The organism is Streptomyces sp. NPDC085932 (assembly GCF_044540525.1).
Classification (GTDB): Bacteria; Actinomycetota; Actinomycetes; order Streptomycetales; family Streptomycetaceae; genus Streptomyces; species Streptomyces levis.
This window is the reverse complement of sequence record NZ_JBITSJ010000006.1, coordinates 533,012-589,186: the sequence shown is the minus strand read 5'-3', so window position 1 is coordinate 589,186 and position 56,175 is coordinate 533,012. Positions and strand designations below refer to the sequence as shown.

Genomic DNA, 56,175 nt, shown 5'->3' with positions numbered 1-56,175 from the left:
GGGACGCGGGGCGCGAGATGCGGCACTTCGGGCACCTGACGTCGCGGCAGCGGCTCGCCCTGGCGGCCACCGTCACCGCGACCGCTGTGCTGTTCTCCAGTCTGACCAGTGTCGTCGTGGCCCTCCCCGCGATCCAGCGTGACCTCGGCCTGGACAGCTCCCAGGTGCACTGGGTGATCGTTGCGGCGCTGCTGCCGCTGTGCGCCGTCGTGGTGGTGAGCGGCCGGCTCGGCGATGTTCTGGGCCGCCGCCGGGTGTTCGGTGCGGGGATGCTGTGCTTCGCGGCGGGGTCGGCGTTGTGCGCGCTCGCTGCGTCCGGGGACTTCCTCGTGGCGGCGCGGGTGGTGCAGGGTCTGGGCGTCGCCCTGGCGGTGCCGCTGGCCCTGGCCAATCTGACCACCGCACTGCCCGAGCGTCATCGCGGCTGGGCGATCGGGGTGCAGACCGGCGTCTCCACCGGCTTCGGCATCCTGGCACCCCTGGTGGTGGCACTGTTCGCGCAGTACGGCAGTTGGCGCTGGGCCTTCGCCGTCAACGTGCCTGCCGCCCTCGCCGTCGTCGCCGGGGTCCGCCGGTATGTGCGGGAGTCGCGCGGGCGGGCGGGGACGAAGGTGCACGCGGCCGCGTGCGCGCTGCTGGGGTCGGGGCTCACCGTGCTGGTCTTCGCCTGGGAGCGGTCCTCACAGTGGGGTCTGGCCTCTGCGGACACCTTGGGGGTCATGGGCGTGGGCGTGGTCCTGCTGGCCCTGTTCTGTGTGACGCAGCTGCGCACCGCCGATCCACTGCTGGACGTGCGGCCGTTGCGCCGCCCCGCCGTGGCGGCCCCTTTGATCGCCCTGGCCGTCGTGCAGTGCGCCTCGCTCGCCGTGACGGTCTACGTGACCCTGTATCTGCAGCACGTGCGCGATCTGGGCGCGCTGCAGGCGGGGCTGTTCCTGGTGTGCACCAACGTGGCGACGCTCGCGCTGGCGCCGGCCGTGGGGCGCCTGACCGGTCAGGGCCACGGCATGTGGCTGATCGTCACCGGCCTGGCCGTGATGGGGGCGTCCGTGCTGTGGCTCGCCCACGGCCTCGAGCACCGTCAGCTGATGCTGCTCGTCCCGGCGCTGCTCGTGGTGGGAATGGCCACGCCGCTGGTGTATCCGTCGTCGGCCGCGTTGATCATCGATGCGCTGCCCGCCGGTGCGCGGGGGGTGGGGGCGAGTCTGTCGGTGCAGAGCCGGCAGATCGGGGGCACGCTGGGGCTGGCCCTGGTGAACGCTTCCGTGACGAGCGTGGAATGGCGCCGGCGCTCCGCCCTGCTCACCGGCCCCGATGCGGCCTTCACGCCCCAAGAGCACCGCGCGCTGGATGCGGCGCTGAGCAGGGAGCCGGAACGCGGTGAGCTGTTGGCCCGGCTGCCCGAAGGCGCCCGGGACGCCGTCGTGCAGGCCGCCGACGAGGCGTTCGTGAGGGCCGTCGCGTTCGGTTTCACCGTCCTTGGCGGCTGCCTCCTGGTGGCGGCGCTGGCCGCGTTCGGATTCCTCTGCGCCGGTGGCCGCCGCACAGCCGCCCGTCAGGGCAAGAGCGCACAGGGCGACCAGGGGTGAGGACGCGGCCGGCCGGCGCGGTCTGGCCTTCGACGCGGCCACAGCAGCGCCCACCCCGGCCGGGGCGGGGGCGGGGCGGGGGCGCGGCGGGCCGGGGGCGTCGGCGTGCACGCGATGCGCGCAGCGGAGGATCGCGGGCCGCTCGTCGGCGGGAGCCGCACGGGATTCCACGTCACCGGGCGGCCTGCCGATCGGGCCGGCGCCGTGGGGGCCGTGGGCGAGCGGCGGGGAGCGCCGCCCGCCCTGCGCATCAGCGGTCGACGGGGCCGTGCCGGCGACGGCCGGCGCCGCGAGCATCACCACCCGCCCCGCACCGCGTGGTTCGTCCTGCCCTCTGTGCGCGGTGCGGCACGTGCCGCACCGCCTGCCGGGCACGAAGGGACGCCGGCCCGCGTCCCGGCCCCACGGGGCTTGTCCGGCCGGCCGTGCGGCAGCGCACGCGCAGGAGCGTGTGGTCTGCGTGGCTGCGCCGCACGGCGGGCATGCGCACGGCGGGCACGGCCCGAGCGGACGCCGCGGCGTTCGAGGGCTCTTCGAGGGCGCGCGGTGGGCCCTGAGCCGGCAGGCGTGCGGATCCGAACGGTCCTGCGCGGCCGCGGCCGGCCGGCTCGCCGCGCGGCCGCCGGGAGCGGGGGCAGCGCGCGGCATCACGGCCCGCGCGGCGGGGGTTTTCCGGCCGGCAGCCGGGCCGTGTCACGGGCTCGTGCGAGCGAGGTGGCCGGCGGGTGCGGCCGCCGCGCTCTTGACCGCGGCAGCACGGTCGCCTGCCGCCGTGCGCGGCTGGCTGCCGATCGCTTGGCTGCCGTTAGGCCTGGGGGACGGTCGCGAACGCCACCCCGTCGGGTTGGACGAAACCCGAAAGGGTGGTTGCCTGCTTGGTTTCGGTGTCGATCACCGAAACCGTGCCCGAGCCGCCCTCGGTGACGTAGACGTGCCGGCCGTCGGGGGTGAGCGCCAGGGTGTTCAGTCCGGAGCCGTCACCGGCGGAGAAGAAGTCGGTGACTTTGTTTTCGTCCTTGGTGTCGATCACCGACACCTTGTTCGTTCCCTGGTCGGTGACATAGACGTGCCGGCCGTCCGGGGCGACGGCCACGTCGCTGGGTGCGGCGTCGTCGGCGATGGGGATGTCGGTGACCCGGCCGCCTGCCCCGGTATCGATCACCGACACGGCATCGGAGCCATGGTCGGCGACGTAGACCTGCCGGCCGGAGACCGTGACGCCCTTGGGATCCTCACCGACCGTCAGGTTCTCGACGCTGTTGTCGTTGCCGGTGTCGATCACCGACACCTGGTCGGAGCCGGTAACGGTGGCATAGACCTTGCCGTCCGGGCCGGCCGCCACATCCCAGGGCGCCCCTTCGAGGCCGATCGCGTCGCCGATGGTCGTGTTGGTTTCGGTGTCGATCACCGAGACGGAGTTGTCGCCGAGATTGGCGACATAGACACGGTCGGCTGTGGCCGCCACGCCCAGGGGGGACTGGCCGACGGCAATGGGGTCACCGACGACCTGGTCGGTGAGGGTGTCGATCACCGACACCGTGCCGTCGCCCTTGGTGACGTAGGCGTGTCTGCCGTCCGGGGTGGTCGCCACGCGCAGGGGGAGGCTGCCCACGGTGATGTCGTCGCCCGTGACCTTGGCCGTGGCGGTGTCGATCTTCGATACCGTGCCGGAGCCGTTCACGACGTAGGCGAAGGTGGGGTTGGAGGAAGCCGCTGCGGCCGGTGTCATCGTCGCCGCCGGCACGAGCAGTCCGGCCAGCACCGCCAGTGACGCCCCCCAGGCCCGGACCTTCTTCCTTCTCCCCTCGCTGCGCCCCCGACGTGGCGTTTTCGTGTGGTAGCTCGGCATCTGGGCCTCCCGTCGGCGCGAGGGCAGCAGATCAGCCGTGGTTGCGGGCGCAACAGGGCGGCCCGTGCCCCTGCCGGGGTGGGGTGCGCTGCTCGGGGCCACGGTGGACGGATGCCTCACACGTGGCCGGTTTGTCCTCTTCCAGCATGCCGCAAGGTGGTGGCGGGGGCATCCACCGCGCACATCGCCGCCCCCCGGGGGGCTGCTCACGGTCGTTGTGCAGGGGGTGATGCGTGCCGGTGACGCGGCAGGGTGCGGCGAGCCGGCGGACGGGATGCGCCCGTCCCGCCCCGCCGGCAGGGGGCGGTGGTGCCGCATCGGGCGCCGATGCGGGGTTCATGTCCCCTCTTCGCGCCTGCCCCGCCGGGGGGTGTGGTGCTGTGTCCAGCGTGTCACCGAGGCGGCCGCGTGGTGGCGGGGCGGTGCGGCTCGGGTGCGCCCCGGATCCTCTCGCGCGCCGGCCCGACCGGGCCCGGGGTCAGTGTCTGGGGTTGCGGCCCCGGCGGCGGCGCAGGAAGGCCACGAGGAGCGCAGCCAGGCCGAGGGCGGCCAGCAGCAGGCACCACGTCAGGACGTCGGCGGCGCGTGGGGAGCCGGTGGGGGCCAGGTCCTTCGAGGGGGAGGAGGTCGGGGTGCCGGTGGGGGCGTTCGTGCTGGGGCACGGTGCGGGGGTCGGGGTGCCGGTGGGCGCCGTGGGGGGCGTGACCGGGCTGAGGGGGGCTTCCGTGGGGGGTGTGGTCATGGGCTCCAGCGGCGTGAGCACGTCGGGGCCGGTGGTCGGTGACCCGGTCGTGGGCGGGCTCGTCGGCCCGGTGGCCGTGGGCGGGCTCGTCGGCCCGGTGGTGGTGGGCGGGCTCGTCGGCCCGGTGGCCGTGGGCGGGTCGGTCGGCTCGCCGGTGGGCGGTCTGTGCGGCGGGAGGGGGCTCAGGAGGGCTTCGCTCTCGCAGGAGATGTCCGGGGAGGGTTGCCGGACGGGGCGGGGCTGTGCTTGCGCGGTGAGCGCGCAGGCCAGCACAGCTGCCAGGCACAGGAGCAAGGGCGTACTGCTTCGGGCGAGGCCGGTCTTGGTCATCTTCGCTCCCTCCAAGGGGGCGGGGCGGTGGTGCGGCGCGCAAGGCGGCGGCGGTGCGCGCAGCGCAGTGGGGTGACGGTGTTTCAGCAGCGTTCGCGGAAGGCGGGGGCGAGGCGTTCGCCGGTGTACTGCCGGCGCCGGGTGAGGCAGAGGGCGGATGCGGCAAGGCACACGACGGTCAGCGTGATCAGCACGGCGACGGCCGACCAGAGGGTGCTCACCGGGCCGCCCGTAAGGAGGGTGCGCAGGGCGTCGACGGTGTAGGTCATGGGCAGGTAGGGGTGGAGATTGATGAACAGGGCGTTGGTGGTCTGCACCGGGTACAGGCCGCCGCAGGAGGCCAGCTGCAGCGCGGCGAGCAGCACCAGGACGATTTCGCCGAGGGGGCCGAAGAGGGTTTTGAGCAGGTGGCCGACGGCGGCGAAGGCCAGGGCCATCAGCGTGCACAGGCCGAGGGTGGCCCACGGGTGCGGGGCGCCCAGGTGCATCAGGGCCTGGGTGAGGGCGAAGAATCCGCTCACCGCCAACGTGGTGAGGGTGGCCATCGGCAGCCAGCCGGCTCTGGTGATGGCGAAGGTGTTCATCGGTGAGACCAGGGCGCGGGGGTTGACCGGCCGCAGGACGGACAGGGTGAGGAGCACGCCGGCCCAGGCGAGCAGGCTGAAGGCGAGGGGGGCCAGGCCTTGGCCGAGGCTGCGGGCGGGGTGGAGGTTGTCCTCATCGACGGTGACGATGTCGCCTCGGCGTGCGGCGTCGGTGGCCTGGGCGGGCGGGACGAGCCGGGCCAGGTGCCGCAGTTGTTCGTTCAGGCCGCTCAGGGCCGCATCGAGGGTTTTGGCGTCGGCGGCGAGCCGGGTGACGTTGTCCAGCAGGCCTTTGGTGTCCGCGGCGGCGCTTTGGAGTTTGGAGTTCACGGTGGTGACGGTGTTCTGGGCCAGGCGTACGGAGGTGCTGGCCTGACCGGTGTTGTGCTGCACCAGTGCCTGGTTGTTCGATCCCGCGCTGTCCTGGGCGCTCTGTGCGTTGCTTGCGGCGTCGTTGAGCTGGAAGGTCATGGTGCCGCTGTTGTTGTTGGCTTCCTGGATGACGTCGTTGACCTTGCTGATGGTGTCGGTGGCCTCGTTGAGTCGGGAGGCCAGCCGGCTGACGCCGAAGGACGTGTCGGGGGGCGTGGCGGGCTGGGGGGAGGCGCCGGGCCGGGGGGTGGCGGTGATGTCGGTGTTGAGGAGTTCATCGACGGTGCGGCGCACCTCCTTCCAGGTGTCCGCGTTGTGTTCGGCCCGCGCGTGCAGGGCGATGGCGGTGGCCTGTTCCCGGACGGTGTCCAGGTGGGCCGTGGCGGCCCGTGTGATGAGGTAGCCGTTGGCGTCGTTGAGTTCGAGGGTGAGGCGGGCCGCGTGGGTACCGGAGTCCTGGCCGGCGGCGGCTGCCAGGTCGCGGGAGAAGGTCTCGGGGATGATCAGGGCGAAGTAGATGTCGCCGTCGCGCAGCTGCCGGCGTGCGGTTTCGCGGTCCATGGTGCGCCAGGCGAAGGCCCCCTGGAGCCGGAGTTGCTGCACCAGGCGCGTGCCGGCCTCGCTGCGGGCGGGGGCCGGGGACGGGCTGGGCGTGCCAGGGCCGGCGGTCACGGGCTGGTCGAGGTTGACGATGGCGGCGGGCACCCGGCCGAAACGGCCCTCGGGGTCCCACAGGGAGGCCATGACGATGCCGGCGCTCAGCACGGGAAGAATCACCAGCAGGGCCGGCACCCACTGAAGGCGGGGGCCCCGCAAGCGCTGCAGCTCCAGCCAGGCCAGGCGCAGGCTCTTCACGCGCTGTCCCCGTCCGCCGGTGACGGGCCCCTGCGCCGGAACCGGCCCGGCCGGGGAGCGCGTTCACCAGGTGCGTCCAGGGTCGGCCGCTGCACCGGCCCGTGCTCGCCGGCCGGCGCGGGCCGGGGCCTTGTCTCCTCGCCCACGGGCGGCTGGGACGGCTGCGCGGCGCCCACGGGCGGCTGGGGCGCGGCGGCTGCGGACGGCTGGGCGGCGGCTGCGGGGGCGGCGTCGTGGGCGGGCTCGATCGCGTCGCCGGCCGGCGCGGGACGGGCGGCGTCGCCGTCGCCGGCCGGCTGCGGGGAGGCGGGTGAGCCGCCGGGGTGGTCGTCGCCGGGATCGTGGGGAGCCTCCAGCGGGATGCGGACCTCCGCCCAGTCGTCGTCGGCGCAGGTGGCAAGGACGGCGGTGCCCTCCTCGACGATCGACGACAGCGCCTGGCGCACGAAGGCGCGGTCCTCGGCACCCAGCGAGTCGTCGATGTCGTCGACGGCGATACCGTCCGTGCCCTGCGCCTGCGCCAGCGCGACCGCGAACAGCACACGCTCCACCGGATCGAGGTCCGACACCAGGGCCCGCACCGGCGGCTTCTCCAGACCCATGCGGGCCCAGGCATGCCAGCACGCCTGCTCAAAGCCTCTCCTGCGGCCGCACATCACACGCCGCTCGGTGACCGCTTCACCGATCCGCAGGGCGCCGTCCAGCATGATGGAAGGCTTGGCACGGGCCACCGCGATGCGCTGCCTGAGGGCCCGTGGGCCGTGCAGCCTGTAGTCGCGGTCGGTGTGCAGGGATCCCCCGGTCAGAACGAACCGCCCGCACAGGGCCAGGAGCAGGGCGGTGCGCGCAAGGCCGGGCCGGCCGCTGATCACGGCGAGCTGACCGGTGTGGACGGTGCCGCTGACGCAGGTGAAGAGCAGACCGTCAGCGCCCAGGGCGCTCACCCCTCGCGCCTCGACGAGCAATCCCATGCTGATTCTCTTTCACGAAGCCGCTGTGACCTCTGCGGTGTCCGCCCTGACCCTTCCCGCGCAGCCATACCGGCCCTGATCGGCGCATCCTTCACAGTTGCCATATTTGCGGATCAACGGCAGGTGTTCCAGCAGCGCCGCGCGCGTGTGTGGACCTGGGACCACGCCGATCGCAGGTGATCGGGCGGCGGCGGCGAGCGGGCCGGCCGGCGGGCGGGAAAAGCCGTATGGCGTAAAGGGGCCGGGCGGATGTGTGCCGGTGCCGCGCGGCGGCCGGCACGGTCGACTACGTCCATGAAGGTACTGTCGCGACTGTGGCACGGCCGCCGCGCGCTTGCCCTGTTCCCGCGGTGGGGCGGCGCAAGCGTCACAGCCGCGGTGGTGCTCTTCGCCGCCCTGGCCCTGGGCTACGGGTACCTGCTCACCGCGCAGGACCGTCCGCAACCGGCCGGAGCCGTGGCGGACCTGAGCGTGTTGTGCGCCCGGCCCCGCAGATACGTCCCCTCCCAGGCACCCTATCGAGGACCCGGACCGCACCCGATCGCCCTCTACGAGCACCACGAACCGCCGGCACGCCCGGCCAGGCGGGTGAGCTACAGCGACCCCGACTGGCGGGGCACGCCCTTCGACGCGCCCCACCCGCAGGCGGTGCAGCTGGTGGCCTGCTCCAAGCGGGTCCGGGCAGAGCCCACCGGGCTCAGCTGCCCATCCGCACAGGGCACCTCGCAGCGGCTGCACCACGGCGGCTACCGCGTGGAAGTGCTGGAGGCACGCACCGCTCGTAAAATCGCCGATGTGGCGCTGTGGCCCAGCACGGTGGCGTGCCCGCGGGCCGACGCGGTCCCGGACGCACACCCGTCCGGGGTGTTTTCCGTTCCCACCGCCGAGGACTATGCCGATGCACTCATGCCCATCGCAGCCGAACCGGAGCACGCCGCCCACCGGTGAGCCCACCGGTGAGCCCGCCGGGGCGGCAGCGGCCGTACGGCGAGGCATGTCATGACGGTGCGCCGGCGATTGTCCTGCACCGCGCAGCGCGCGGGACACCGGCGCACCGGGCCCGGCCAGATCATCGCAATCCTGGGAGAGGCACTGGTCACCGCAGCGGCCCTGCTGGCCCTGGTGTTGGTGTACAGCATCTGGTGGACCAATCTCGAAGCGGACCGCCAGGCGCGATCGACCGCGTCGGCGATCCGCAAGCAGTGGTCCTCACCACCCTCGTCGCCGTCAGCCGCGCCCGGCATCGGCTTCCTGCACATTCCCGCCCTGGGCGAGGACGCCCGCGAGATACCCATCGTCCAAGGCACCGACCCCGAGCGCCTGGACGAAGGCGTCGCCGGCTACTACACCCACCCCCTGCGCTCGGCGATGCCCTGGGACGCGGAAGGCAACTTCTCCCTGGCCGCCCACCGCGACGGACACGGCGCCAAGTTCCACCACCTGGACCGGCTCACACCCGGCGATGTGATCGTGGTGGAAACCCGCGACCGATGGTACGTCTACACCGTGTTCGCCACCCTGCCCAAAACCTCCGCAGACAACGTGGCAGCCATCGAAGCCGTACCCCGCGGCTCCGGACGACACACCCGCGGCCGCTACATCACCCTCACCACCTGCACACCCGTCCTCACCTCCGACTACCGACTGATCGTGTGGGGCGAACTCACCCACACCCACACCATCGACACCCACCGCACCCCACCCACCGAACTCAACACCCCCACCTAAAACCACCACACCCACCCAAAAACCAGCACCCGCTCACCGACCCCCACACAAGACAGCAGCCCAAACACCCCGTGAACATAGTTGTCACCGGTGGTGTCCACTGATCTGCGGTTTCGACCGGGTAAAGCGCGCTGGTTACCAGCGGATCGGCGGTCTTTCTGTAGCTAGAACTGCGCGATGCACGGTGATGCTTACCAGCTCCAGCGCTGGCAGACTCTTACGGAGTGATGGTCCCGACCCGGGCTGAGTGCGAACCTCAGTTCGCTATGATCCGCATGCCTTATACCGGGGAGGGACCATGGCCGAAGGCCACAGCGACCAAGGCATCAACAATGCGGAATCCTCTGACCATGTCGTGGACGGGCGGACCATAGTTGAACTGGCGTACCGGCCCCAGTCTGCCGACACCCTGGTCGGCCTCCGAGTCCGCGAGCGGATCAAGCGGGCCGGGCTACTACTGAGGGGTGCACTCCTCTTCCTGTCGGTAGGAAACTGGCTGGTCTCCGCCGCCGTCCGCGGCAGTGTCGACGTGTTCTCGACAGCCGTGCTCATGTTGGTCGTCTTGCTGGTGTGGGGTTACCCGCGGCTGCAAGCTGCCCACGTGCAGCGCCTCGTCGGATGGCAGGGCGAGTACCGCGCCACCGTGTCTCCGGCCGGGATCACATGCCGTACCAACGACAGCACACTGATCCAGAAGTGGTCCGTTTTCCAGGGGTACCGAGAAACGGCAGGTCACTTCGTCCTGCTCAGCCGGGATCCCAACATCATGTGCGTCGACGTCCTGCCCAAGCGGGGCGTGCATGAGGCTGGGGACATCGATCGGCTAAGGGTAATCCTGGACCAGTGCACCCCTCGCGTGTGAACAGACGTCCGCCGTTGTGATAACAAGCGCGCCTCTTTGACAACCGTCCCGCTTCGGCTCAGGGCGTGAACCGAAGTACGGAAGTTGTCGCCAGGGGAGCCAGAAGAACTGGTGTACAGGACCGGTCGAAGCGGCCTGGTTGTCACCAGCGAAGCAGGCGGCTTGTCACACATGCTCACTCGGCGGCCCTTCTGTCACCACAAGCGAAGATCGACAGCCTCTGGCTCCCCGGGGCGGTCCGTGCGGCGACACTTCACCACAACCGCGTCCTGCTCCTGCGCGTCCTACTACTGAGCGCCGACAGGAGTCGGCTACCCCGGGGGATCAGGACGCGAGTTATGCAGAAGTACACGATCGGCCAGCGCATCTCACCGTTCTTTTGGCTGCCGCGTGGTGCGAGGCGACAGCCACCCACGTCCGTCCGGCGACTGGTGGGGTTCTGGCTGTTCGTGCTTGCCTTCGGGGCCGGGCTCACCGCGCTCGACTGGGACGATGATTTCGGCGGCAGCCACCTCATGGTGCTGCTGCTCCTCTTCCATATCGTCGATGACATCAGCGACGGGGTACGGCACCGCTGGCCGGCCGCACTGGCCGCGGTAGCAGTCTTGTGGGGCGCCACCCGGCTCACCAGCGCTGTCCTGCCCGGCTCCCTCGACAATGCCTGGGCGCAGAGTGTCGCCGCCGCTGTCGGTGTCACGCTTGGGCTGGCAGCGAGCGCCGCGATCACACGGCTTCCGGAGCGCCGACTACATCGGCCCGCTGGGGGACACGACTCCGGGGTCGGCGGACAAGACTCTCGGTAAAGGACGTGGCCGCCGACCTCGGTGACAACACACCTGCCTTTGTGACACCTATCGCGCTTCAGCTCAACAGCCGAGGCGCTCAGTCACGACGGCTGCGTCGCTCACCCCTGAACACGCCGAGGTGGCCCGGCACATTCTGCTGCGTCTGGTCACGCCCGGGGAGGGCGCCCAGGACACCCGCCACCCTGTGAATCGTGCCGAGCTGGACTTCGCGCCCCACAGGGATGTCGACGCCGTCCTGGACCGCTTGACCTCCGCCCGGCTGCTGTCCCTGGACGATGAGAGGGTGGACCTGGCACACGAGGCTCTGATCAGCGCATGGCCCCGACTGAGTGCCTGGATCGACGAGGGCCGCGAACGCCTACTCGTTCACCGGCGGCTGACCGAAGCCGCCCGCGCCTGGGCCCAGTTGGGCCGTGATGCTGGGGCACTGTACCGCGGGCTTCACCTGGTTTTGGCCACCCGTCTGGACCGACGATCATTGACCGCCCTGGAGTCGGCCTTTCTCGATGCCGGGCTGGCTGCGCGGGCAGCGGAGGAAGCAGCGGTCCGGCGGCGTGGACGGCTGCGGCGGCAGGCTGTGGCCTTGCTGACCGTACTGCTTCTCGTGGCGACCGCCACCGCGGTGTGGGCAGTGCGGGCGCAGCGGGGCGCGAACGCACAGCGCGATGTCGCGTTCTCGCGCGAGTACGCGGCCCGCAGCGACGCGCTGCTCGCCCAGCGACCGGAAGCGGCGATGCTCACGGCGCTCAAGGGCTTCCAGCGCAGCCCCACGCTGGAGGCCCGCTCGAGTTTGATCAGCGCTTACGGCATGTACCGCGCGAACGTACTCACCGGCCACACCAAGAGCGTGCAGGCGGTGACGTTCAGCCCTGACGGACGTACGGTGGCCTCGGCGGGCGAGGATCACACCGTCAAGCTGTGGAACACCAGCACGTGGAAACTGGTCGCCACCCTCAGCGGACACACCGACACCGTCACCGATGTGGCGTTCAGTCCCGACGGACGGACCCTCGCTTCCGCCGGCGCAGACCACAGCATCAAGCTGTGGGACCCCGCCGAACGGCGGGAAGTGGCGATGCTCACCGGGCACACCAATGCCGTGAACGCCCTCGCCTTCAGCCCCGACGGACACCTCCTGGCCACCGCCGGCGGCGACCAGGCCGTACGGCTGTGGGACATACGCACCCACCGCACGACAGCCACCCTCACCGGACACAGCCGACCTGTTCTGTCCCTGGCGTTCTCGCCTGACGGCCGCACGCTGGCCACGGCCGGGGCCGACCGCACCGTGCGCCTGTGGAACGCGCATTCCCGCAGAACAGTGGCCATCCTCACCGGACACTCCGATGCCGTCCAAGCGGTGGCCTTCTCGCCGGACGGCCGCCTCCTGGCCTCCGCCGGCGATGACAGCACGACCCGCCTGTGGAGCCTCAAGACACGAAGAACGGTCGCTGTTCTGGACGGCGAAAGCCAGGTGGTACGCGGTGTCGCGTTCTCCCCGGACAGCCGCATGATCGCCACCACCGGCATGGTGGGCACAGTCACCCTGTGGAACACCGGCACGCACCGGCGCATCGGCGTCGTCACCAGCCACAGCGACGTCGCCGTGAACGCCGTGGCGTTCCGTCCTGACGGGGATGCAATCGCCGTAGGCGGCGACGGCACGGTCCGGGTGTGGGACACAGCGACGCGCCGGATGCTCGCCGATCCCGGGAACAGCATCGCCGGTGCTTCCGCAGTGGCGTTCAGCCCCGACGGGCGGTCCCTGGCCAGCGCCTTCCCCGATGGCACAGTCGGATGGTGGGACATGCGCCGACAGCGTGAGACGGTCATACGAACCAGACACGACAACAACGTCCGCGGCCTGGCGTTCAGCCCTGACGGCCGGACACTCGCCACAGCCGGAACCGACGCCACCATCCGGCTGTGGAGCACGGCGACCCACCGGCAACTGGCCGTCCTCAGAGGAAACCCAAGCCCGCTCATGACGGTTTCTTTCAGTCCCGACGGCCGCACACTCGCCGGCGCCGCCTACGACGGCACCGTCAGGCTCTGGAACGTGCCCGAGCACCGCACCATCACGGTGCTGACAGGACATACGGACGCCGTGTTCACTGTGGCCTTCAGCCCGGACGGACGGATGCTCGCCACCGCGGGCGGCGACCGAACAGTTCGCCTGTGGAACGTCTCCACCGGCCGAACCACAGCGAAACTCACCGGACACAAGGCCGATATTCAGCAACTGGCCTTCCACCCCCGCGGCCGCATGCTCGCGACCGCGAGCACCGACCACACCGCACGACTGTGGGACACCATCACACACCAGGCGACAGCCGTGCTGACCGGACACACTGATGCGGTCTCCGCCCTCGCCTTCGGACCCACCGGACGAACCTTGATCACCGGGAGCGACGACAGCACACTGCGGCTGTGGGATGTCCGGACCCGCCGCACCACGTCGGTCCTCAGTGGACATACGGGAGGCGTTCACTCCCTGGCGGTCAGCCCCGACGGCCGCACGCTTGCAAGTCTCGCCAGCACAGTCGCGAGCGCCGAACGACGACTGTGGACCCTCGACACAGGCCAGATCAGCCGGCACATCTGTCGGCTCAGCGCTGCCCACCAATGGTCCCAGCTGCTGCTCGACACCGACGCAACCACGGCATGCACCTGAGGCGCGTCTCACACGCTATACGCTCACTACGGGAACACCGACAGCCCTGCCTGGGCCTGGGTACCGGTCGCAAGCCAGGTTGGCGGCCTCGTCTCAGCAGGTCCATGTGAAAGTGGCGCCGTAAGGTCCCCTGTGCTGGTGGTGAGTGCTCTTTACGGCCAGCCGGGCGGGGGTGGGCCGCAGCAGGCAACGGTCTCGGACTGGTCAGCGCCGGTGAGCGGTGCCACCGCCAGCACGGCCGCGAACGCCATGAACAAGCCGAGTACAGCAGTGCGCACGGTCACCTCCTGTGTCTTACCGGGACTCCACACCGCTGGCTTACCGGCCGCCTCGAAAGCGAGGTCGACCGGCTCGCCGCACGCACCCCCGACTGCTCCGTCATCGTCGCCCGCCCCGACCGCCAACTGGTCACCCGCTTGGAGGAGTTCACCACCGGGCGCTGACCAGCTCAACCAGCCGAGAAAAGAGGGCAGCCCCGCCCAGGCCACCGGTTACCAGGCCACCAGCCAGGCGGACTCCCCAACAAACGCCACCACAGAAGGGGATGTCCGCCATGAACTGTAACCACCCCACGCCCCGCGCGGACAGGAAACGACGCACCACGCTCAGCCAGCGGATCGCCCGCCGCCGACGCATCGCCTTGGCCCACATGCTGCGCGGCGCCTGCTACGGCATCGGCACCGGAGCCATCGGCCTCGCCTTCATCTGACTCCAATGCCTCCTGTAAACACCCGTCACCGGCACCGCCGGTCGCCGGAAGCCCGGTGCCCCCCTGGGGTCGCTGCAAGCCCCGGGGGAGACACCGCCGCTCAGAGCGGAGTTCTGCAGAAGTCGGCCGTGGGCACGGTGCGGCGCAAAGGCGGGACGAGCTCCAGCATGGTGGTCGATGCTCGGCTGCAGTCGGCAGGCAGGCAATCACCGGCCTGGCCCCGACGAGCCAGCCCTCGTCACGCCGCCGGTGCGCCCGGAGCCGGAGATCCACCGCGCTCCAGCCAACCGTCGACCCATGGCGGCACGGGCAGGGCAAGATGCTGCTTCGCAGCGTAGATCGCTGGGCGTTCCTCCTGAAGCCACTTAAGGCGCCTGCCGCTGCGGCGGATGGTGCGCACCTCCAGCGATCCTCGCTGCCCGGCCACCCCGGTGATGATGGTGGTGCACTGGTCGCTGCACTCAGGCGGCAGGTGGCAGTCGCAGTGGGTGTCCCAGGGGGTGCCGGGCAGACCCCAGCCGGGTGCCGCGCGCAGCGCCATGAACCGCCGGTGGCCGGTGGCGCCGTGACCTTCCGCGAACGTGGGGTCGATGGCCCAGTGTTCGCCACCGTCACGTTCATAGTCGCCGAGAGCCGGTCGCGGCCAGTGGCACCCCGAGGGTGCGGATCAGTCCGACCCGGCGTAGCAGCCCGCTGGTCAGCCAGGCTGACGCCGCGGTGCCTCGGCGCCCTGGGCGCCGGTAGGGACGCTCGGCCGGGTGCCAGCGGGCCAGCCGGTCGCGGTGACACGGCGTCATGCCGTAGGTGCCCAGCCGCTGGTCCTGGACGTCGGCCGCGCGCAACCACTCTTCCGGGTCCAAACCCGACAGGATGACGGAGGCCGACGTGTCCGGCACCCGCAGCACCACCTGCCCGTCCTCGACGTGGGTACGGGCCCCGGTCACCCCCATGATGTCGCCGTACTCGTCGGCGCGCGGCAGCAGCGCCTCGGTCAAGTCCAGGGCCTGGGTTTCGTTCTGGGCGGGCCGCTCGACCGGGTCGGCCTCGAATCGAATCAGGAGGCGATCGGAGCGCGGGTCGACGTATTCGATGCCCGACGGGTGCACAGTGGTGATTCGACGCCATGCCAGTGCGGCCATCACCCGGTCCTCCAGCAGCAGCTGGTCAGCGTTCGGCTGCGGGATCAGCGGGGGCTCAGGCGCGGCGGCCTCGACCCGGCGGCGGGCGGACTGCCAGGACAGGCCGGTGTACAGGCGCAGCAGTTCAGCCTCAAGGGTTCCAGGCGCCGGTACGTACGCGCACCCGATTTGGATCAATCCGGCATGTCTTTCCGCAGGCAGCCCCACCTGGCCCGGTTGCCCGTTCTGCTAGCCGAGGCGATCCGGGCTTGGTCACACTGGTTTGCGGCCCCGGCCTTCGGGCTGGGTGGTGGCGAAGGTCCGCCAGGGGCAGGGACCGGCCAGCGGTGTGCTGCACGCGCCGGACCGCGAGGGAGCAGCACAGGGTGCCGCTGCTGCGTGTGGAGCAGGCGCTGAACGTCGCGGAAAACTTCAGACGCAGCTGTGCCCGTTGTGCGCGTGTGCTCAGGAGCTGACGACGCTGCTGAGGAGCTTCGACTACATCACCGATCCTCGCGATTCCTGACCATCCTCCCTTGGGTCATACGGGTGACTGTGCTGGTCAACAGGGGTGCGATGGCCGGACTATGAGGGCTATGGGCACAGACGAGCCTGATGTTCCGTCCACCGGCTTCCAGCCGAGTGACTCCCTCACCGGCTCCGCCTGGCCGGGCATCCTTGCCACGACCGTGCCCATCGCCACGGTGGTCATCGTGGCCGGGCGAGTGGCGAAAGCGCACATCGAGCAGCGCAGCGCGACTCAGCGGACGGCCATCGAGCAGCGGGGCGAGACGCAGCGCGCGGTTATCGCTGCCGAGGTCGAACGTGAGCGGATCCGCCAGCCTCACCTTCCGGCCGGAGACGGCGCCGCCTGAACGCTCCGGACCCGCCAGGCCTCGCGGCCGCCGCTACTAATGGTGTACTCGAAGTCCGGCAGTTGGAGCGGTAGATGTCGCTCTAGGATTTCCACCCACCGGTGGCAGGACCACGAAGCCGGCGCTCGTTCTTGTGGCCACCGTGTGCGCCAGGCGGCGCAGGTGATCGGCTACCAAGACGGCCGCGTGGCTTTATTCCCGAGTCGTGCCAGGGCCGCTTGAAGTGAACGAGGCCACTGGGCCTACGCCAGGACGCCACCGTCGAATGACACCGCCCGCCCCACCGGGCCGCCCGGTCATGCGTCAGCGCCGTCCGGGTTACGAGGTGAGGTGGTCCGGGACTCCAAAGCGGCGGGCCGGAGTACTGCTCCACGTCTCCGCCCCGGCCAGTGCGACGAGCCGGTGGCACCGGCCCACGCTGGGACGGACCAGCAGCAAAAAGTGGTACCGCAAGCTCACCCGCAACGCCACCAGCACAGCGAGAACGGCCTTTCCTACAAGCCACCGTCCCGAAAGGTCTTCGTTCCTGGTGGCGAGCGCCCTCTACGGCGTGCCGGGCGGGACCGGGCCGCAGCAGGCGACGGTCTGGGACTGATCGGCAGCGGCGAGCGGCGCCACCGCGAGCACGGCCGCCAACGCGACGAACACACTGAGTACAGCTCTGCGCACCGTCTCCTCCTGTTTTACCGGGACTCGACACCACTGGCTCCTGCCCCAGCCGCCGTAGCAGCCCAGGGCCACGGAGTCAGCACTTCGAACCGTAGACCGCACTATGGACGTCGCATCCCTGACAGATGTCAGGGTGTCGTCGCCGCACGGAGGCTGAGCCGGCGGACTCCCTGTGCGAGGTGGACCAAACGCCCCCGGGTGCTGGGGAAGCAGCGGAGGGGCGGTGGGCGCCCGCATGGTGAAATCGGGGCCCTCCGTGCGGTGCGAGACGCATGAGGCCTTCCTCGGCCTCGCCGCCTGCCTGATCACCCCCCGCCACGTCCAGAAACTTTGTTGGGCCAGTTGGAGCGCTGACCCGCGAGAGGCGCATCTCACGCGCTCTTGCGTGACCTGCGTCCCGACGTCTCCTTCGCCGCAGTCTTCTTGGCCGGCTGCTTCTTCGCGGCCTTCTCCTTTTTCTGAATGTCGTGCACGTCGGCGTCCTCGCCCCGGTTCGCCCACGCCTTCGGCACGGACTGGGTCAGTGTGGCCATGAGGTCGACGATCTGGCCAGACTCCCCTTCCGGCTCCGGCATGGCCCGGGGGCTCGCGGTGCTCCCGCTTCGCCTTGATGATCTGCTCCAAGGCCTCGGTGTAGATGTCCTGAAGCTCACCGCCCTCGAGATCCTCGCGGGTCATGCTGTCCACCAGGGCCAGGGCGCCCTCGACCTCCTCGTCGGACAGCTCCACCGGCGGCGGCAGCAACTCCGTCGGGTCACGGACCTCATCGAGCCAGCGCATCGCGTGCAGCACGATCACGTCGTCGCGCACCCGCAGCAGCCCCAGTCGCTCCCGACCGCTCCAGGCATACTTCGCGACGGCGACCTTGGCCGAGCGGCCGAGGGCCTGGGCGAGGAGCTGGTACGGCTTGTGGGCGACCTGCCCGGACGGCTGAAGGTAGTAGCCCTCGGCGATACGGATCGTTTGCCCGTACCGCCCTTGTTGTTGCCGGCGGCTACGCGCTTGCTCCATTTCGGCATGCCCTCTCCCTCCTCCGGTCCGGGATCTGCGACTCCGGAGGTGCCGGAGTCTGTGACTTCGGCAGTCTGGCAGCCCGTCGGCAGAGCCCTGCACGGAACCCGCCGGTTCACGCTACCCATCCGCCACCCCAACCGATGGTCAGAGGGTCCGCCGACAAGTCGGCGGACCCTCTGCACGATCAGGCAAGTGGTGAGCGCTTTACGGCCAGCCGGGGTGCGGATTGCCGCAGCAGGCGACGGTCTGGGTCTGGTCGGCTCCGGCGAGCGGTGCTGCCGCGAGCACGGCCGTCAGGGCGACGAACAAGCCCAATAGGGCTCGACGCATGTCTCCTCCTTGTGCGAGTCACTGTTGCTCGGCATGCATTTCTGATCTGCAGACGGAGTGCTGGTCCCCTGGGCTTGCCGTCTGAGTCATCAGGCGATGGCCCGTCGACTATTACACGGTCGGCGGGGGCTGTCAGCCAGCCGGTGATACACGATGGCTGGCGCTCTATAACGTGGACGTTAAGATGGCATGGTGGACCGTGAGAGGCGGGTCTCTGCCTGGGTGGCTTGCATACCGATGGGAGCCTCGCACACCCCAGGCGCCGCCCGCGGGCACTCGACCTTGCGCCAGGTGGGACCCGACTGAGCCGTCCAGCACCGGCTGGAGTTCACCCTTCCGCCCGTACTGGCCGCCGTCGACCGGAACCTCACTCGGATGCGGAGTCAGGTGGTGGAAGAGGTTGAGCATGCCCTCGCCTTCGCCGACCAGCTGGTCGCTGCCCAAGTCGATGCACGCCGTGCCGGTCGACGATCCGACGCTGCCCGCCGGGTGAGCGGCACAGCCGAAATGGGTCGGCTACCGCGCTCTGGTTGGCCGGTGGGCTGACGCCCGCATCACCGTCCACCGACGCAACCGCACGGACCTGACCCGCGCTCAGCATCATCAGCTTACGAGCGGCACAGCAGACACGCATACCCCCACCGCCTCGCGGCCTCAGCGAACGCCCCACCACCAGGTCCGCAGAAGGACGGCGCTCTCGAAGCGCTCTAGGACGTCGCGCGGGCGCAGCCTGGGCGGCGGGCGGCCGGGCCTCCACCGCCGTAGGCACCGTGCCTCTTCGTCCCTTCAACGGGTGAAGGTCACGGTGGTGCGCAACCGCCGAGCCTCGGGTGCGTGTCCTGCACAGGCGACACCACCGGCTCGACCATGAGGAGCCCGCTCTTGCGCAAGAGCCTCGTCACGGCGGCCGCTGTCGCGGCCGGCGCGCTGACCGCCCTGTCCATCGTTCCCGCGCACGCTGCCGAGTACAGCTCGGCGCTGAAGATCCGCGGAGTCCAGTACGACGCACCGGGCCGGGACTCCAACAGCTGCTCTTCGGGCGACAGCGACCAGGAATACCTGACGGTCAAGAACTACTCCCCGCGCTCCACGATCAACCTCAAGGGCTACGTCGTCAGGGACGCCACCGGCAACCGCTTCACCTTCACCGCCAACCACCACCTGCAGCCCGGCGACTACGTGAAGCTGCGCGACGGCCACGGCACCGACTCCGACACCCACAACGTCGTCTACCGCAACAACTGCAACTTTCTGTGGAACAACGACAAGGACACCATCTACCCCTACAAGCCCTCAGGCGGCCGCGCCGACGTCCATACCTACACCTACACCCACCGCAACGACGACCCCGACGGCAACGGCTACATCAACTTCCACATCTGAGACCACCACACCCCGGCGCGGAAGCCCACCCGGCGTGACCCTCGCCGGAGAGATCGACTTCCACACGGGAGACCGGCTCCAGCAGGCCCTGGCCCCCGGCGAGGTTCGCCTCACCCGGCCGCCGCCGTCGCGGCGGTCCTCTGTGTACTGGGCGATCTCAAGTTCGGCAAGTGGGCAAAGCCGCTGCATGGCTGCAGGGCACCGGTAGCAGTCGATGTCTCTGCCGGACGGGTCCTCTCCCAGGCCCCGCACGAGCACATCCCGGCCAAGCTCGATCTTGCTGAAGGTGAGGGCCCAGACATGCGAGGCGTCGACCGCGGCGTCCTCCATGTCCAGCAGAACGGCTCTGCGGAGTTCCGCGAGGAGGATTTAGTGCAGGCGGGGCCGGACGCTGCCCTAGGTCCAGTCCCGCAGGCGCCGCCAGCACGTCACCCCGCTGCAGCCGTCGTCTCGGTCGGCACATCCGCCCAGGTCACACCCGTGCGCAAGACGTAGACGACCCCGCGCAGAGCCGCGCGGTCATCCACCGGCAGGCGGCCCGGATACCGACCGACGCCGCGGCGGACGAAGAGGGAGCAACGGCGCGACACGTTCCCACAGATCATCAGACACAAGAGCATCTGACACCTGGACCGCTCTGCCGCCACCGGATCTGATCGCCAAATCCCCACACCGAACCCATCCCGAAGAAATCAGTGAAGGGTGTCCGCGCCTTTGTCGAATGCCTCCCTGTGTCGTTCGACTTCGGGGAGGTGGTCGGCGGTCCAGGAGCGCAGGATCGAGAAGGGCTCCTCAAGCGTGCGGCCCAGCGGTGTGATCCGGTACTCCACAGCAACGGGGCGTTGCATCAGTACCCGGCGCTCGACGAGGCCGTTGCGTTCCAACCGCCGCAGTGCCTGCGTCAGCGATTTTTGAGTGACCCCATCGAGCTCTCTCTTGAGCTCATTGAAGCGTCGCGGCTGCCGGCACAACGCGGCCAGCAGCAGATGACCCCACTTGTCCAGCAGCTGATCCAGGAGCTCGCGCTGCGGGCCAACGATGGTCTCGTGACCGACCCGATCTTCGCGGATACCAGGTTTCTTTGAAGTACCTGCCATGTACCAGGTATACCAGAGATACCGGCGACTCAAAGGAATCTCATGACCGAACAGTCCCTGCCCAGCCTCGATCTCAAGCGCCAGGACGGAGTGCTCTGGGTCTCGATTGATGTTCCGCCCGTCAACCTGATGACGGCGCAGCTCATGCTCGACCTGGACGCCGTCGCTGCATCGGCCGAGAATGATCCCGATCTGCACGTCATCGTGGTCCAGAGCGCCAATCCGGAGTTCTTCCTGGCGCACGGCGACCTGTCATTCGTGGAGGACCCCGCGACCTACGCCGCCCTCCCGGTCGCGGAGGAGACGCTTGTCGGGACGGGCCCGATGATGCGGCTTCATGAACGCTGGCGGCGTCTGCCTCAGACCACCATCGCCAAGGTCGCGGGACTCGCCCGTGGCGGTGGAGCCGAGCTGGTCTCCAGCCTGGATCTGCGATTCGCGGCCCTCGAGACTGCGGCGTTCGGCCAGTTCGAGGCACTGATCGGCGTCGTCCCTGGAGCCGGTGCAACTGCCCACCTGCCCCGCCTCGTGGGTCGCGCTCGCGCTCTCGAGATCGTGCTGACAGGCGGGCTCGTCGACGCGGCGACTGCCGAGCGGTGGGGTTGGGTGAACCGTGCTCTGCCCGCCGCAGAACTGGATGAATATGTTGAGTGGGTCGCGCTGGCCATCGCGTCTCTGCCCGACGGTGTCCGCGCCGCGGCTATCGAAGCAATCGACGCGGCCGACGGCACGCTTGAGGACGCACTGCGTGCGGAGAACCGCCTGCTCGGCGAAACGTTCACTCCCGCGTCTGGAGAGCTTGCCCGGGCAGCGCTCGCGGCCGGGGTTCACACGCGCGAGGTGGAGCTGAACCTCGAAAAGGTGCTGCGCGCGAACCTCGTCCGGCATCCGTAACGAATCGCCCTGCGCGGGTGGAGCGCAAAAGTTGTCCGTACGATCCGTTTGGCGCTTCGGGCCGAACGACCGTACGGGCCGCCTCCCACTCTGTGAAGCTGATTGTTTCGGGATGATTTCGGTGTGAGGGCTTGGCGATCGGGTCTGGTGGCGGCAGAGTGATCCAGGTATCGGATGATCTTGTGCCTGATGATCCGTCAACGTATCGCTCCGCTGCTGCCGCCCCGGCCGCCGCGTCGTCATCGGTGTCCCGGACGCCTGCCGGCGGACGACCGCGTGGCCCTGCGAGGCATCGTTTTAGGTACTGCGTAAGAACGTGAGCTGGAGTGATGCACCCGCCGAGCAGACCGGGTGCAGCGGCGTGACAGCGTGGCGGCGGTTGCGGGACTGGGCCGAGGCCCGGGGTGTGGTCCCGCCTGCACAAAGTGCTCCTGGCCGAGCTGCGCAAGGCTGGACTGCTGGACATGGACGGCACTGCGATCGACGGCTCACACGTTCGAGCCCTCAAAGGATGGCTCACACCGGGCCTTCGCCGCTGGAGGCACCGGTCACAAGCACCGTCATTTACAGCGCCTTTCAGGCAATTTACGATGCATGAGACATGCAAACTGAGTGAACGGCAGCGTGCTGGTTGTGTGATCGCGGTCTGCCAGCCAATCTCCAGCACATCGACCGGCTTATGCGCGGGCCTTCCTCCCTTGCGTCATTGACCGGTCGAATGCCGGCGGTGGCACCCCCGCCGCTGAGAGGTGCTGTGGATCAGGGGCCAGCAATCAAACGCCATGACGGTCCTTGGCCACCTTGTCACAACGGTTCGGTCACGCCGAGTCCGCTTGGTCAGCTCGCCATGCCCAGCGTTCACAGGTCGGCCGTACCGATCCGGTGACCGGCCATTCAGGGCAAGCTGGTTCACCGGTCACAGGTGCTCCAGCAGCTTGTCGAGAGTGATGGGCACGTCGCGCACCCGGATCCCGGTGGCGTTGTAGACGGCGTTCCCGATCGCGGCCGCCGAGCCCACCGTGCCGATCTCCCCCAGACCGCGGGCGCCGAGGCTTCTGGTCCCGATGTCCTCGCTGCCATCGCCCAGCGGACCGGTGAGGACGGGGTCGGGCCGGCCGAGCAGATGCACGTCGATGTCGGGAACGTCGGCGTTCACGGGCACGAGGTAGTCGGCGAACGTGCTGGACGCCAGGCGCCCGGTGTCGAGTTCCAGCGGGTTCTCCTCCAGCAGGGCGTGCCCGATACCGAAGATGACACCGCCGACGAGCTGGCTGCGGGCGGCCCGGGAGTTGATGACGCGGCCGACGTCCGCGACCGTGGTGAACCGGGTGACGCGGGTTTCGCCGGTGAACCGGTTGACCCGCACCTCGCAGAAGTGGGCGCCGAAGCTGTGGTGCACGTACTTCGGGTCGGCTTCGCCAGATGCCTCGGCGAGGGCGGTGATGCTCGGTGTGTCGACGGCAGCGAGCAGGCGGCCGAAGGTCATCGACCGGCCCTGGCCGTGCAGGACGCCTCGTTCGTAGCGCAGGTCGTCGGTGCTCGCGCCGTGCCATGGCGACCGGTCGTCGGTGACGGCGAGCCGCTTGAGCTCGTTGATCGCGTCGCGGGCGGCATTCACGATCAACGGCACGGTGGCGTGCGTTGCGCTGGATCCTGCGGCGGGCGCGCCCTGCGGCAGCAGGGTGTCACCGATCTCGGGCGTCACTCGCGTCAGCGGGATTCCGAGGGCGTCGGCGCCGGAGATCCTCACCATGGTCGCTGCGCCGGTGCCGAAGTCCGAGATCCCGGTCGAGACGACGGCGGTGTCGTCGTCGAGCAACCGGATGCGCACGCTCGCGGCCCGGCGGTGCGCCGGGTAGATGGCGGTGGCCATGCCAGTGCCGTACAGCCACTGCCCATCGACGCGTGAGCGGGGTGTGGCGCTGTGGGCCGACCAGCCGAATCGCCGCGCGCCGACGCGGTAGCACTCCTCGAGGTGCTTGCTCGACCACGGCAAGCCTGTGGAAGGGCTCTTGGTGGCGTAGTTGCGCAGCCGCAGCTCCACCGGGTCGACGCCGGTGGCCACGGCCAGTTCGTCCATCGCTGTTTCCAGGGCGAAGGACCCGGGTGCCTCGTTGGGGCCGCGCATCGCCCGGCTCCCGGGGATGTCGAGGGTGGCCAGCTGTGCATCGACGTGCAGGTTCGGCGTGCGGTAGAGCGCGTCCGTGGTGGCGTGCGCCGGGGTCATGGGGAAGGTGACGGTGGTCGGGCGCTCGGAGACGCTCTGGTGGCTGACGGCGTTGAGGACCCCGTCGCGGGAGGCGCCCAGCCGGACGGTCTGCGTGAGCTGGGGGCGGTGGCCGGTGAGGGTGAACATCTGCTCGCGGGTGAGGACGAGCCGGACCGGACGGCCGATCTCCCGGGCCGCGGCGGCGGCGAGCGGCGTGTCGCTCCACAGGATGACGCGGGCGCCGAAGGCGCCGCCCACGTACCTCGTGATCAGCCGGACGTTCTGGGGCGGGACGCCGAGCCGCTGGGCCGTCCCGAGGGCGTACGCCGAGGGAACCTGCGCGCCGGCATAGATGGTGACCTGGTCACCTTTCCAGACGGCGAGGACGGCGTGGGGCTCCATCGCCGCGTGGTGTTGCATCTGCTGGTGGAACTCGGCCTCCACGACGACGTCGCTGGCGGCGAGCGCGGCGTCGATCGAAGGGACGCCGGGTGCCAGGATGTTGAGGCTGCTCGGTGACCCGCTGATGGTGGGGCCGGCCGGAGCGTGGGGCTCGGCCGTGATCGAGGTGCGCGGTGGCCGGGTGTCGTAGGTCGCGGTGACCCTCGCGGCGGCGTCGCGTGCCTGCTCGGGGGTTGCGGCGACGACCATCGCGATGGCCTGTCCGTGGAAGTGGACCTCCGCGTCACGCAGCGGGACGTAGTTCTCGACGAAGCCGGCGAGCGGGCCGGTGAGGGGATACAGGCCCAAGCGAGGGTCTGGCGCGGCATAGACACGCAGGACACCGGGCGAGGCCAGCGCGGCCGCCGTGTCGATCCCGGTGAGGGTGCCTCGCGCGATGGTGCTGGTGACGAGATGGGCGTGAGCGAGGCCGGCGGCGCGGTAGTCACCGGAATACTCGGCCACGCCGGTGACTTTCAGCCTGCCGTCGACGCGCTCGGTCTCGCGTCCGACTGGGGAACGGGACATCGTGAATCCTTCAGCTGCTGAATGCGAGTGCGCCGGTCGACGGAGCACTGTGGTGGATGGGGACCCCGGTGCTGAGGGGTGCCCCGGAGCCGCCGTGCCGGTGGGAGACGATCTCCGCCGCGATCGACAGCGCTGTCTCCTGCGGGGTACGTGCCCCGAGGTCGAGGCCGATGGGCGAGTGCAGGCGATCGAGCTCCCCGCTGGTGAGACCGGCGTCACGGAGACGGGTCAGGCGTTCCTCGTGGGTGCGGCGGGACCCCATGGCCCCCACGTACGCAACCGGCAAGCGCAGCGCGGCGGTCAGGAGCGGCAGGTCGAACTTGGGGTCGTGGGTGAGCACGCACACGACGGTGCGCTGGTCCAGCAGGCCGGCCTCGGCCTGGGACCCGAGGTAGCGGTGCGGCCACTCGACGACGACCTCCGCCTCGGGGAATCGTTCCGGGGCGGCGAATGTGGCCCTGGCGTCGCAGACGGTGACTTGATAGCCGAGGAAGGAGCCGAGCCGGGCCAGCGCGGCTGCGTGGTCGATGGCGCCGAAGACCAGCATCCGAGGCGGCGGAGAGCTGCTCTCCACCAGCAAAGTCATCGGCTCCCGGCAGTAGCTGTCGGCCACCCCGAGCTCGAGCGTGCCGGTCCACCCGGCGTGCAGGGCACCGGTGGTCCGTGCCTCGGCGGCCTGGTCGAGCAGTTCGTCCCCGAGCGTGCCGGCGACGGATCCCCCGGGCCGCACGACGATCGCCCGACCGAGGCGGGTATCCGGGCCGCGCACGATCGTGGCCACGGCCACCGCCCGGCCGCCCGCGGCATCGGCCAGAGCCGATTCGAGCCACGGCTCGGTCGTCGGGTCGTGGTGGCGCAGGAAAAGCTCGATGGTGCCGCCGCAGGTCAGACCTACCTCGAACGCGTCGGCGTCGCTGTATCCGAACCGCAGGGCCCGGGGGTCGTGGTCCCCGGCCAGCATCTCCCGACACGTGTCGTGGACCGCAGCGTCGACGCACCCGCCCGACACGTTGCCCAGCACAGTGCCGTCCGCGTCCACGACCAGGGACGAGCCGGGCTGCCGCGGAGCGCTGCCGGCAACGCTCGTGACGGTGGCAGCCACGAACGGGACCCCGCGACGGACACGTTCGACCAGGTCACGCGCGATCTCAAGCATATGCGCCGCCAGATCCGGGACCGACCGCCTCGGCGGAGTCAGGCCGGGCGGGGCCGCCGCGTCGGCCGCTCACCGGTTCTCGTCCAGTTCGGTCAGCGCCCGTATCAGGGTGCGACGCAGCAGCGCGGGCTTGAACCGGTTGTGCTCCCGTGGTCGGGCGCCGTCCGCGGCACTGGCGACGGCCGCCTCGAACGTCGCGGAGGTGACGGGCCGACCCGTCAGAGCGCGTTCGACGGCCGTGAGCCTCCACGGCCTCGTCCCCACTCCTCCCGCGGCGATCCGGGCGTTCACGATGGTGCGCCCGCGCAGTTGGAGCGCGACGGCGGCCGAGGTGAGCGCGAACTCGTACGACTGCCGGTCGCGGATCTTCAGGTACACCGAGTGCGCCGCCCAGGGCGAGCGGGGCACGGTGATCCCAGTGATGAGCTCGTTCGGCCGCAGCACGTTCTCGACCTCGGGGGTGTCACCGGGCAGGGTGTAGAACGTCTCCAGGGGTACGGTGCGCGTACCGTGCGCCGAGGCCAGGTGGACGGTCGTGCTCAACGCCACCAGCGGGACGGCGAGGTCGCTGGGATGGGTGGCGATGCACGCGTCGCTGGTGCCCAGCACCGCGTGGCCGCGGTTGATCCCGCCCAGGGCTGAGCAGCCGCTGCCCGGCTCACGCTTGTTGCACGGGGTCGTGACGTCGCGGAAGTAGCTGCACCGCGTGCGCTGCAGCAGGTTGCCGCCGATGCTCGCCATGTTGCGCAGCTGGGCCGAGGCACTCAGCTCCAGCGCCTGCGCGACCATCGGGTAGTGCCGGCGCACGGCAGGCACCGCGGCCACGTCGCTCATCCGTTCGAGCGCACCAATGTGCAGACCCTCGTGGTCCAAGGTGATGCCGCCCAGTGGCAGCCGGTTGATGTCCACGATGCGGCCGGGTGACACCACCTCGAGCTTCATGAGGTCCACCAGGGTGGTGCCACCGGCCAGGAACGCGGTGCCGGGCCTGGCGTCCCGCACAGCCTCACGGACCGTCCGCGCCTGGGTGTAGGTGTAGGGCCGCATCAGCGCATCACCCGCTGCGCGTCCCGGATGGCGTCGACGATGCGGGGATAGGCGCTGCACCGGCAGATGTTGCCCGACATGCGCTCACGTATCTCGTCGTCAGAGCGGGCGGGGCCTTCGTTCTCGACCATGGCGACCGCGGACATGATCTGCCCAGGGGTGCAGAAGCCGCACTGCAGACCGTCGTGGTCGACGAAGGCCTGCTGCATGGGGTGCAGCCGGTCGCCATCGGCCAGCCCCTCGATCGTGGTGACCTGGTGGCCGCTCGTCGTGGCGGCCAGCGTGAGGCACGACAGCACGCGCCGGCCGTCGATGTGCACGGTGCAGGCGCCGCACTGTCCCCGGTCGCAGCCCTTCTTGGTGCCCTTGAGGTCGAGCCGCTCGCGGAGGGTGTCCAGCAGCGTGGCCCGCGGGTCCACCCGCAGGGTGACCGGATCGCCGTTGACGGCGATCCGTACCGTCACCGGCGTCACGCCGTCGACGGTGGCTGCCGGGGCGGCTTCTGCCGTCTCGGCCTGTCCGGTCAGCATCGGCGCCACGGCGACGGCGGCCAGGCTCCCCCCTACGAAGCTGCGCCGGGACACACCCGGACCGGCGCCTCCCACGTCGTTCTGTTCGTTCATCAATGCCTCCTGGCTGAGGGCAAGTTCGGGTCGGGGAAGGCCGGCGCCGCGACCATCCGTGTGGTCTCGGGGCCGAGCGCCGCTCCAAGGCTGGCCGCCGGGGGCAGGATCATCCAGGCTCTGCCGATCCCAGGCTGAGGTCGAACTGAAGGAGCCGGAGTGGGCATCGATCCGGGCCCGCGGGATGATGCGGGATCGGATCGGCCGTATGTGACGCACCACGCGTCGGGACGGTGGAAACGGTCCGGCCATCCAGCCCGGCCAGTGACCACGGAGGACAGCGCATGACGACCGACCGGGCCGGGCTGGGCCGGGCCAGCCGGTTTCCTCCGACGGCGGCAGGCGGCTCTACAGCCGGAGGACGTCGGACGCGTACGTGGTGCGCGACGAGGACCAGCGAGCTGCGGGCGGGAGAAAGTGGCTCTGCTGTGCAGGATGACGACCGATTACGACGAAAGTCGATGCCAACCTCGGGCGTCGTCAGGACGGCATGCCGGCGGAGCCGGTCTTCGATTCGCCGGTTCAGTGCAGTGTCTGTGTGCCGATCACGGACAGGACCTGCAGCTTCTCGTAGCTCTCCGTGCCCGGGACAGCGGTGTAGACCATCAGCGAATGGGCCTGGTCCGGATCGATCAGGCGCTGGCAGTTCAGCTCCAGGGCACCGACCTCGGGGTGAACGAAGTGCTTGACCTCGCGCGGGCGGATCCCGATCTCATGGTCGTCCCACACCCGCCGGAACTCTTCGCTGGAGTCCAGGAGCAGATCCGCCAGGTATGCGGCTCGGGAGTCGGGACCCCGGAGGGTGACGATGGCGCGCAGGCCTGCGGCGTACATTCGGGTCATGAACGCGTGCTGCTCCGGAGCATACAGATCCCGGGCACTGGGATCGGTGAACCACCGGTAGCCACTGCTGCGAGCAGGACCCGTGTACTGCGTCGTGTCGCCGGTGAGGGCGACGCCCATCGCTGTCTGTCGCAAGGTCTCGCCGAGCTCGGTGACGATCTCCGCAGGCGTGTCGTGCAGCCGGTCCAGAATACGCAGCAACCCCGGGCTGATGTGCTCACTGGAGCTGTCACGTGGCGGCGGGTTGTGCCCGGCCAGCCGGAACAGATGGTCACGCTCGTCTATGGACAGATGGAGTCCCTGGGCGATGGAGGCGAGCATCTGCGGTGACGGTTGCGGACCGCGCTCGCGCTCCAGACGGGAGTAGTAGTCGGCCGACATGTTGCACAGCGTCGCCACCTCCTCCCGCCGTAGCCCGGTGGTTCTGCGGCGCCGTCCCCGAGGCATGCCGACGTCCTCCGGCTGTAGCGCCTCACGACGGTTGCGGAGAAAGCCCGCCAGCCCTGCGCGATCGATCACGGCGCTCCCCTTCCGAGAGTTCTGCCTCGTTCCCCGTGCTGTTTCACTTCTATCGCGCGTGCATGCGCGTATCCACGGCTTGCCGATCCCCCCTTAGGAGGCGCCTCGCCGCGTCGGGGCACCGTCGACGGGCCTTCCCGTGCGGGGCGGAGTCGGCGTCGCCGCCGCGCCTGCGGTCCACCGGTCCAGGTCGATCGTCGGCTAGCGAACCTGTGTGACCTCTTGGTGTCGATGTGGCACGGCGGAAGGAGCAACGCAGCAGGCAATCAGGGGCGTGAGGCCTCTGCCGACAGCGCATGACGATCGACCGGGCCGGGCTGGCCGTTTTCCTCCGACAGCGCCGGGTGGCAGAGCCAGCGCGGCACGTAGGCCGCACCGGCCGAGCGCCTCGTCATGCCCGAGCATGCGGGCGCTGACCCCGGGCCGGCCTTCTCTGGGTGCCGAGGTCAAGCGGAGCCGGTCCGAGCGACGGTCGACCGGGAAGCGCTCCTCACTCACTCCGGCACTCGGAGAACAGCGGGGGCCGGCAAGGGTGTCGGGATGATCGGCCCAGGAGACGTCCGGGCGCCGCCCGCCGCCCCGGCCAGTCGTCCGACGCGATCGCCGCCGGGCCGCAGGCAGGTCGACGGGACCAGGAGGGCGCTCCCGTCGAGGGCCGATGTGACGAGCGGGGGGGCTCGGTCACAGCCAGGGGGGTCGGTCACAGCTGGGGGGGCGGCGCGGGCACCGAGGTCACCGCCCACACCGCTGGAGCAGTTTGTCGAGGTGATGGGGAGCTTGCGTACCCGGATGCCGGTGCCGTTGAAGATGGCGTTGCCGACAGCGCCGGCCGAGCCGACGGTGGCGGTCTCCCCCCAGCCGCGAGCGCCGAGGCTTCGGATTCCTACCTCCGGTGTCGCGTTCGAGGTGGTTCCCTTCCAGCAGAGAGCCCGAGATGCCGAAGATGGCCCCGCCGACGATCTGACTCCGGGCGGCCCGGGGGGCATGTCGTGCAGACGGCCGAGGACATGCAGCAGGCTGAGGCTCACCGACTCCCCCAGGCTGGGGCGGGTTGTGCCCCGCCTACATGGACAGGTGGTCGCGCTCGTCGAGCGAGAGGTGGAGTCCCCGCGTGATCGAGGCGCGTGATCGAGGCGCTCATCTGCTCCGACGGCCGGGGGCCACGCTCCGGTTCCGAGCGCGTGTAGTGGTCGGCCGAATTGTGGCAGGCGCCTCCACCGCCTCCTGCCGCAGCCACCGGTCCTGCGGCGCTGCCCGCCCGGAAGATCGACGTCCTCCGGTTGCGGCGACGCCCGGCGGCGTCGGAGGAATCACGCGAGGCCGATCGGATCGATCAGCAGGGGTTCCTTGCCTTTACTCCCTCGGTACTGGCGCGTTCCTACCGCCCACGCGCCCGCCCAGCCTGCTCGTCGATCCGCCCCTCCTCGACCGCGCGGAGGGGCGGATCGGCGAGCCCTGGACCGGTGCGTCCTGGATGCGCGGCGGACGACCGCCCAGCATGGACGCACACGCCGAACGCGGTTGACGCGTCGCCGAAGGAAAGAGACCACTGATGGCTCGGAACATCGACATCACCCTCCCCGATCTGTCCGGGAAGCTCGCCCTCGTCACCGGGGCGAGCGACGGGATCGGGTTCGTCATGGCCTCCCGCCTCGCCCAAGCGGGAGCGGAGGTGATCATGCCGGTCCGCAACCCCACCAAGGGCGAGCAGGCCGCCGACCGCATCCGTGACCGCGTCCGGGGCGCGAGAGTCACCACCCGGGCCCTGGACCTGGCCTCGCTCGAGTCCGTGACCGCCCTCACCAAGCAGCTCGCGGGCGAGGGCCGCCCGATCAACCTGCTCATCAACAACGCCGGCGTGATGCAACCCCCGAGCCGCCTGACCACCCAGGACGGGTTCGAGCTGCAGTTCGGCACCAACCACCTCGGCCATTTCGCCCTCACCCAGGGCCTTTTGCCCCTGCTCATCGAGGGCAAGGCCCGAGTCACCCACCAGACCAGCATCGCCGCCCGCAGCGGCGCGATCAACTGGGACGACCTCAACTGGGACCGGGACTACGACGTCGCGAAGGCCTACCGACAGTCCAAGATCGCCGTCGGCCTGTTCTCCCGCGAACTCGACGTCCGCAGCGCCGCGGCCGGCTGGGGCATCACCAGCAACCTCTCCCACCCCGGCGTCTCCCCCACCAACCTCCTCTCCGCCCAGCCCGGCATGGGGCGGCAGAAAGACACCGGCGCCGTCCGGATGATCCGCGTGCTCTCCCGCCTCCGCATCCTCGGCACCCCCACCACCGCCGCCCTCCCCGCACTACTGGCCGCCACCAGCCCCGACGCGCGGGGCGGCCAGTTCTACGGCCCCAACCGAGCCGACGTCGGCGGCGCTCCCGCCGAGCAGGTGCCGTGGCTCCCGCTGCGCGACATGGACGAGGCCCGCAAGATCTGGGAGGCGTCCGAGCGGCTGATCGGTGCCCGATTCCCCGCCTGACGTCCCGGCACCACCGCCGTCGACGGCGCCAGCGCCACGCCTGGCTGGTCCGGCGCCTGACGCGGGTGGAGGACGACCACGTCGCCGACGTGGCCGGCGTCGAGCAGGTGTGGACGGCGGCGGGCTGGCACGGGGCGTTCGGCCCACCTCGCCTGCCCGTCAAGACGGATGAGGATATCCGTGCTCGACGGTCAGCCGCGGGAAGCCGCCCGGACGTAGGGCCGGCCAGGCCACACGATCCGGCGGGCCCCCGCGCGGGTCCGGGCCGCAGCGGCAAGCACGTGGTCGTCGACGCCGGTGTGCAGCCGTCGGATTGTGGAGTCGCTGCCCAGGACCGAACACGCGATGCTGCAACTCCGCAGGAGGCACCACCCGGACTGACTGAAGGACTCCACCGCACCCGAGGGCGGGCATTCGTCAGTTTGCCCGGTGTCCGGTCACCTGTGTGGTGGTCTCCCGCACGACCTGCCGCAGCCACCGGTGGGCGGGGTCGCTGTCGACGCGGGGGTGCCAGGCGATGCCGTAGGGGAAGGACGGGAGTTCCTCGGGGGCAGCAGCGATGCGGTAGGCGGGGTCGTCGCCGTACGCCAAGGCCGCGCGGCGCGGGAGGGTGGCGATGAGCTCGGTGCCGGGCACGGCTGCCGCCGCCGCGGAGAAGTACGGTACGCGCAGGCCCGTGGCGCGGCGTAGTCCGTGCTCGTCCAGTCGGCGTTCGACCATGGTTTGGCCGCCGGCAAGGATGGTGATGACGACGTGCGGGTACGCGGTGAAGTCGTCCAGGGTCAGCCGCTCGGCGGTGACGGGATGGTCGTGGGACAGCAGACAGACGAAGTCCTCCTCGAACAATGTCGCCCAGCGCAAGGAACGGGGCGCCACGACGCCGGAGACGACCAGATCCGCGCGGCCCTGCTCGACATCGACGAAGGACTCGTCCCCCAGGGGTGCCACGTCCAGTGAGATGCCGGGCGCCTCACGGAAGAGGCGACGGAAAAGCGTCGGGCCGAGCAGGGATGTGGCGTAGTCGGTGCAGTGAATGCGGAAATGACCGCTGGCCGTCGCGGGGTCGAAGGCATCGCCGCGCAGCAGCGTCTCCAGGCGGGGCAGGAGGTCGGCGAGCTCCGACTGGATCTGCTGCCCGCGCGGGGTCGGCTCGTATCCGCGTTGCGTGCGCACCAGGAGTTCGTCGCCGAACGTCTCCCTGAGCCGTTGCAGGACGCGGCTCATCGCCGACTGGCTCAGATGGAAACGGTCGGCGGCGCGTGTCACGTGTCTCTCCTCGAGCAGAACTGCCAGCGCTTCGAGCAGATTCAGGTCCGCGTTCCGCAGATGCGACATGGACATACCTTATGCCGCCTTCATGCAAGTCGTGCATGAGGATCCTGCCCCGTCCTCTGACACGGTCATGCATCCAATGCATAACAGACATTCACCCTTTGCGTTGGACGAATGGCCACGGCGAGGCCAGGCTCATTCCCATCTCGCCGTATCGGGGTAGACGAGGAGTTGTTCACCCATGGCACAGCACAGGAGACGCGACGTACTGAAGTCGGGGGGTGTCGCAGCGGCCGCCGTGATGGCCCCCTTCGCGAGAACGGAACCGGCCGCCGCAGCGCCGGACGCTCCGCAGGCGGCACAGCCCCGGACGGTCGCCGACCTCACGTTGTCGGTCAACGGGACCCGGCACCGCCTTCCGGGCGTCGAGGCCCGCGTCACTCTGCTCGACGCGCTGCGCGAGCAGGCCGGGCTCACCGGCACCAAGAAGGGCTGCGACCGGGGCGAGTGCGGCGCCTGCACGGTGCTCGTCGACGGGCGGCGCGTCAAGTCGTGCCTGACTCTGGCGATGATGCAGGAGGGCCGCTCCATCACCACCATCGAAGGACTCGCCCGGAACGAGGAACTGCACCCCGTTCAGGAGGCGTTCGTCCGCCGGGACGCCTTCCAATGCGGCATCTGCACACCAGGACAGATCATGTCGGCGGTGGCCTGCATCGAGGAGGGCCATACCGGCTCCGAGGACGAGATCCGGGAGTGGATGAGCGGCAACCTGTGTCGATGCAGCTGCTACCCGAACATCGTCGACGCGGTGGCCGACGCGACGAAGGTGATACAGCGATGAGGGACTTCGCCTACGCCCGCGCAAGCCGGGCCGCCGAAGCCGTCCAGCTCGTCGCCCGCAGCGCCGACGCGGCTTTCGTCGCCGGCGGCACGGACCTGCTGAACCTGATGAAGGACGGCGCCGAGGACCACGACCTGGTCGTCGACATCAACCACCTGCCACTCGCCGGTATCGAGGAGTCCGAGGGCAGGCTACGCATCGGCGCGTTGGCCAGGATGGCCGACGTAGCCCTGCACCCAGTGGTGCGCAAACGGCTGCCCGTGCTGTCCCAGGCGCTGCTCGCCGGCGCCTCCCCGCAGATCCGCCACATGGCCTCGATCGGCGGCAACCTGCTCCAGCGCACCCGCTGCTGGTACTTCCGGGGCGAGAACTTCGCCTGCAACAAGCGCGAGCCGGGAACCGGCTGTGCCGCACTGGAGGGCCGCAGCCGCTGGCACGCCGTCCTCGGCGGCAGTGACCACTGCATCGCCGTCCACCCCTCCGACCTCGCGGTCGCCCTGCGCGCCCTGGACGCCACGGTCCACACCCTCGGCCCGGACGGCGCCCGGACCATCGCCATGGCCGACTTCCACCGGGAACCCGGCCACACCCCGCACCTGGAGAACGCACTGCGGCACGGCGAGCTCATCACTGCGGTCGAGGTGCCGCTGCCGGCACCGGGCACCCGTCAGCGCTACCTGAAGCTGCGGGACCGCGCCACCTTCGAGTTCGCGGTCGTCTCCGTCGCCGCCGTGCTGCGCATGAACGGCCGGACCGTCGAAGAGGCCCGCCTCGCCTTCGGCGGCATCGCCACCCGTCCCTGGCGCTCGCCCGAGGCCGAAACCGCCCTGCGGGGCACGCCGCTGACGGAGCGGAACATCGCGGCGGCCGGACGCCTCCTGGTCCAGGACGCCCGGCCGCGCGAGGACAACACGTACAAGGTCGAGCTGGTACAACGCGCGCTCCAGGACGTGCTCGGCCGTTTCACCGGAGGTTCCCGATGAGCACCGACTTCGTCGGCCGCCCTCTGTCCCGCGTCGAGTCCCGACTGAAGGTGACAGGAGAGGCCGAGTACACCGCCGACGTGAGACTTCCCCGACTGGTCCATGCGTTCATGGCGGTGAGCCCCGTCTCCCGCGGCCGGATCACCCGGATCGACACCCGGGTCGCCGAAGCCGTGCGCGGCGTCATCGCCGTCTACACGCACGAGACCATGCCGCGTCTGCGGCAACCCACCTACCGGCCGTTCTTCAAGTCGTACATCCCCATCCAGACCCCGGACATCCACCACGCGGGCCAGCCCATCGCCTTCGTCGTCGCCCAGACCCTGGAGCAGGCGCAGCGAGCGGCGGAACTGGTCGAAGTCGACTACGAGGAAACGGGCGAACCCCAGGGCGAGCTGGCCATGGGTGAAGCGTTCCTGCCACCCGACGGACCGGACGGCCCCAACACGTACAAGCGTGGTGACGTGGCGGCCGGCCTGGCCCAGGCGGACGTCCGGATCAAGGCCGAGTACACCATCCCCATGCACCACCACAACCCGATCGAGCCCCACGCCACCACGGCCGTGTGGGAGGGCTCGAAGGTGACGGTGTACGAGACCACGCAGGGTCTGGGCAACACCCAGCACGTCGTCAGCGAGGCCCTGCAGGTCCCGCTCGCCGACGTCCGCGTCGTCTGCCGCCACCTCGGCGGCGGTTTCGGCTCCAAGGGCCCGGTCTGGCCGCACACCGTGCTGACCTGCGCCGCTGCCCGTGCGTTGGGCCGCCCCGTCAAGCTCGTGCTGTCCCGTGCGCACATGTACACCTCCAACGGCCACCGCGCGCAGACCCATCAGACGATCGAACTGGGCGCCCACCGCGACGGCCGGATCACCGCGCTGGACCACGTCATCACCCAGCAGATCACCCGCGACGACGTCGTGCTGTTCAACAGCAGCGAGCCGATCCGCATGCTGTACGACATCCCCAACCTGTCCAACGAACAGCATGCCGTGCGCTTGGACCTCCCCACCCAGAGCTTCATGCGCTCCCCGGAAGCGTGCACCAGCCACGCCCAAGAAGCGGCGCTCGACGAACTCGCCCACGCCCTGGCCATGGACCCGATCGAGCTGCGAAAACGCAACTGGAGCAGTCGGAACATGGAGAACGGCCAGGAATGGGGCAGCAACCACCTGCGCGAATGCTACGACCGCGCCGCGTCGATGTTCGGCTGGTCCCGGCGCGACCCGCGCCCCGGCTCCCTGCGCGACGGCGACGAACTCGTCGGCTGGGGTATGGCCACGTCCGCCCACACCGCCGGCGGCCGACCTGGTTCCCGCGCCCGCATGACCATCGGTACCGACGGCAAGGTGCTCGTTCAGGTGGGCACCCAGGACATCGGCACCGGCACATACACGATCATGACGCAGATCGCCGGGGAGGTCCTCGGGATGCCCCTCCCCGATATCACGTTCGAGCTCGGGGACAGCACCTTCCCTCAGAGCTACACCTCCGGCGCCTCCACCACCGCGCCCGGCGTCGGCAGTGCCGTCAACCGCGTGTGCACCGCCGCACGCAAGGCCGTCATCGACATGGCCGTCGCCCAACCCGGCTCGCCCCTGCGCGGCGTTCCCGCCGAGCGCGTGGACACCACGGACGGCTACCTGTACGACACGGCCAACCGGCGCGCCCGAGTGAGCTACCGCTCGGTCGTCGGCCACGGCGGCAAGCCCCTCGACTTCACGGTGGAACCCACCACCACACCGCTCGGCTACTCGGTCGGCGCGGTCTTCGTCGAAGTCCGCGTCGACCCACTGCTCGGCCGCGTCCGGGTGACCCGCGTGGTCGGCTGCTACGACCCGGGCACCGTACTCAACCGCAAGACCGCCCGCAGCCAGGTCCTCGGCGGCGTGATCTGGGGCATCGGCTTCACCCTCTTCGAGCACACCCTCGTCGACCCCGCGACGGCCAGGATCGTCAACCCGAACCTGTCCGGCTACCTGATGCCCGTCAACGCGGACGTCCCCGACATCCAGGTGCAGTTCATCGACAGACCCGACCCGGCCAGCGACGCCCTCGGAGCCCGCGGCTTCGGCGAAACACCGATGACCGGCGTCACCGCGGCCATCGCCAACGCGGTCTTCCACGCCACCGGCAAACGCGTGCGCGACCTGCCCATCACCCAGGACAAACTGCTGTGACCGGCCACAACGACGTCTGGGACGCCCTGTACGAGGTGTGGTCGAGCGGTGAGACCTCAGGGCTGGCCACCGTCGTGCGGACCTTCGGCTCGGCCCCACGCCCCGTCGGCTCGTCGATGCTGGTCACCGCCGAAGGGCGTGTGGTGGGCTCGGTGTCGGGCGGCTGCGTCGAGGCCGACGTCCTCGAGCGGGCCCGCGAGGCGGTCCTGAACGGCAGGCCCCAGCGGGCGACGTACGGCATCAGCGACGACGACGCCTTCGGCGTGGGCCTGACCTGCGGCGGCACCCTGGAGGTCTTCGTCGAACCCACCGACACCCGCACCTTCCCCGAACTGGCCGAGGTGATCGAGTCCGCGCGGGCCGGCATCCCCGTAGCCGTCGCCACCGTGCTGGACCATCCCCGGCCGGAGGCCGTCGGCGTCCACGTGGTCGTGCGCGCCGACGGCCACTACGGCAGCCTGCACCCGTCGGACGCCCCGCTCGGCCTCATGGACGGCGCGCGGGAACTGCTACGGAGGGGCGACAGCGGCGTACTCGCCTACGACGCCGAGGACGTGCGGGTCTTCGTCCGCCCGCTGGTGCCGCCACCGCGGATGCTGCTGTTCGGCGCCGGCGACTTCGCCGCGGCGCTCGCCGCGATCGGCCGGACCATGGACTACCGGGTCACCGTCTGCGACGCCCGGCCACTGTTCACCACGGCCGACCGCTTCCCGGACGCCGACGACGTCGTCGTGGCTCGGCCGGACCAGTACCTGGCCCGGGAAGCGGCCGCCGGGCGGGTCGACACGCGGACGGTCATCGTGTCCTTCAGCCACGATCCCAAGTTCGACATCCCGTTGCTGAAGACGGCACTGGGGCTCGATGTGGCGTATGTGGGCGCAATGGGCTCATGGCGCACGCACGCGCACCGCGCCCAGGCACTGCGCGAGGCCGGCGTGAACGCGCACGCCCTGACCCGGCTGTTCTCCCCCGTCGGCCTGGACCTGGGCGGCCGCTCCCCCGCGGAGACGGCCGTCTCGATCGCCGCCGAGATCATCGCGACCCGCTACGGCGGCCGAGGGGAACCACTGTCCCACCGCGCCGGCCCCGTCCACACTGTCCGCGCGGCGGGGTGACCACGCTGGTCGACAGTCGAGGCCGGACCGCCACCGGTCTGCTGGTGCTCGTGCCACTCCAGGCACTCAGGGGAAGCGCAGAGTAAGGGTGAGTCCGCCCTGGGCTCCCGGTTGCGCCGTCAGCATCGCGTGGTGGGCCTCGGCAAGGGAAACGGCGATGGAGAGTCCCAGGCCGTGGCCGGTCGTGGCGGTTCGGTCCGCGTCGAGGCGGCGGAAGGGCTCGAACAGGCCGGAGATCAGTTCGGCAGGCACGCGGACGCCGGTGTCGGTCACCGTCACGGTGGCGACGCCGAGTCGCACGCGGACCTGGCCGCCGGGGTGGTTGTACTGGATGGCGTTGCGCATCAGGTTCACCAGCACGTGGCACAGCAGGACGGCGTCGCCGCGAACGACCAGTGGGGTGTGCGCGCTGAGGTCGATGTGCACTCCACTCCATGGGCCGACGCCTGTGGGGTGAGTTCGGCCGTCACGAGCCGGGTGGGTGGCCTCGAGGTCCACGCTCTCGGTCTCGTCCAGGCCGCGGTCGCTACGTGCCAGCAACAGGAGCGTGTTGTCGTTGGCGACGAAGCGGCGCTGCCTCTCGAAGGCTCGCTCCAGCCGGTCGAGCATGGTGTCGAAGGTGTCGGCGAGGCAGTGGGGCCCGTCGTTGGGGCCGGTGAGCGCCATGCGCTGATGCAGGGAGTGTCGTGGGATCGCCTTGACGGCAAGATCCAACCGGCGCATCGCTACCTACTCGCAGTGGTCCATACCCGGCAGTCGACGCTTCAACGGGCCCCGATCACGTCCAGTCGATCCGGCTGCGGTGCACATGGGACGCAGCAGCGCCTGGGACTGGAGCCGCCGGATTGCGCCCTTGAGCCGGCGAGGTGCGACGTACGACCTTGGGCAGCCCGATTGGCAACCTCATCGCGCCCCCGGGCTGCGCCAGGAACTCGCACGGCACAGTCGCTGAACTGTGTCGGGGAGGCCCAAACACGGGTGGCAGCGCGGTCTTGAACCCACCTTCGGACTGGGACCCGGTGCTGAACGCGAGCTCGGAGGTCCTCTGAGTGTTCCGCCGCAGAGCATAGTGTGCCTGGCCCATCCGCTGGCATCCGGGCCGTCCTCGGGCTCTCCGCGGGGGGGGTGTGCTCGAGAGGCGGATCGTCAGGCCCTGAATAACGCGATCCGGTTCCCCGACACTCGAACGTACCGGCTTCCTGGTCGGCGAGCGGTTGATCGCATGGAACCGAGCGCTACCAGCTACCAGCCGTGCCCAGGGCAGGGATGAGAGCGGAGGAGTACATGGCCGATATCAGTGAGACGGACCTGCCGGACAACTGGGGCCGTTGGGGAGCGGACGACGAACTCGGCACCCTCAACCTGATCACCGATGAGGTGCGCGCCAGGGCTGCCGCCGAGGCACGGACCGGTCAGTGGGTATCACTGGCACAGCCGATCACACCGAGCGCGATGTTCTTCAGCCCGTTCTCGCCTGAGACGATCGACGCGTCGCCGGTGCAGCAGATGGTGTCCCACACCGGTGGACCGGTGGCAGCCGATCTGTCGGTGGTCTACCACCACCACTGGAAGTCGACGCACCTCGACGCGCTCGCGCACTGGTCGACCGATGGCCAGGTCTATCCGGGCCGAACCAGGGAGCAGGTCGTCACCCCCGTGGGCATCACACACGCATCGACGGCTGCTTTCGCCGCAGGGATAGTGACCCGTGGGGTCCTACTCGATCTGGCCGTCGACGGACCACTTCCCCCCCGGCTATGCGGTGACGTCACACGACTTCGAACAGGCCGAGAAACGGCAGGGAGCGCAGGTGGGCTCCGGGGACGCACTGGTGGTCCGACTCGGCTGGACGGGCCGCGCACCTCACGACACACCGTGCCCGGGAATCAGCATGGGCGCGGTGCGGTGGATGCACCGCCGAGGGGTCGCCATCCTCGCCCCGGACAGGGGCGACGCGCACCCTCCCCTGAGCCCGGACGAGCCCGCCCCGCTGCACGGGGTAGCACTCGGCCGGATGGCGATGCCACTGATCGACGTTCCCCAATTGGACGACCTCGCGGCGTTGTGCACGCGGCTGAAGCGCTACAGCTTCCTGCTCACCGTCGCCCCACCCCGCATCCACGGCCTGACCGGCGTACCGGTCAACCCCATCGCGATTTTCTGACCGAACCACCCCCAGCGCCCTCCGAGATCCTCGGACGCTCCACCCGACCGGCCAGGGCAGGGGCCATGGCAGGGCTGTCGGCTGCCGAAGGGCTGGGTGGCCACGGTCGAGTTGCGACCGCCACCTCTGAATCGTCGGCCCCGATACACACCCCGCGAGGTCGATGTTTCCGGGTGCGGTCCGACGTGGTTCGCCTCGCCCCAGTGGAACCGTTGCCTCCTGCCGTGGCCGTACCTACTGGCGTTGAATGGTGGCCGGTGTCTGCTAGTCAGTTTCGTTTGGATCGTCGCCATCTCCCTGTGGTCCGCCCGGTGATCCGAACGAAACTGACTGGCCGATCTCGGTGATCCCGCGTGGTGCGCCATCTGGTTGAACAGGTACGAGAGGCCATCGACGGTCCGCTTGATGTGCTGGTGCACAACAGCGAGCACACCCGCAACGCCACAGTCACGAGAACGGCCAAACGCACAGAGCGCCCCGCTGAAGCGTCTTCGCGGCTGCTGGCGATCGCCCTTTACGGCCAGCCGGGCGGGGGCGGGCCGCAGCAGGCGACCGTCTCGGACTGATCGGGGCCGGCGAGCGGCGCTGCCACGAGCGCAGCCGCCAACGCCACGAACACACTGAGCATTGCTCTGCGCATCACATCTCCTTACCGAATGGGACCATGGTCGGGTCTCCTCACTCTTGGGGAGCGCCCGTTACGGCCAGCCGGGCGGCTGCGGGCCGCAGCACGCGACGGTCTCGGAAGGGTCACCTCCGGTGAGCGGTGCCACCGCCAGCACGGCCGCCAACGCCATGAACAAGCCGAGTACAGCTTTACGCACGGTCACCTCCTGTGTTTTCCCGGGACTCCACACCGCTGACTCCTGCTCCAACTGCCGTAGCTCGAAGCGTCCCAAGTCGGCACTTCGAACCGTAGACCGCGCCAGGCACGTCGCGTCCCTGTCAGATGTCAGGGTGTGCTCACCATGCAGGGGCGGACCGACGGGTTCGCTGGAAGAGGCGGGCCAACGATCCCGCCGGGCATTATTGGGCAGGCGGCGCAGGCGCCACCGAGGAAAGGAAGGGCTGGGTCGGCGCTCGGGCGCCCTGCTGCACCCGGCCGGGATGCGAAGCCGCCCCGCTGTGCCTCGAGCCCTGGGACGTGCGTCCGGGCGGCCGGCGAGCCTGCGACAGGGGGCAGCCCACTTCTGCGCGTGATCGAGATGCTGCTGATCAAGGATCACAGCCGAATGAAGACGGCTACCACGTCGTATGACAGCACACACCCCCAGCAGTTTCGGCTGTTGCCTGTCTCGCACCCCAAAGACTGGGCAGCCGCTGCGGACGCGCTCAACCCGAACCCTGGTGACGACGGCCAGGAGACCAAGAAACGATGACACAGTCCCCCCGCTCATAGAATGCAGGACGCTTCGCCCCCGGCAGCCGCCGGAGGGGCGAGGCGTTCGTGCCGCCGGGCACCTACAGCTCGATCTCGATGTGTTCCACGTCGGTGAACTCCACGCCCAGGCCGTGCGCGCGGGTGTTGTTGATGCGGAAGTACGTCTGGGCGAGGCTCTCGGCTGCGATCTGTTGGAGGCGCTGCTCGGTGGCGCGCCCTGCTCCCGGGCGCGGTGAACACGCGGCCCGCGAAGACCGGCGGCAGGGCCTGGGGGATGTCGCGGATCCGGGCGTCATCGGTCTGCCCGGCGCGGCGGCGAACCCGAACCGCGCTCGGGTGGAGACAACCAGGCCGCCGGTGGAAGCCGCCTTCTTCGCCTGGCCCGCACCTGCGGCTGCCACCGCTTCTTGACCTCACGCTCCAGGCGGCCGCGCAGGTCCTGGCGGGGCCGCTTGAGATTGCGAAGGAGCCCTGCCCATGACTCGGAAGCCCGCCAACGGCCGCCGAGCCTTCACTGCCCGTAGGCATGGCGTCCGGTTCAGCGGCGGCATCGGATCCTTCGCAGTCGCCGTCCGTGCCGCACGGAAGTACGGCACCCGCAACCTCACATCTCTGGTCGCCGACACAGGTATCGAGGACGACGACCTGTGGCCCGTCACCCCAGCGCGATCGCGGTCCACGCCACCGGAGGCAACTCGATGCTGAGCAGCCTGTCGGACAGGATCGCGCTCGGGTTGGTGTGTGGGGTCACGCGGTCCTGCTCGGTGAGCGTGTTCTTCGCGTACGCATCCTTGTCGGCGAGTGTGACCGCCTCCAGAATCCGCGAGGAGCCGAGGCTGCACACATCGACCGTGACCTGAGTGGCCTGCGTCAGCTCGCGGCTGACGAGGAAGACCGCAGCCTGGTCCTCGTCGACGGTCGCGACGGCGTCAACGACGGAGGCCTCGCCATGGCGTGCCGTCGTGTAAGTCGGCGCCTCGACGACGGGCAGGATCACCTCACCGGCGGCAAGCCGGCTGGTGATCGAGAACGGGTAGAAGGTCGTCTGCCGCCAGGCAGGGCCGCCGGGCTCGGTCATGATAGGCGCGATCACGTTGACCATTGCGCGAGCGAGACCGAGGTGACGCGGTCGCTGTGCTTGAGCAGTGTCATCAGCAGGTTGCCGACGACGACGGCGTCCGCCACCGAGTAGACGTCCTCCAGCTGCCGCGGGGCGTGCTGCCACTCGTCGTTGACCTCGTCGGACTCCGCGTGCTCCTTCTGGTACCAGAGACATCGGCCAGTCGCCCGAACCGGATTTGCGCCAGATCATGAATGCCATCCTGTACGGAGGCGCCCCCCGGGGGCCCCAACCAGCGGCGCCGGTCCGGGCGCTCCGGTGGTGAAGCGCCCGGACCGGCAGGTGGGCCGGGTCGGCGTACCTGCGCGACACGACCATGTGAGAACGCTGCGGTGGTCGGTCAGGTCAGCAGGGTCACCGAGTAGTCGAAGGTGGTCCCGGTGACGGCGTACGTGGCCGTCTGGCCGTTGTCGCAGTAGGCCACGCAGGAGCTGCCGAACTCCTTGGTTCCAGCGACCGCATCGGCGTAGGGACGGACGTCGGTGCCTTCCGGCCATGCGGTGGTGGACAGGTCGATGACCCTGGTCTGGTGATCGGGTATTCGTCGGTCGGGGCGGACTGTTCGCCGGTGCGGGCGGTGGCGGCCCAGTAAAGGACGAAGCCGGCGTTGTTGACGACTGCGACCTTCTGCACGCAGGGCTGGGCCTGCGCGGGGGCGGCGGCCGCGGTGACCGAGGGCAGGACGGCCAGTGCCGTCGTGCTCGCCATGATCGCGGCCGACCGGCGGCGGATCCGGGTCTGGTTCATGATCGAGACTCCCTCCAGGCCGGGGTCGTCCCGGCCGGCGATTGCCGTGTCACCCGACGCTCCATCAGTCGCCGTCGCCGCCTATCGGCGCATCCTGCCGCTGCCTGTCCGCTGACGCTGCCCGGCGTGCGCAAGATGTCGGCGCCGGCAGTCGGCAGCCGGCGGTGTCCCGGAGGTCGGGACGACCGAGCTCCGGGACACCGCTGTTCGCGCCAGGAACGGTCGTGCACGTCTTCCGTCTGTGTGACCGTTGCCCATCCCATCCACAGCGTGGATAACCTGGATACGGGATTCGGATCGCTCAGGGGATGGCACCGGCGCTTCGGCGTCCCCATAGTCGTCGCTACCGCACACCGCTGTCCGGACGCTGTCGGCGTGCGAGCTTCCCCAGCATGCCGTGCGCCGTCGGCGCCCGTGAGGCATGCACTCCCTTATACCGCCCCCTGGAGTCGCCATGCCCGGTCCCCTGCCTCCGCCGCGTCCCGCGGTGGTCGATGCCACCGCTCCGTCAGCCCTCGCCGTCTCGGGCCCGGCCCATCTGCTGCGGGTGACTCTTCTGATGGCGGGCAGCTGTCTGCCGATCCTGGGGGCGGTGCTGATCGCCCCGGTACTGCCGAAGATGCAGGACCACTTCGCATCGGTCCCGGGGGCCAAGGCGCTGGTGCCCCTCGCACTGACCGTCCCGGCGCTGGCGCTGGCGCTACTGGCCCCGTTCGCCGGGGTGATCGTGGACCGGGTGGGCCGCAAGCGCCTACTGGTCGTGGCGACCGTCCTGTACGCGCTGTTCGGCACGGCACCGCTGTGGCTGGACTCGCTGGGCGGCATCATCGCCAGCCGCGCCCTGGTCGGAGTCGCCGAGGCCGCGATCATGACCTGCTGCACGACTCTGATCGGCGACTACTACAGCGGTCACCGGCGGGTGAAATACCTCGCCCTGCAGACCATGTGCGCCTCCGCGTCGGCCACCGTCTTCTTCGTGATCGGTGGCGCCGCCGGATCGGCGGGCTGGCGCGTGCCCTTCTGGGTCTACGCCGTGAGCCTGGCGCTCGCTCCGCTGATGGCCTTCGCCCTGCCCAACCCGGCGGCCCGTGCGGACAGCGAGGAGACTCCGGCCGAGGCGGAGGCCCGCCGCTCGTTCCCCTGGCGGCAGTTGGGCGGCATCTGTGCCCTCACCTTCTTCGGGGCGATGGTCTTCTACACCGTCCCGGTGGAGATGTCGTACCTGCTCGACGACCTCGGGGTGAAGAACACGGGCGTGATCGGACTGGCCACCGCGATCGCCAGTGCCGCGACCGTGGGCGGAGCGGTCACCTTCGCCCGGCTCAAGCGTTCTCCCGACCCGATGCTGCCCGCCGTCTTCGCGGTCTGTGCGGTCGGCTTCGGAGTGATGTTCCTCGCGGGCAATGCCCCGCTGCTGGTCATCGGGGCGGTCGTCAACTGTGTGGGCACCGGCATGCTGCTGCCCGCCCTTCTCACCAGTGCCATGTCCCGGCTGGCGTTCGAGGACCGTGGCCGTGGGACGGGGTTGTGGACGGCGGCCTTCTTCGGCGGTGAGTTCATCTGCCCGCTGGTGCTGCTCGCCGGGGAGTCCGCGGTCGGCAGTCTCGCCGGTGCGGTGGGCGTGCTGGGGCTGGCCGCTGCCCTCGTCGCGGCGGGGCTGTGGGCGGCCGGCCGCCGGGTGGGCGCCGTCGATCCCCGGCCATTGCCGGAGCAGTTGGCCTGAGGGAGTGCGGGAAGACCGCCGGGAGCGCGTCGATCACCGGCTGCCGCCGGCCCGGTCAGAGCCGGCCCGGCGGCAGCTCCACGCTCCGGTCGACGGGCTCGGCCTTCCCCGGGCCTTTGCCATGGCTGTAGCCGTTGCCCGCCAGCGTCGCGCCCACTTCCGCGGCCTTCTGCCGCAGCCAGATGTGGCCCGCGTCCTGCGCGTGCACCGGGTGCCACCACATCGCCTCCCTCACCGGTACCGCCTCGAACGGGCAGGGCAGGACGCGCACCGCGGCCGATCGGACCGCCTTGCGCGCCAGGCGCTCCTGGATCATCGCGATCCGGCGGGTGCCCTCGACCATGTGGGGCAGCAGTTGGAAGGTCTGCACGGACACCTCCACCTGGGGACTGATCCCCAGCATGCTGAGCTGGCGGGCGGCCGGGGCGTCGTAGGGACGCTGGTAGACGGCCCAGGGCAGACGCCCCAACTGGTTCAGGGTGAGTTCGTCACCGATCTCGGGGTGATCGTCGGCGACCAGGAACAGCCAGCGGTCCTGGTGGAGGTCGACGGCAGGCAGGCCGTCGATGACGCCGTGCGGCATCAGCAGTCCGTCGACGGTGCTCAGCACCGCGGCGGTGTTCTCCACAACGGACGGTGCCGGGTGCTGGAAGGTGAGCCGGATGCCGGGCGCTTCCTCGTGCAGGGTGCGGGCGAGTGCGGCACCGAACACGGCCGCACCGTAGTCGGAGGCGAGCAGGGTGAACTCACGTGACTCCGCCGCCGGGTCGAAGTCGGCCTGGCTGGAGAAGACCCGTTCCAGCAGGTCGCACGCGGTGGCGCTGCGGTCGCGCAGGGCGGCGCCGAGCGGGGTCAGCTCGTAGGCGTTGCCGGTGCGGGCGAGCAATTCGTCGCCGAAATGGCGGCGCAGCCGGGAAAGCGCTGCGCTCATGGCGGGCTGGCTGAGGCCGATGCGCTCGCCGGCCCGGGTGACATTGCGCTCCTCCAGCAGCGCGCGAAGGGCGAGGACCAGATTGAGGTCGAGTCGGGACAGGTTCACCGGCAACCGCCTAGCAACGAGAGTCATCCATGACGTGGATTCGACGCATCCACAGGATTAATTTCCCTGATCTGCCGAACGGGGTCAGAGTAGACCCCAATCCCGCAGGAGGAAATCTGATGGCAATGCTCGCGCAATCAGCCGGCCCGTTCGCGCTCGGCACGTTCTCCGCTCAGGACGGGGAGTCGTTTCCCGGCCTCCTGGCCAATGACCGGGTACTCGATCTGCGCAGCGCCCTGGACTGGGCGCCGTCGGGTCTGCGCGCAGTCCTGGAGCGGTGGGAGGAGACCCTCCCCGTCCTGCGCACCCTGGCGGACGACGACTCCCTCGGCTGGCTGCCCCTGGAGGGCCTGCGCGTGCACGCCCCCATCGAGCCGCGGCAGATCTTCCAGTCAGGCGCCAACTACCGGCAGCATGTGATCGATCTGGAGGTCGCCCACCGTTCGCCCGACGACCCCCGCACTGTCGAGGAGGCACGAGCGGAAATCGCCGCGGTCATGGACCGCCGGGCCGCCGAGGATCTGCCCTACGTGTTCATCGGCCTGCCCAGCGCGATCACGGGCCCCTACGACGACGTGGTCCTGCCCGCCTGGGCCGAAAAGCCGGACTGGGAGCTGGAGTTGGCGGCCGTCATCGCCAAGCCCGCCTACCGGGTGACGGTCGAGGAGGCCCTGGAGTACGTCGCCGGGTACACCATCGCCAACGACCTCACCGACCGCGCCACTGTGTTCCGTCGGGACATGAAGGCCATCGGCACCGACTGGCTGCGCAGCAAGAACGCACCCGGTTTCACGCCGCTCGGCCCGTGGCTCGTACCTGCGGAGTCGATCGCGGACACCGGTGACCTGCGGGTCACGCTCAAGCTGAACGGCGAGACCATGCAGGACGAGTCCACCGAGGACATGCTCTTCGGAGTCGCCCGCTTGGTGTCGTACGCCTCACAGACGGCTCAACTCCTGCCTGGTGACCTGGTGTTGACCGGCAGCCCGGCCGGCAACGGCATCCACTGGGGGCGCCTGCTGCGCGACGGCGACCTCATGGAGGGCTCCATCACCGGTCTGGGCGCGCAGCGCACCCGCTGCGTCGCGGAGGGAACGGCATGAGTCTGGATCGCCGCGACCCGGAGGGCGCGATAGCCGAGGCCGTCAAGGCGTACTCCAACTGGGGTCGTTGGGGTGAGGACGACGTGCTCGGCACACTGAACTTCCTCGACGAGGCCAAGCGGCGCGAGGGCGCGGCGCTCGTGCGCCGCGGCATGAGCTTCTCGCTGTCGCAGCGGTTCGACATGAACGGACCGCAGAAGGGCTGGCGCCGGCGGACCAACCCGGTGCACACCATGCTCGACACGGGTACCGACGCGGCACTGGGCAACCAGGGCTTCCCGCACGGCCTCGGCGGCGCCGACGACGTGATCGCCATGCCGCTGCAGTGCTCGACCCAGTGGGACGGACTCGGCCACATCTTCGACCACGGATTCGCCTGGAACGGGCGGCGTGCCGACAAGGTGGTCACCTCCGAAGGCGACCTCGTCACCGGCATCGAGCACATGGCGCCACACGTCGCGGGACGCGGCGTGCTCCTCGACGTCGGCCACGTCGTCGGTACGGACGGGGAGCTGCCCGACGGGTTCGCCATCACCGAGGAGCACCTCACCCGGGCCGCCGAGGCCCACGGAGTGACCGTCGGCCGCGGCGACATCGTCCTGGTCCGTACCGGACACCTCGCCCGCGCAAGGCGCGACGGCTGGGGCGACTACGCGGGCGGCCCCGCGCCCGGCCTGTCGTTCACCACCGCCGGCTGGCTGCACGGCACCGAGATCGCCGCCGTCGCCACTGACACCTGGGGCTTCGAGGTCCGACCCAACGAGTTCGAGGGCGCCTTCCAGCCGCTGCACCAGGTCGTCATCCCCAACATGGGCCTGCTGATCGGCGAGATGTGGGACCTCGACGCCCTGGCCGCTGACTGCGCCGACGACGGCGTGTACGAGTTCTGGCTCACCGCCGCACCCCTCCCCATCACCGGAGCCGTCGGCTCCCCGGTCAACCCTATTGCCGTCAAGTAGCCCGCACCACTGCCGGAGGCGCCGTTCCCCGGACAGCAGCGGCGCCTCCGGCCCCCCGGCCCCACCCGCTTCGCCGTGTGGCCCGTCCCCACCCCCGGCCCGCACTCGCAGCGGGCGAGCCGCAGCCCACGCCGCCCGAAGTCGCGCGGCCCAACCTCGGGAGGATCCCGAAATGGCACACAGCCCGACACGCAGAGTCCTCGTCATTGGCGGGGGCGCCTCAGGCAACGCCGTCACCATCCTGCTGCGCCGCGCCGGCATCGCCGTCGACCTGATCGAGGCCAGGCCGGACTGGAACGCCACCACCGGCTCCGGTATCACCCTCCAGGGCAACGCCCTGCGGGTCCTGCGCGAACTGGGCGTGTGGGAACAGGTGGAAGCCTCCGGGTACGCCTTCGGCTCGCTGGGCGTGACCGCTCCCGACGGCACCGTCCTGTTCGTCGCCGAGGACATTCAGACCGGCGGGGAGGACCTGCCCGCCACCCTCGGCATGCAGCGCCCCCAGCTGCAGCAGATCCTCATCGACGCAGTTCGCGCCTCCGGCGCCGGCGTTCACCTCGGCATCACCGCCGAAGTGCTGGAGCAGGACGCCGCCGGCGTGTCGGTGCGCTTCAGCGACGGCAGCGAAGGCCGCTACGACCTGGTGATCGGCGCCGACGGGGTCAACTCCGCCACCCGCGCCGCGATCGGCATCACGGACAAACCCGAGCCGACCGGCATGGCCATCTGGCGCATCGCCGCCCCGCGCCCCGAGAGCGTGACGCGCACCGACCTCGCCTACGGCGGCCCCGCCTACATCGCCGGCTACTGCCCCACCAGCGAGAACACCATCTACGCGTACGTCGTCGAAGGGTGCCGCGACCGCGCCGCCATCGATCCGGCCACCTACGCCGACGAGATGCGGCGCCTGGCGCAGAGCTACGGCGGGGTCTGGCCGGAGATCACCGAGCACATCACCGACCCGCAAAAGGTCAACTACACCTGGTTCGACCGCCTGCTGGTAGAGGACTCCTGGCACCGGGGCCGGGTCGTGCTCATCGGCGACGCCGCCCACTGCTGCCCGCCCACCATGGCCCAGGGCGCGGCCATGTCCCTGGAGGACGCCCTCGTCCTCGCCGAGCTGCTCAGCGGGGCCGTGGCCGACAGCCGGGACTGGGACGACGAGCTGCTCCAGGACTACTACGACCGCCGCATTCCCCGGGTGCGCACCGTCGTCGAGGCGTCCCTGCAGATCGGCCAGTGGCAGCTGGACGGTGTGCGCGACGCCGACATGGCCGGGCTGGTCGGCCGCACCATGAACCTGCTCAAGGAGCGCCCGTGAGCGCCACGGCATCCTCCGTGCCGACCATCGACGTCCACGCCCACCTCCTGCTCCCGGAGGTCGAGGAGGCCGTCGCCGGTCATCCCGGTCTCGCGGCGGCCCGTGCCCTCGACGCGCGCCGCAACGGCCCGGCGGCCCTGGCGGTGAACGGTCCGATGGTCGGGGCACGCATGCCGAAGCTGACGGACGCCGCGGCGCGTCTGACGGCCATGGACGCGCAGGGCGTGGACGTCCAGCTGGTCAGCCCCTCGCCGTCCCACTACCACTACTGGGCCGAGCCCCACCTGGCCGAGAAGGTCTGCCGACTGGCCAACGAGGGCACCGCCGCACACTGTGCGAAGGCGCCCGATCGCCTGCACGGCCTGGGACTGGTCCCGCTCCAGCATCCCGACCTCGCGGTCAGCCTGCTCGACCACGCCCTGGACCAAGGGCTGAGGGGCGTGGAGATCTCCTCGCACGCGCCCGGCCACGAACTGTCGGACCCGGCGTACGAGCCCCTCTGGTCCCGCGCGGAGGGGACAGGCGCCCTGGTCTTCCTGCACCCGTTCGGCTGCACCCTCGACGAGCGCCTGGACCAGTGGTACCTGTCCAACACCGTCGGCCAGCCCACCGAGAACGCGGTCGCCCTCTCCCACCTGATCTTCTCCGGCGTTCTGGACCGTCATCCGGGTCTGAAGCTGATCGCGGCGCACGGCGGCGGCTATCTGCCCACCCACATCGGCCGCTCCGACCACGCCTGGCGGGCCCGTCCCGACGCCCGGGGCTGTGAGCGGGAACCGAGCAGCTATCTGAAGCAGCTGCACTTCGACTCCCTCGTCCACGACCCTCAGGTGCTACGGGAACTGCTGCGAGCCGTCGGCCGGGAACGGGTCCTGCTCGGCTCCGACTTCCCCTTCGACATGGGCACCGACGATCCGCTCGGCGCGCTGCGCGCCGTAGACCTGCCCGACACCGACTTCCACTCCGTCCGCGGCGGAAACGCCGCCGCTCTGCTCAACCTCGTCTGAGGAGCTCCCCCCATGAACAACCGCCTGCTCACCCACCTTCGCCACGTCGACCTCGCCGTGCCGGACTACGACAAGCAACTCGACTTCTACGCCGGAGTCTGGGGCCTGACCAAGGTCGCCGAGGATTCCGGCATCTCCTTCCTGGCCGCCGAGGGCTCCCCCGAGCAGTACGTCGTCCGGCTGCGCAAGGCCGCCGAGAAGCGTCTGGACCTCGTCTCCTACGGCGCCGCGAACACGACCGACGTGGACATCCTCGCCGAACACCTCCTCGCGGCCGGCGTGCAGTTGATTTCCCAGCCGGGCAAGGTGGACACCCCCGGGGGCGGGTACGGCTTCCGGTTCTTCGACGTGGACGGGCGCACCATCGAGGTCTCCGCCGACGTCGAGGTGCGGCAGCACCGCAAGATCGAGGAGAAGGAGTCGATCCCGGTCAAGCTGTCGCACGTCGTCCTCAACTCGCCGGATCTGGACAAGACCAAGGCGTGGTACGAGGAGCACCTCGGCTTCCGGCTGTCCGACACACTCGGCCATCCGCACATCGGCGACGTCATGCACTTCATGCGGATCAGCAACCAGCACCACTCCATGGCCATCGCCAAGGGTCCGCACACCTCCCTGCACCACATCTCCTTCGAGATGCGCGGAATCGACGAGTACATGCGCGGCTCCGGCCGTGTCATCCGCTCCGGCGCCCGCAAGATCTGGGGTCCGGGCCGGCACATGGCGGGCGACAACACCTTCACCTACTTCCTCGACCCGCACGGCAACACCGTCGAGTACACGACGGAGTTGGAGCTGCTGGACGAGGACACCTGGCACCCGCACGTCTATGACTTCTCCCAGCCCGAGGTCACCGACCAATGGGGCACCGCCAACCCCATGAACGAACTGGTCACCAAGGAGTCCTTCAACGACGTCGACCACGGCGTCTTCGTCGCCCCGCCGGTCTGATCGACGAAGCCCCGAGTCCCCGGGGGCGCAGTGACCCTGTCACCGCCCTGACTCCCCTGCCGCGCCCCCGGTCCTCGTGCCATCCCTCACGCCGACAGCCGACAGGAAACCGCCATGCGTTTCGCCACGTACGAGTACCGCAACCGACGCCAAGTGGCCGTCGTCGCAGAGGACGGCAGGCTCCACCCCCTACCCGGCGTCAGCTCACTGACCGGCCTGCTCGTCGAGGGCGGCGGTCTGCCCCAACTGCTCGACGCGGGCTCCGCGACTCTCCACGTCCCGGCCGGCCCCCACGTCTCCGAGGTACGACTGCTGGCGCCGCTCCAGCCGCCCACCGTCCGTGACTTCGTCACCTTCGAGGAACACGTCGAGGGCGTACGGCGGTCCGTGGACGGGGCTGCCGGGGTACCGGAGCAGTGGTACGCGGCCCCGACGTTCTACTTCGGCAACCCCTACGCGATGCACGGGCCGCACGACGACATCCCCATGCCGCCGGGGTCGAGCGTTCTCGACTTCGAGCTGGAGGTCGCTGCCGTGGTCGGCAAGGAGGGCCGCGACCTCACTCCCGAGCAGGCCCGCGACCACATCGTCGGCTACACCGTCTTCAACGACTGGTCGGCCCGGGACCTGCAGTCCGCTGAGATGAAGGTCGGCCTGGGCCCTTGCAAGGGCAAGGACACCGCCACCACGCTCGGTCCGTACCTCGTCACCGCCGACGAGTTGGGGAAGTACCGCGACGCCGACGGCTTCCTGCGGCTCGCACTCACCGCCGAGATCAACGGCGACGTCGTGGGCAAGGATCTGCTGTCCAACATGAGCTGGACCTTCGAGGAGATGGTCGCCTACGCCTCACGCGGGACCGTCGTCCGCCCCGGCGACGTCTTCGGTTCCGGGACCTGCGGCAACGGCGGCTGCCTCGCCGAGCTGTGGGGTGTACGGGGTGAGCAGTCCCCGCCTCCCCTGAAGCCCGGCGACACGGTCACCCTCACCGCCGAGGGCATCGGCTCCGTCTCCAACACCGTGGTGGCCGGCCCGGACCCCATGACCGTCCCCGTCGCCCGACGCCGCACGAGGGAGCGGCCGTGACCGATCTCCATCCCAAATGGCTCCTCGGCAGGGTCGTCGTGGTCACGGGCGCGGCCGGTGGCCAGGGCGCCGCAGAGGCCGAGGCGCTGACCCGCGAAGGCGCCCGGGTGATCGCCACCGACGTCACGCAGGCACCCGGCTGCCGCCGTCTCGACGTCACGAGCGAGAAGGATTGGGCGGAACTTGCCGCCGACCTGCGTGAGGCATACGGGCAGGTGCACGGCCTGGTCAACAACGCAGGCATCACCTGGCGAGCCCGGATCGACGACGTACGCCCCGAGGACATGGCCCGCGTCCACGCGGTCAACGTCACCGGCCCGCTGCTGGGCATCCAGCACCTGGGGCCGCTGATGCCGCCCGGCTCCTCGATCGTGAACGTCGGCTCGTCCGCCGCGCTCACCGGCCACTATCCGGTCGCCTACACGGCCAGCAAGTGGGCACTGCGCGGCCTGTCGAAGACCGCTGCCGTGGAACTGGGGCCCCGCGGCATCCGCGTGAACACGATCCACCCCGGCTTCATCGAGACGGACATGACCGCCTCCGCAGCGCCCGCCTTTCGCGAGGCGAACATCCGGGAGACACCACTCGGCCGCACCGGCACGGTCGAGGAGATCGCTCCGCTCGTGGTCTTCCTCCTGTCCGACGACTCGTCCTTCATCACCGGCGCCGAGATCCCGGTCGACGGCGGCCTCACGGCGCACGGCGGCGTCAAGTCGATCTCCGACGCCCTTCACCTGTAACAGCAGCAAGTCCCTCCCTTCCATGGACAAGGTCCGCGCGAGCGCGGCCGAGGCGGTCGCCGGCATCCCCGACGGTGCGTCACTGGCCGTTGGCGGCTTCGGACTCAGCGGTGTGCCCGAGGCCGCGATCCCGGCCCTGCACGAGCAGGGCGCGACCGGCCTCGAAGTCGTGTCGAACAACTGCGGCGTTGCGGGCCGTATCTGCCAGCCGGTGGCCGGTGCCACGCCCCACCGTGAGATGGGAGGGCTGGGCTGCGCTCAGGCGTCCTGCTGCGCCCGGCCCGAGAGATGGGCCGCCCCCCGCGCCCAGGACCTGTTCTGCCGATCATGTGCGGAGCGGGTTGACCGCAATCGCTGTGATGGTGGTGCCGAGGAACGCATGGCCGCGTCTGCCGTAACAGGCGGCAACGGTCTAAGCGCGAACCCGAGCACCGCCCTGCCCTGTGTGCTGATCAGCGGAGACTGCATGATGAGGTTCATGAAGTTTCTCGCCGCGGTGGGCCTGCGGATCGTGGATGGGTGGACCGAGCCCGAAGGGCTCATTCCCCCCATCGTCACCGGACAGGCACCGAGCTGCCCTTCCGAGGAAGGGCGCGTCGAGGCCATGCTGGACGCACTCGAGCCGAAGCTGCACGAGAAAGCGAATGCTAACTGGTACCGGCTGTGCCCGCCGGCACGGGACTGGGGCATCGCCGGATCCCGGGGGCGTCCGGGCTTTAGGGGGCGGGTAGAACAGCTGCCCTCTTGCAGGCCAGGTTGGCCTTGGCTTCCGAGAGACCAGGGCCATAGCCCTTGCCCATAGGGTCAGAGGTGGCCTGCAACGAGCTCGAGCACTGTTCGAACCTCTTGGCGACTCCCTCTTGACAGGCGCTCTCAACGATGTGAGCGGAAGGAACTCCCCCGTTCGCGGCCACGGTATCGATGCACGCACTGTAGGTAGCACTTGCACTTCCGGCACCTGCGATGATTCCCGCAGTGACCAGAGCGAAGCTCGATACAGCCACGGCAAGAGGCTTGAGGCTACGCATCATTCTTCCCAACTTCCTTGGCAAGCAGGGGTTACCGACAAGCCTGTAAACGGCCTGCTTCGTTCGGTGTTATGCGATCAATGTCGCTACCACCCGAACGGTGTACGTGGGCGATACCAAGCACGGTGGAGTGAACACCGTCGCCTCTGAGGCAGCAGCCGGTGATGACTTGCCCCGGCTGGGCGGACGGCCGCGGTCCGGTGCGTGAACGCCGCGACCATCGGCGATGCATGGGGTCGCGTCGCTTCGGACTCCAGGTGCAGCTCACATAGGCTGTCTGGTCTCATCCGACGCACCGCCATGAGGATCAGCCCATGCGCAACAGCACCAGGATCCGCCTGATAGAGCCCAGCGACGCCGCCCCGATCGCCGCGCATAGGGTGCGGGACTTCGAGGCCTTCCGGCCATGGGAACCCGCCCAGCCAACCGACTTCTTCACCCCGGAGGGCCAGACGGAGCGGATCGACAGGCTGCTGACCGGATACCGGGCCGGCACGGTCTGGCCAGGCGTGGTGCTCGCCGACGACCAGGTGATTGGGCAGATCACCGTCGGCGGCATCCTGCCGCAGCCGCACCTTCGCCGCGGGTCTGTCGGTTACTGGATCGCCAGCGTCGCCCAGAATCAAGGGCACGCCGGGCGCGCCGTCGGGCTTGTACTCCAGGTGATGACGGACGAACTCGGGTTGCACCGCGCTGAGGCGTCCACCGCCCTGGAGAATCTGCCGTCGCAACGGGTACTGCGCCGCAACGGGTTCAGCCCGTACGGGGTCGCGCACTCCTCGATCTTTCTCGACGGGAGCTGGCGGGACGGGCTGCTGTGGGAGCGGGTCCTGGGCGACTGACTGATCGTTTCACAACGAGGTCCGCAGGGGCGGAGGCATATGCGGCTGCAGGCCAGTTCGAGCAGGCCCTGATGGAGGTCAGCACGTCTTTCGTAGCGGAGGCGGAGTCGTTTGAACTGGTGAAGCCACGCCCTGCTGCGCCCGGCCCGCGAGATGGGACGACCCGCTGCGCCCAGAGGCCGGTGACGGGGCATCGGGCCAGCAAGTCGGATGCCGAGGGCAGCCCTGCTCAGGCCGTGGGCCAGCCGCTACCCGCCGGGGGCGGCCGAGCCGAAACGGCGTCTACCAAGGACCGCTCGCCAGCGAGGCCACCACGACGCGCTCACGCTGGGCGCTGCGCCGGAGATCGAGACGGCGCCCGCTGTGGTGGACGCGCTATGGAAAGCTGGAGCGCGCCCGGTGGAACACGGGTGCGGCGCAGAACACGTATGGCATGCGCAGGAGTGTCCGTCGTCGCGGTGGGCTGGGTCACGCCTGGTCACGGCGCTACTGAGCGTAACTAGCAGCGTTTATTAAATATTACACAATGCCGCCGTTAGGAACGGTTGGTGATTTTTTGCGGGGCGGCATGAGTGATCGGGCCCGCGAATCACTTATGTAGAGGGCAGGCCCAACGGCCTTTCGGCGCATGCGAGTCGGCGCCGGCTCTCCATACCCCTCGATGGAGAGGAACTCACTCATGTCCCCTGCCGACGGGAGGCGTTCGTGGGTCACAACGACGCACCAGAACGCTCCGCGCAGGAGCACGACCTCGGGCTGTCCCAGTCCATGTACGTGCCGCTGGACCTGCCGATCGACTTCGAGGCCTTCTACCTGGCGCACTAGGCCGCGAAAGTGGCCAGAGTTGCTGGTTGTTGCGACTGACCTACAGTGCCGCAGTTGGGTCCTGCATTGTCAGCGGTGTTGAGTACGGTCTGCCCATGGATCATCAGAGGGCGGGAGACGCACGGCAGGCGTGGGGCCGGGTGACCGCGTGGCTTGAGAATCATGCCCCTGAGGTGTTCGCTGCTCTCGGCGGGCCAGGGAGTCCGGCGGCCATCTGCGACGCCGAACTGCGCATGGGCCTACAACTGCCGGAGCAACTGCGGCAGTGGCTTCTGGGTCACGACATCGATGCAGGTCGGCAGCCTCCTGCTGGATCGTGTCTGGTGGCACTGGGGTGCCCAGGCGTCCTTCCCAGTGGCGGACTCCTGCTGGGCCTCCTGGATATCGAACGTGTCTACCTCCACAAGATGGCCATGGAGGAATTGGCACGATCCGTAAGCACCGAT

At 69.9% G+C, this 56,175-nt stretch carries 50 protein-coding genes and 7 pseudogenes (1 of these 57 running past the window's edge); 33 read left to right on the top strand and 24 right to left on the bottom strand.

What is annotated here, in order from left to right; genetic code table 11:
• Positions 1-17 precede the first annotated feature (17 nt).
• Positions 18-1,589, top strand: coding sequence for an MFS transporter (locus tag ACIGAQ_RS29760; protein ID WP_399788218.1), 1,572 nt, complete (start codon positions 18-20; stop codon positions 1,587-1,589).
• Positions 1,590-2,394: 805 nt separating this feature from the next.
• Here ACIGAQ_RS29760 and ACIGAQ_RS29755 read toward each other — a convergent pair.
• From ACIGAQ_RS29755 to ACIGAQ_RS29740, 4 genes are all read right to left on the bottom strand, one after another.
• Positions 2,395-3,438 (bottom strand): beta-propeller fold lactonase family protein, encoded by a 1,044-nt coding sequence (locus ACIGAQ_RS29755; protein WP_399788215.1) that lies wholly within the window; start codon positions 3,436-3,438, stop codon positions 2,395-2,397.
• A gap of 478 nt (positions 3,439-3,916) precedes the next feature.
• A complete protein-coding gene (locus ACIGAQ_RS29750; RefSeq protein ID WP_399788212.1) occupies positions 3,917-4,510 on the bottom strand; it encodes a hypothetical protein in 594 nt (197 codons plus the stop codon).
• An 83-nt stretch (positions 4,511-4,593) separates the two neighbouring features.
• Complete coding sequence (locus tag ACIGAQ_RS29745; protein ID WP_399788209.1) at positions 4,594-6,321, bottom strand: YhgE/Pip domain-containing protein; 1,728 nt, start codon at positions 6,319-6,321, stop codon at positions 4,594-4,596.
• Positions 6,318-7,292, bottom strand: coding sequence for a hypothetical protein (locus ACIGAQ_RS29740; RefSeq protein WP_399788206.1), 975 nt, complete (start codon positions 7,290-7,292; stop codon positions 6,318-6,320). The genes ACIGAQ_RS29745 and ACIGAQ_RS29740 overlap by 4 nt, the downstream gene beginning before the upstream one ends.
• Positions 7,293-7,586: 294 nt before the next feature.
• Between ACIGAQ_RS29740 and ACIGAQ_RS29735 the strand changes: the two genes are divergently transcribed.
• The 6 genes and pseudogenes from ACIGAQ_RS29735 (at position 7,587) to ACIGAQ_RS29710 (ending at position 13,362) form a co-directional block, all read left to right on the top strand.
• Complete coding sequence (locus ACIGAQ_RS29735; RefSeq protein WP_399788203.1) at positions 7,587-8,240, top strand: hypothetical protein; 654 nt, start codon at positions 7,587-7,589, stop codon at positions 8,238-8,240.
• Positions 8,241-8,291: 51 nt separating this feature from the next.
• Entirely contained in the window at positions 8,292-9,020 is a 729-nt protein-coding gene (locus ACIGAQ_RS29730) for a class E sortase (protein ID WP_399788200.1), read from the top strand.
• Between the two features lie 298 nt (positions 9,021-9,318).
• A complete protein-coding gene (locus tag ACIGAQ_RS29725; RefSeq protein ID WP_399788198.1) occupies positions 9,319-9,882 on the top strand; it encodes a YcxB family protein in 564 nt (187 codons plus the stop codon).
• A gap of 338 nt (positions 9,883-10,220) precedes the next feature.
• Positions 10,221-10,685 carry a hypothetical protein gene (locus ACIGAQ_RS29720; protein WP_399788195.1) on the top strand — a complete coding sequence of 155 codons (465 nt, stop codon included), beginning with the start codon at positions 10,221-10,223 and terminating at the stop codon, positions 10,683-10,685.
• Positions 10,686-10,785: 100 nt separating this feature from the next.
• A pseudogene (locus ACIGAQ_RS29715) lies at positions 10,786-11,097 on the top strand (WD40 repeat domain-containing protein); the annotation flags it as partial.
• 324 nt (positions 11,098-11,421) lie between these two features.
• Positions 11,422-13,362, top strand: coding sequence for a WD40 repeat domain-containing protein (locus tag ACIGAQ_RS29710; RefSeq protein ID WP_399788473.1), 1,941 nt, complete (start codon positions 11,422-11,424; stop codon positions 13,360-13,362).
• A 152-nt stretch (positions 13,363-13,514) separates the two neighbouring features.
• On the opposite strand, the gene ACIGAQ_RS29705 is transcribed toward ACIGAQ_RS29710, so the two are convergent.
• Entirely contained in the window at positions 13,515-13,640 is a 126-nt protein-coding gene (locus ACIGAQ_RS29705; protein WP_399788192.1) for a hypothetical protein, read from the bottom strand.
• Between the two features lie 275 nt (positions 13,641-13,915).
• Between ACIGAQ_RS29705 and ACIGAQ_RS29700 the strand changes: the two genes are divergently transcribed.
• Positions 13,916-14,071, top strand: a complete 156-nt coding sequence (locus ACIGAQ_RS29700) for a hypothetical protein (RefSeq protein WP_399788189.1) — start codon at positions 13,916-13,918, stop codon at positions 14,069-14,071.
• Between the two features lie 238 nt (positions 14,072-14,309).
• Here the strand turns inward: ACIGAQ_RS29700 and ACIGAQ_RS29695 are convergent, their stop codons facing one another.
• Both ACIGAQ_RS29695 and ACIGAQ_RS29690 read right to left on the bottom strand, forming a co-directional pair.
• Complete coding sequence (locus ACIGAQ_RS29695; protein WP_399788186.1) at positions 14,310-14,612, bottom strand: hypothetical protein; 303 nt, start codon at positions 14,610-14,612, stop codon at positions 14,310-14,312.
• Positions 14,613-14,688: 76 nt separating this feature from the next.
• Positions 14,689-15,417, bottom strand: coding sequence for a hypothetical protein (locus ACIGAQ_RS29690; protein ID WP_399788183.1), 729 nt, complete (start codon positions 15,415-15,417; stop codon positions 14,689-14,691).
• A gap of 368 nt (positions 15,418-15,785) precedes the next feature.
• On the opposite strand from ACIGAQ_RS29690, the gene ACIGAQ_RS29685 reads away from it, so the two are divergent.
• A complete protein-coding gene (locus ACIGAQ_RS29685; protein ID WP_399788180.1) occupies positions 15,786-16,064 on the top strand; it encodes a hypothetical protein in 279 nt (92 codons plus the stop codon).
• 543 nt (positions 16,065-16,607) lie between these two features.
• Here the strand turns inward: ACIGAQ_RS29685 and ACIGAQ_RS29680 are convergent.
• From ACIGAQ_RS29680 to ACIGAQ_RS29665, 4 genes and pseudogenes are all read right to left on the bottom strand, one after another.
• A complete protein-coding gene (locus ACIGAQ_RS29680) occupies positions 16,608-16,733 on the bottom strand; it encodes a hypothetical protein (RefSeq protein ID WP_399788494.1) in 126 nt (41 codons plus the stop codon).
• A 371-nt stretch (positions 16,734-17,104) separates the two neighbouring features.
• On the bottom strand, positions 17,105-17,266 hold the full coding sequence (locus tag ACIGAQ_RS29675; protein WP_399788491.1) for a hypothetical protein: 162 nt from the start codon (positions 17,264-17,266) through the stop codon (positions 17,105-17,107).
• A 232-nt stretch (positions 17,267-17,498) separates the two neighbouring features.
• A pseudogene (locus ACIGAQ_RS29670) lies at positions 17,499-17,744 on the bottom strand (Ku protein); the annotation flags it as partial.
• Positions 17,745-17,951: 207 nt separating this feature from the next.
• On the bottom strand, positions 17,952-18,077 hold the full coding sequence (locus ACIGAQ_RS29665; RefSeq protein ID WP_399788177.1) for a hypothetical protein: 126 nt from the start codon (positions 18,075-18,077) through the stop codon (positions 17,952-17,954).
• 867 nt (positions 18,078-18,944) lie between these two features.
• On the opposite strand from ACIGAQ_RS29665, the gene ACIGAQ_RS29660 reads away from it, so the two are divergent.
• Positions 18,945-19,460, top strand: coding sequence for a lamin tail domain-containing protein (locus ACIGAQ_RS29660; RefSeq protein WP_399788470.1), 516 nt, complete (start codon positions 18,945-18,947; stop codon positions 19,458-19,460).
• A gap of 288 nt (positions 19,461-19,748) precedes the next feature.
• Here ACIGAQ_RS29660 and ACIGAQ_RS29655 read toward each other — a convergent pair.
• Together ACIGAQ_RS29655 and ACIGAQ_RS29650 are read right to left on the bottom strand one after the other, a co-directional pair.
• Positions 19,749-20,087 (bottom strand): annotated as a pseudogene (locus ACIGAQ_RS29655) (transposase); the annotation flags it as partial.
• 65 nt (positions 20,088-20,152) lie between these two features.
• Positions 20,153-20,557 carry a winged helix-turn-helix transcriptional regulator gene (locus tag ACIGAQ_RS29650; RefSeq protein WP_399788174.1) on the bottom strand — a complete coding sequence of 135 codons (405 nt, stop codon included), beginning with the start codon at positions 20,555-20,557 and terminating at the stop codon, positions 20,153-20,155.
• Between the two features lie 42 nt (positions 20,558-20,599).
• Between ACIGAQ_RS29650 and ACIGAQ_RS29645 the strand changes: the two genes are divergently transcribed.
• Both ACIGAQ_RS29645 and ACIGAQ_RS29640 read left to right on the top strand, forming a co-directional pair.
• On the top strand, positions 20,600-21,451 hold the full coding sequence (locus ACIGAQ_RS29645; RefSeq protein WP_399788172.1) for an enoyl-CoA hydratase/isomerase family protein: 852 nt from the start codon (positions 20,600-20,602) through the stop codon (positions 21,449-21,451).
• Between the two features lie 161 nt (positions 21,452-21,612).
• A pseudogene (locus ACIGAQ_RS29640) lies at positions 21,613-21,960 on the top strand (transposase); the annotation flags it as partial.
• Between the two features lie 407 nt (positions 21,961-22,367).
• On the opposite strand, the gene ACIGAQ_RS29635 reads toward ACIGAQ_RS29640, so the two are convergent.
• The 5 genes from ACIGAQ_RS29635 to ACIGAQ_RS29615 form a co-directional block, all read right to left on the bottom strand.
• Entirely contained in the window at positions 22,368-24,629 is a 2,262-nt protein-coding gene (locus tag ACIGAQ_RS29635; protein ID WP_399788169.1) for a xanthine dehydrogenase family protein molybdopterin-binding subunit, read from the bottom strand.
• Between the two features lie 10 nt (positions 24,630-24,639).
• Positions 24,640-25,785, bottom strand: a complete 1,146-nt coding sequence (locus ACIGAQ_RS29630; RefSeq protein WP_399788166.1) for an XdhC family protein — start codon at positions 25,783-25,785, stop codon at positions 24,640-24,642.
• A gap of 69 nt (positions 25,786-25,854) precedes the next feature.
• On the bottom strand, positions 25,855-26,832 hold the full coding sequence (locus ACIGAQ_RS29625) for an FAD binding domain-containing protein (protein WP_399788163.1): 978 nt from the start codon (positions 26,830-26,832) through the stop codon (positions 25,855-25,857).
• Entirely contained in the window at positions 26,832-27,455 is a 624-nt protein-coding gene (locus tag ACIGAQ_RS29620) for a (2Fe-2S)-binding protein (RefSeq protein ID WP_399788160.1), read from the bottom strand. The genes ACIGAQ_RS29625 and ACIGAQ_RS29620 overlap by 1 nt, the downstream gene beginning before the upstream one ends.
• Before the next feature lie 522 nt (positions 27,456-27,977).
• Positions 27,978-28,817 carry a helix-turn-helix transcriptional regulator gene (locus ACIGAQ_RS29615; protein WP_399788157.1) on the bottom strand — a complete coding sequence of 280 codons (840 nt, stop codon included), beginning with the start codon at positions 28,815-28,817 and terminating at the stop codon, positions 27,978-27,980.
• Positions 28,818-30,369: 1,552 nt separating this feature from the next.
• Between ACIGAQ_RS29615 and ACIGAQ_RS29610 the strand changes: the two genes are divergently transcribed.
• Positions 30,370-31,302, top strand: a complete 933-nt coding sequence (locus ACIGAQ_RS29610) for an SDR family oxidoreductase (RefSeq protein WP_399788154.1) — start codon at positions 30,370-30,372, stop codon at positions 31,300-31,302.
• Between the two features lie 417 nt (positions 31,303-31,719).
• Here the strand turns inward: ACIGAQ_RS29610 and ACIGAQ_RS29605 are convergent, their stop codons facing one another.
• Entirely contained in the window at positions 31,720-32,637 is a 918-nt protein-coding gene (locus ACIGAQ_RS29605) for a LysR family transcriptional regulator (RefSeq protein ID WP_399788151.1), read from the bottom strand.
• Positions 32,638-32,815: 178 nt separating this feature from the next.
• Between ACIGAQ_RS29605 and ACIGAQ_RS29600 the strand changes: the two genes are divergently transcribed.
• Genes ACIGAQ_RS29600 through ACIGAQ_RS29585 form a run of 4 tightly spaced genes read left to right on the top strand, consistent with a single transcriptional unit; the run spans position 32,816 to position 37,693 of the window.
• Positions 32,816-33,418 carry a (2Fe-2S)-binding protein gene (locus ACIGAQ_RS29600; RefSeq protein ID WP_399788147.1) on the top strand — a complete coding sequence of 201 codons (603 nt, stop codon included), beginning with the start codon at positions 32,816-32,818 and terminating at the stop codon, positions 33,416-33,418.
• Positions 33,415-34,401, top strand: coding sequence for an FAD binding domain-containing protein (locus ACIGAQ_RS29595; RefSeq protein WP_399788144.1), 987 nt, complete (start codon positions 33,415-33,417; stop codon positions 34,399-34,401). The genes ACIGAQ_RS29600 and ACIGAQ_RS29595 overlap by 4 nt, the downstream gene beginning before the upstream one ends.
• The gene (locus ACIGAQ_RS29590; protein WP_399788141.1) at positions 34,398-36,578 is read left to right on the top strand and encodes a xanthine dehydrogenase family protein molybdopterin-binding subunit; all 2,181 of its coding nucleotides are present in this window, start codon (positions 34,398-34,400) and stop codon (positions 36,576-36,578) included. Before ACIGAQ_RS29595 ends, ACIGAQ_RS29590 begins: the two co-directional genes overlap by 4 nt.
• Positions 36,575-37,693, top strand: a complete 1,119-nt coding sequence (locus tag ACIGAQ_RS29585) for an XdhC family protein (RefSeq protein ID WP_399788139.1) — start codon at positions 36,575-36,577, stop codon at positions 37,691-37,693. Before ACIGAQ_RS29590 ends, ACIGAQ_RS29585 begins: the two co-directional genes overlap by 4 nt.
• Positions 37,694-37,759: 66 nt before the next feature.
• Here the strand turns inward: ACIGAQ_RS29585 and ACIGAQ_RS29580 are convergent, their stop codons facing one another.
• Complete coding sequence (locus tag ACIGAQ_RS29580) at positions 37,760-38,359, bottom strand: sensor histidine kinase (RefSeq protein WP_399788136.1); 600 nt, start codon at positions 38,357-38,359, stop codon at positions 37,760-37,762.
• A gap of 1,042 nt (positions 38,360-39,401) precedes the next feature.
• Between ACIGAQ_RS29580 and ACIGAQ_RS29575 the strand changes: the two are divergent.
• The 4 genes and pseudogenes from ACIGAQ_RS29575 to ACIGAQ_RS29560 form a co-directional block, all read left to right on the top strand.
• Positions 39,402-39,578: pseudogene (locus ACIGAQ_RS29575) on the top strand (cyclase family protein); the annotation flags it as partial.
• 24 nt (positions 39,579-39,602) lie between these two features.
• Complete coding sequence (locus ACIGAQ_RS29570; RefSeq protein WP_399788488.1) at positions 39,603-39,857, top strand: hypothetical protein; 255 nt, start codon at positions 39,603-39,605, stop codon at positions 39,855-39,857.
• A gap of 353 nt (positions 39,858-40,210) precedes the next feature.
• The gene (locus ACIGAQ_RS29565; RefSeq protein WP_399788133.1) at positions 40,211-40,423 is read left to right on the top strand and encodes a hypothetical protein; all 213 of its coding nucleotides are present in this window, start codon (positions 40,211-40,213) and stop codon (positions 40,421-40,423) included.
• A 630-nt stretch (positions 40,424-41,053) separates the two neighbouring features.
• Complete coding sequence (locus ACIGAQ_RS29560) at positions 41,054-41,236, top strand: hypothetical protein (RefSeq protein ID WP_399788130.1); 183 nt, start codon at positions 41,054-41,056, stop codon at positions 41,234-41,236.
• An 82-nt stretch (positions 41,237-41,318) separates the two neighbouring features.
• On the opposite strand, the gene ACIGAQ_RS29555 is transcribed toward ACIGAQ_RS29560, so the two are convergent.
• Positions 41,319-41,639 carry a hypothetical protein gene (locus ACIGAQ_RS29555; RefSeq protein ID WP_399788127.1) on the bottom strand — a complete coding sequence of 107 codons (321 nt, stop codon included), beginning with the start codon at positions 41,637-41,639 and terminating at the stop codon, positions 41,319-41,321.
• A gap of 254 nt (positions 41,640-41,893) precedes the next feature.
• Positions 41,894-42,423 (bottom strand): annotated as a pseudogene (locus tag ACIGAQ_RS29550) (alpha-L-arabinofuranosidase C-terminal domain-containing protein).
• Between the two features lie 545 nt (positions 42,424-42,968).
• Between ACIGAQ_RS29550 and ACIGAQ_RS29545 the strand changes: the two are divergent.
• Together ACIGAQ_RS29545 and ACIGAQ_RS29540 are read left to right on the top strand one after the other, a co-directional pair.
• A complete protein-coding gene (locus ACIGAQ_RS29545) occupies positions 42,969-43,220 on the top strand; it encodes a hypothetical protein (protein ID WP_399788125.1) in 252 nt (83 codons plus the stop codon).
• A gap of 339 nt (positions 43,221-43,559) precedes the next feature.
• A complete protein-coding gene (locus ACIGAQ_RS29540) occupies positions 43,560-44,828 on the top strand; it encodes an MFS transporter (RefSeq protein ID WP_399788122.1) in 1,269 nt (422 codons plus the stop codon).
• A gap of 55 nt (positions 44,829-44,883) precedes the next feature.
• Here ACIGAQ_RS29540 and ACIGAQ_RS29535 read toward each other — a convergent pair whose 3' ends face one another.
• Positions 44,884-45,867: a LysR family transcriptional regulator gene (locus ACIGAQ_RS29535; protein ID WP_399788119.1), complete on the bottom strand. Its 984-nt coding sequence runs from the start codon at positions 45,865-45,867 to the stop codon at positions 44,884-44,886.
• A 119-nt stretch (positions 45,868-45,986) separates the two neighbouring features.
• On the opposite strand from ACIGAQ_RS29535, the gene ACIGAQ_RS29530 reads away from it, so the two are divergent.
• From ACIGAQ_RS29530 to ACIGAQ_RS29490, 9 genes are all read left to right on the top strand, one after another.
• Positions 45,987-46,970 (top strand): fumarylacetoacetate hydrolase family protein, encoded by a 984-nt coding sequence (locus tag ACIGAQ_RS29530; RefSeq protein ID WP_399788116.1) that lies wholly within the window; start codon positions 45,987-45,989, stop codon positions 46,968-46,970.
• Complete coding sequence (locus ACIGAQ_RS29525) at positions 46,967-47,929, top strand: cyclase family protein (protein WP_399788114.1); 963 nt, start codon at positions 46,967-46,969, stop codon at positions 47,927-47,929. The genes ACIGAQ_RS29530 and ACIGAQ_RS29525 overlap by 4 nt, the downstream gene beginning before the upstream one ends.
• Before the next feature lie 172 nt (positions 47,930-48,101).
• Positions 48,102-49,250 (top strand): FAD-dependent oxidoreductase, encoded by a 1,149-nt coding sequence (locus tag ACIGAQ_RS29520; protein ID WP_399788111.1) that lies wholly within the window; start codon positions 48,102-48,104, stop codon positions 49,248-49,250.
• Positions 49,247-50,257 (top strand): amidohydrolase family protein, encoded by a 1,011-nt coding sequence (locus ACIGAQ_RS29515; RefSeq protein WP_399788108.1) that lies wholly within the window; start codon positions 49,247-49,249, stop codon positions 50,255-50,257. Before ACIGAQ_RS29520 ends, ACIGAQ_RS29515 begins: the two co-directional genes overlap by 4 nt.
• A 12-nt stretch (positions 50,258-50,269) precedes the next feature.
• Positions 50,270-51,208: a VOC family protein gene (locus ACIGAQ_RS29510; RefSeq protein WP_399788105.1), complete on the top strand. Its 939-nt coding sequence runs from the start codon at positions 50,270-50,272 to the stop codon at positions 51,206-51,208.
• A 114-nt stretch (positions 51,209-51,322) separates the two neighbouring features.
• Positions 51,323-52,294 (top strand): fumarylacetoacetate hydrolase family protein, encoded by a 972-nt coding sequence (locus ACIGAQ_RS29505; RefSeq protein WP_399788102.1) that lies wholly within the window; start codon positions 51,323-51,325, stop codon positions 52,292-52,294.
• A complete protein-coding gene (locus ACIGAQ_RS29500) occupies positions 52,291-53,034 on the top strand; it encodes an SDR family NAD(P)-dependent oxidoreductase (RefSeq protein WP_399788099.1) in 744 nt (247 codons plus the stop codon). The genes ACIGAQ_RS29505 and ACIGAQ_RS29500 overlap by 4 nt, the downstream gene beginning before the upstream one ends.
• Before the next feature lie 22 nt (positions 53,035-53,056).
• Positions 53,057-53,836, top strand: a complete 780-nt coding sequence (locus tag ACIGAQ_RS29495; protein ID WP_399788096.1) for a CoA-transferase — start codon at positions 53,057-53,059, stop codon at positions 53,834-53,836.
• A gap of 540 nt (positions 53,837-54,376) precedes the next feature.
• Entirely contained in the window at positions 54,377-54,904 is a 528-nt protein-coding gene (locus ACIGAQ_RS29490; RefSeq protein ID WP_399788093.1) for a GNAT family N-acetyltransferase, read from the top strand.
• A gap of 35 nt (positions 54,905-54,939) precedes the next feature.
• Here the strand turns inward: ACIGAQ_RS29490 and ACIGAQ_RS29485 are convergent.
• Positions 54,940-55,044, bottom strand: a pseudogene (locus tag ACIGAQ_RS29485) (IS5/IS1182 family transposase); the annotation flags it as partial.
• A gap of 780 nt (positions 55,045-55,824) precedes the next feature.
• Between ACIGAQ_RS29485 and ACIGAQ_RS29480 the strand changes: the two are divergent.
• Positions 55,825-56,175 carry the 5' portion of a histone-like nucleoid-structuring protein Lsr2 gene (locus tag ACIGAQ_RS29480; RefSeq protein ID WP_399788090.1) on the top strand. 342 nt of this gene lie beyond the right edge of the window, so 351 of the gene's 693 nt are visible here — the first part of the coding sequence; the start codon lies at positions 55,825-55,827; its stop codon lies off the right edge, out of view.

Bases quoted from the DNA above. Each gene is read 5' to 3' on its own strand.
- ACIGAQ_RS29760 (WP_399788218.1), top strand. From the start codon at position 18: ATGCGGCACTTCGGGCACCTGACGTCGCGGCAGCGGCTCGCCCTGGCG.
- ACIGAQ_RS29755 (WP_399788215.1), bottom strand. From the start codon at position 3,438: ATGCCGAGCTACCACACGAAAACGCCACGTCGGGGGCGCAGCGAGGGG.
- ACIGAQ_RS29750 (WP_399788212.1), bottom strand. From the start codon at position 4,510: ATGACCAAGACCGGCCTCGCCCGAAGCAGTACGCCCTTGCTCCTGTGC.
- ACIGAQ_RS29740 (WP_399788206.1), bottom strand. From the start codon at position 7,292: ATGGGATTGCTCGTCGAGGCGCGAGGGGTGAGCGCCCTGGGCGCTGAC.
- ACIGAQ_RS29735 (WP_399788203.1), top strand. From the start codon at position 7,587: ATGAAGGTACTGTCGCGACTGTGGCACGGCCGCCGCGCGCTTGCCCTG.
- ACIGAQ_RS29730 (WP_399788200.1), top strand. From the start codon at position 8,292: ATGACGGTGCGCCGGCGATTGTCCTGCACCGCGCAGCGCGCGGGACAC.
- ACIGAQ_RS29725 (WP_399788198.1), top strand. From the start codon at position 9,319: ATGGCCGAAGGCCACAGCGACCAAGGCATCAACAATGCGGAATCCTCT.
- ACIGAQ_RS29720 (WP_399788195.1), top strand. From the start codon at position 10,221: ATGCAGAAGTACACGATCGGCCAGCGCATCTCACCGTTCTTTTGGCTG.
- ACIGAQ_RS29710 (WP_399788473.1), top strand. From the start codon at position 11,422: ATGCTCACGGCGCTCAAGGGCTTCCAGCGCAGCCCCACGCTGGAGGCC.
- ACIGAQ_RS29700 (WP_399788189.1), top strand. From the start codon at position 13,916: ATGAACTGTAACCACCCCACGCCCCGCGCGGACAGGAAACGACGCACC.
- ACIGAQ_RS29695 (WP_399788186.1), bottom strand. From the start codon at position 14,612: ATGGCGCTGCGCGCGGCACCCGGCTGGGGTCTGCCCGGCACCCCCTGG.
- ACIGAQ_RS29685 (WP_399788180.1), top strand. From the start codon at position 15,786: ATGGGCACAGACGAGCCTGATGTTCCGTCCACCGGCTTCCAGCCGAGT.
- ACIGAQ_RS29675 (WP_399788491.1), bottom strand. From the start codon at position 17,266: ATGGCCACACTGACCCAGTCCGTGCCGAAGGCGTGGGCGAACCGGGGC.
- ACIGAQ_RS29665 (WP_399788177.1), bottom strand. From the start codon at position 18,077: ATGCGTCGAGCCCTATTGGGCTTGTTCGTCGCCCTGACGGCCGTGCTC.
- ACIGAQ_RS29660 (WP_399788470.1), top strand. From the start codon at position 18,945: ATGAGGAGCCCGCTCTTGCGCAAGAGCCTCGTCACGGCGGCCGCTGTC.
- ACIGAQ_RS29650 (WP_399788174.1), bottom strand. From the start codon at position 20,557: ATGGCAGGTACTTCAAAGAAACCTGGTATCCGCGAAGATCGGGTCGGT.
- ACIGAQ_RS29645 (WP_399788172.1), top strand. From the start codon at position 20,600: ATGACCGAACAGTCCCTGCCCAGCCTCGATCTCAAGCGCCAGGACGGA.
- ACIGAQ_RS29635 (WP_399788169.1), bottom strand. From the start codon at position 24,629: ATGTCCCGTTCCCCAGTCGGACGCGAGACCGAGCGCGTCGACGGCAGG.
- ACIGAQ_RS29630 (WP_399788166.1), bottom strand. From the start codon at position 25,785: ATGCTTGAGATCGCGCGTGACCTGGTCGAACGTGTCCGTCGCGGGGTC.
- ACIGAQ_RS29625 (WP_399788163.1), bottom strand. From the start codon at position 26,832: ATGCGGCCCTACACCTACACCCAGGCGCGGACGGTCCGTGAGGCTGTG.
- ACIGAQ_RS29620 (WP_399788160.1), bottom strand. From the start codon at position 27,455: ATGAACGAACAGAACGACGTGGGAGGCGCCGGTCCGGGTGTGTCCCGG.
- ACIGAQ_RS29610 (WP_399788154.1), top strand. From the start codon at position 30,370: ATGGCTCGGAACATCGACATCACCCTCCCCGATCTGTCCGGGAAGCTC.
- ACIGAQ_RS29605 (WP_399788151.1), bottom strand. From the start codon at position 32,637: ATGTCGCATCTGCGGAACGCGGACCTGAATCTGCTCGAAGCGCTGGCA.
- ACIGAQ_RS29600 (WP_399788147.1), top strand. From the start codon at position 32,816: ATGGCACAGCACAGGAGACGCGACGTACTGAAGTCGGGGGGTGTCGCA.
- ACIGAQ_RS29595 (WP_399788144.1), top strand. From the start codon at position 33,415: ATGAGGGACTTCGCCTACGCCCGCGCAAGCCGGGCCGCCGAAGCCGTC.
- ACIGAQ_RS29590 (WP_399788141.1), top strand. From the start codon at position 34,398: ATGAGCACCGACTTCGTCGGCCGCCCTCTGTCCCGCGTCGAGTCCCGA.
- ACIGAQ_RS29580 (WP_399788136.1), bottom strand. From the start codon at position 38,359: ATGGCGCTCACCGGCCCCAACGACGGGCCCCACTGCCTCGCCGACACC.
- ACIGAQ_RS29570 (WP_399788488.1), top strand. From the start codon at position 39,603: ATGCACCGCCGAGGGGTCGCCATCCTCGCCCCGGACAGGGGCGACGCG.
- ACIGAQ_RS29540 (WP_399788122.1), top strand. From the start codon at position 43,560: ATGCCCGGTCCCCTGCCTCCGCCGCGTCCCGCGGTGGTCGATGCCACC.
- ACIGAQ_RS29530 (WP_399788116.1), top strand. From the start codon at position 45,987: ATGGCAATGCTCGCGCAATCAGCCGGCCCGTTCGCGCTCGGCACGTTC.
- ACIGAQ_RS29525 (WP_399788114.1), top strand. From the start codon at position 46,967: ATGAGTCTGGATCGCCGCGACCCGGAGGGCGCGATAGCCGAGGCCGTC.
- ACIGAQ_RS29520 (WP_399788111.1), top strand. From the start codon at position 48,102: ATGGCACACAGCCCGACACGCAGAGTCCTCGTCATTGGCGGGGGCGCC.
- ACIGAQ_RS29510 (WP_399788105.1), top strand. From the start codon at position 50,270: ATGAACAACCGCCTGCTCACCCACCTTCGCCACGTCGACCTCGCCGTG.
- ACIGAQ_RS29505 (WP_399788102.1), top strand. From the start codon at position 51,323: ATGCGTTTCGCCACGTACGAGTACCGCAACCGACGCCAAGTGGCCGTC.
- ACIGAQ_RS29495 (WP_399788096.1), top strand. From the start codon at position 53,057: ATGGACAAGGTCCGCGCGAGCGCGGCCGAGGCGGTCGCCGGCATCCCC.
- ACIGAQ_RS29490 (WP_399788093.1), top strand. From the start codon at position 54,377: ATGCGCAACAGCACCAGGATCCGCCTGATAGAGCCCAGCGACGCCGCC.